The sequence below is a fragment of the Paenarthrobacter sp. TE3676 genome (assembly GCF_056279165.1).
In genome coordinates, this window is record NZ_JBWBQU010000011.1 from 57,140 (window position 1) to 112,867 (window position 55,728).

Annotated in this window: 58 protein-coding genes and 1 pseudogene (2 of these 59 only partly in view); 24 read left to right on the forward strand and 35 right to left on the reverse strand. The window is 61.2% G+C overall.

Translation table 11 applies throughout. From position 1 onward, the window contains the following. The 3 genes in view from ACZ881_RS21410 to ACZ881_RS21420 are tightly spaced (at most 4 nt apart) and all read left to right on the forward strand, a layout consistent with a single transcriptional unit that may run on beyond the window. A protein-coding gene (locus tag ACZ881_RS21410; protein WP_476117895.1) for a LysR family transcriptional regulator crosses the window boundary here: on the forward strand, window positions 1–215 show its 3' portion. Its footprint begins 31 nt before the window's first position; only the last 215 of its 246 coding nucleotides appear in the window; its start codon lies off the left edge, out of view; its stop codon occupies window positions 213–215. Window positions 216–219: 4 nt separating this feature from the next. Next, window positions 220–597 (forward strand): LysR family transcriptional regulator substrate-binding protein, encoded by a 378-nt coding sequence (locus tag ACZ881_RS21415; protein WP_476117956.1) that lies wholly within the window; start codon window positions 220–222, stop codon window positions 595–597. Beyond that, window positions 575–1,030: an Lrp/AsnC family transcriptional regulator gene (locus ACZ881_RS21420; RefSeq protein WP_091465588.1), complete on the forward strand. Its 456-nt coding sequence runs from the start codon at window positions 575–577 to the stop codon at window positions 1,028–1,030. The genes ACZ881_RS21415 and ACZ881_RS21420 overlap by 23 nt, the downstream gene beginning before the upstream one ends. Before the next feature lie 33 nt (window positions 1,031–1,063). Here the strand turns inward: ACZ881_RS21420 and ACZ881_RS21425 are convergent, their stop codons facing one another. The 9 genes from ACZ881_RS21425 to ACZ881_RS21465 form a co-directional block, all read right to left on the reverse strand. Next, window positions 1,064–2,428, reverse strand: coding sequence for an aspartate ammonia-lyase (locus tag ACZ881_RS21425; RefSeq protein ID WP_476117896.1), 1,365 nt, complete (start codon window positions 2,426–2,428; stop codon window positions 1,064–1,066). Window positions 2,429–2,436: 8 nt separating this feature from the next. Further along, on the reverse strand, window positions 2,437–3,852 hold the full coding sequence (locus ACZ881_RS21430; protein ID WP_476117897.1) for an aldehyde dehydrogenase family protein: 1,416 nt from the start codon (window positions 3,850–3,852) through the stop codon (window positions 2,437–2,439). After that, a complete protein-coding gene (locus ACZ881_RS21435) occupies window positions 3,845–4,891 on the reverse strand; it encodes a homoserine dehydrogenase (protein WP_476117898.1) in 1,047 nt (348 codons plus the stop codon). The genes ACZ881_RS21430 and ACZ881_RS21435 overlap by 8 nt, the downstream gene beginning before the upstream one ends. A gap of 233 nt (window positions 4,892–5,124) precedes the next feature. Next, window positions 5,125–6,003, reverse strand: a complete 879-nt coding sequence (locus ACZ881_RS21440) for an EamA family transporter (RefSeq protein ID WP_364308032.1) — start codon at window positions 6,001–6,003, stop codon at window positions 5,125–5,127. 55 nt (window positions 6,004–6,058) lie between these two features. Then, entirely contained in the window at window positions 6,059–6,268 is a 210-nt protein-coding gene (locus ACZ881_RS21445; protein WP_476117899.1) for a hypothetical protein, read from the reverse strand. Window positions 6,269–6,416: 148 nt separating this feature from the next. Then, on the reverse strand, window positions 6,417–7,283 hold the full coding sequence (locus tag ACZ881_RS21450; RefSeq protein WP_476117900.1) for a LysR family transcriptional regulator ArgP: 867 nt from the start codon (window positions 7,281–7,283) through the stop codon (window positions 6,417–6,419). Window positions 7,284–7,379: 96 nt separating this feature from the next. Further along, window positions 7,380–8,153, reverse strand: a complete 774-nt coding sequence (locus ACZ881_RS21455) for an amino acid ABC transporter ATP-binding protein (protein ID WP_476117901.1) — start codon at window positions 8,151–8,153, stop codon at window positions 7,380–7,382. After that, window positions 8,150–9,139, reverse strand: a complete 990-nt coding sequence (locus tag ACZ881_RS21460; RefSeq protein ID WP_476117902.1) for an amino acid ABC transporter permease — start codon at window positions 9,137–9,139, stop codon at window positions 8,150–8,152. The genes ACZ881_RS21455 and ACZ881_RS21460 overlap by 4 nt, the downstream gene beginning before the upstream one ends. Then, on the reverse strand, window positions 9,136–10,032 hold the full coding sequence (locus ACZ881_RS21465) for an ABC transporter substrate-binding protein (protein ID WP_476117903.1): 897 nt from the start codon (window positions 10,030–10,032) through the stop codon (window positions 9,136–9,138). Before ACZ881_RS21465 ends, ACZ881_RS21460 begins: the two co-directional genes overlap by 4 nt. Before the next feature lie 446 nt (window positions 10,033–10,478). Here ACZ881_RS21465 and ACZ881_RS21470 point away from each other — a divergent pair, with 446 nt between their 5' ends. Both ACZ881_RS21470 and ACZ881_RS21475 read left to right on the forward strand, forming a co-directional pair. Beyond that, window positions 10,479–11,117 carry an HD domain-containing protein gene (locus ACZ881_RS21470; RefSeq protein ID WP_476117904.1) on the forward strand — a complete coding sequence of 213 codons (639 nt, stop codon included), beginning with the start codon at window positions 10,479–10,481 and terminating at the stop codon, window positions 11,115–11,117. 69 nt (window positions 11,118–11,186) lie between these two features. Beyond that, the gene (locus ACZ881_RS21475) at window positions 11,187–12,236 is read left to right on the forward strand and encodes a GlxA family transcriptional regulator (protein ID WP_476117905.1); all 1,050 of its coding nucleotides are present in this window, start codon (window positions 11,187–11,189) and stop codon (window positions 12,234–12,236) included. A 7-nt stretch (window positions 12,237–12,243) separates the two neighbouring features. Here the strand turns inward: ACZ881_RS21475 and ACZ881_RS21480 are convergent, their stop codons facing one another. From ACZ881_RS21480 to ACZ881_RS21510, 7 genes are all read right to left on the reverse strand, one after another. Beyond that, complete coding sequence (locus ACZ881_RS21480; RefSeq protein WP_476117906.1) at window positions 12,244–12,738, reverse strand: DUF2306 domain-containing protein; 495 nt, start codon at window positions 12,736–12,738, stop codon at window positions 12,244–12,246. Window positions 12,739–12,791: 53 nt separating this feature from the next. Beyond that, the gene (locus ACZ881_RS21485) at window positions 12,792–13,445 is read right to left on the reverse strand and encodes a DedA family protein (protein WP_091465605.1); all 654 of its coding nucleotides are present in this window, start codon (window positions 13,443–13,445) and stop codon (window positions 12,792–12,794) included. A 153-nt stretch (window positions 13,446–13,598) separates the two neighbouring features. Next, the gene (locus ACZ881_RS21490) at window positions 13,599–14,678 is read right to left on the reverse strand and encodes a LacI family DNA-binding transcriptional regulator (protein ID WP_476117907.1); all 1,080 of its coding nucleotides are present in this window, start codon (window positions 14,676–14,678) and stop codon (window positions 13,599–13,601) included. 38 nt (window positions 14,679–14,716) lie between these two features. Beyond that, the gene (locus ACZ881_RS21495) at window positions 14,717–15,619 is read right to left on the reverse strand and encodes a carbohydrate ABC transporter permease (RefSeq protein WP_179019932.1); all 903 of its coding nucleotides are present in this window, start codon (window positions 15,617–15,619) and stop codon (window positions 14,717–14,719) included. Further along, window positions 15,619–16,497, reverse strand: coding sequence for a carbohydrate ABC transporter permease (locus ACZ881_RS21500; RefSeq protein WP_091465608.1), 879 nt, complete (start codon window positions 16,495–16,497; stop codon window positions 15,619–15,621). The genes ACZ881_RS21495 and ACZ881_RS21500 overlap by 1 nt, the downstream gene beginning before the upstream one ends. A 46-nt stretch (window positions 16,498–16,543) precedes the next feature. Beyond that, entirely contained in the window at window positions 16,544–17,881 is a 1,338-nt protein-coding gene (locus tag ACZ881_RS21505; RefSeq protein ID WP_476117908.1) for an ABC transporter substrate-binding protein, read from the reverse strand. A gap of 47 nt (window positions 17,882–17,928) precedes the next feature. Then, entirely contained in the window at window positions 17,929–19,365 is a 1,437-nt protein-coding gene (locus ACZ881_RS21510; RefSeq protein WP_476117909.1) for a family 43 glycosylhydrolase, read from the reverse strand. 227 nt (window positions 19,366–19,592) lie between these two features. Between ACZ881_RS21510 and ACZ881_RS21515 the strand changes: the two genes are divergently transcribed. Continuing rightward, complete coding sequence (locus ACZ881_RS21515; protein WP_476117910.1) at window positions 19,593–21,152, forward strand: glycoside hydrolase family 32 protein; 1,560 nt, start codon at window positions 19,593–19,595, stop codon at window positions 21,150–21,152. Between the two features lie 26 nt (window positions 21,153–21,178). Here ACZ881_RS21515 and ACZ881_RS21520 read toward each other — a convergent pair whose 3' ends face one another. Beyond that, window positions 21,179–21,412, reverse strand: coding sequence for a hypothetical protein (locus ACZ881_RS21520; RefSeq protein ID WP_139025136.1), 234 nt, complete (start codon window positions 21,410–21,412; stop codon window positions 21,179–21,181). Between the two features lie 103 nt (window positions 21,413–21,515). On the opposite strand from ACZ881_RS21520, the gene ACZ881_RS21525 reads away from it, so the two are divergent. Both ACZ881_RS21525 and ACZ881_RS21530 read left to right on the forward strand, forming a co-directional pair. Continuing rightward, the gene (locus ACZ881_RS21525; RefSeq protein ID WP_476117911.1) at window positions 21,516–22,136 is read left to right on the forward strand and encodes a dihydrofolate reductase family protein; all 621 of its coding nucleotides are present in this window, start codon (window positions 21,516–21,518) and stop codon (window positions 22,134–22,136) included. Window positions 22,137–22,263: 127 nt separating this feature from the next. Further along, window positions 22,264–23,928 (forward strand): RecQ family ATP-dependent DNA helicase, encoded by a 1,665-nt coding sequence (locus ACZ881_RS21530; protein WP_476117912.1) that lies wholly within the window; start codon window positions 22,264–22,266, stop codon window positions 23,926–23,928. On the opposite strand, the gene ACZ881_RS21535 is transcribed toward ACZ881_RS21530, so the two are convergent. Genes ACZ881_RS21535 through ACZ881_RS21545 form a run of 3 tightly spaced genes read right to left on the reverse strand, consistent with a single transcriptional unit; the run spans window position 23,925 to window position 26,136 of the window. Then, complete coding sequence (locus tag ACZ881_RS21535) at window positions 23,925–24,431, reverse strand: hypothetical protein (protein ID WP_476117913.1); 507 nt, start codon at window positions 24,429–24,431, stop codon at window positions 23,925–23,927. The genes ACZ881_RS21530 and ACZ881_RS21535 overlap by 4 nt on opposite strands. 18 nt (window positions 24,432–24,449) lie before the next feature. Next, window positions 24,450–25,373 carry an NAD(P)H-hydrate dehydratase gene (locus ACZ881_RS21540; RefSeq protein ID WP_476117914.1) on the reverse strand — a complete coding sequence of 308 codons (924 nt, stop codon included), beginning with the start codon at window positions 25,371–25,373 and terminating at the stop codon, window positions 24,450–24,452. Then, the gene (locus ACZ881_RS21545; RefSeq protein ID WP_476117915.1) at window positions 25,351–26,136 is read right to left on the reverse strand and encodes a histidine phosphatase family protein; all 786 of its coding nucleotides are present in this window, start codon (window positions 26,134–26,136) and stop codon (window positions 25,351–25,353) included. The genes ACZ881_RS21540 and ACZ881_RS21545 overlap by 23 nt, the downstream gene beginning before the upstream one ends. 124 nt (window positions 26,137–26,260) lie before the next feature. On the opposite strand from ACZ881_RS21545, the gene ACZ881_RS21550 reads away from it, so the two are divergent. Then, complete coding sequence (locus ACZ881_RS21550) at window positions 26,261–27,556, forward strand: NAD(P)/FAD-dependent oxidoreductase (RefSeq protein ID WP_476117916.1); 1,296 nt, start codon at window positions 26,261–26,263, stop codon at window positions 27,554–27,556. On the opposite strand, the gene ACZ881_RS21555 is transcribed toward ACZ881_RS21550, so the two are convergent. Beyond that, window positions 27,542–27,826 (reverse strand): DUF3040 domain-containing protein, encoded by a 285-nt coding sequence (locus ACZ881_RS21555; protein ID WP_091465622.1) that lies wholly within the window; start codon window positions 27,824–27,826, stop codon window positions 27,542–27,544. The two genes, ACZ881_RS21550 and ACZ881_RS21555, sit on opposite strands and share 15 nt — an antisense overlap. 208 nt (window positions 27,827–28,034) lie before the next feature. Here ACZ881_RS21555 and ACZ881_RS21560 point away from each other — a divergent pair, with 208 nt between their 5' ends. Next, a complete protein-coding gene (locus tag ACZ881_RS21560) occupies window positions 28,035–28,496 on the forward strand; it encodes a GatB/YqeY domain-containing protein (protein ID WP_476117917.1) in 462 nt (153 codons plus the stop codon). Window positions 28,497–28,501: 5 nt separating this feature from the next. On the opposite strand, the gene ACZ881_RS21565 is transcribed toward ACZ881_RS21560, so the two are convergent. The 9 genes from ACZ881_RS21565 to ACZ881_RS21605 all read right to left on the reverse strand — a co-directional run bounded on the left by ACZ881_RS21565 (window position 28,502) and on the right by ACZ881_RS21605 (window position 35,652). After that, a complete protein-coding gene (locus ACZ881_RS21565; protein WP_476117918.1) occupies window positions 28,502–29,233 on the reverse strand; it encodes a DUF72 domain-containing protein in 732 nt (243 codons plus the stop codon). Window positions 29,234–29,392: 159 nt separating this feature from the next. Beyond that, a complete protein-coding gene (locus tag ACZ881_RS21570; RefSeq protein ID WP_476117919.1) occupies window positions 29,393–30,043 on the reverse strand; it encodes a hypothetical protein in 651 nt (216 codons plus the stop codon). Between the two features lie 23 nt (window positions 30,044–30,066). Continuing rightward, window positions 30,067–30,516: a DNA/RNA non-specific endonuclease gene (locus tag ACZ881_RS21575; RefSeq protein WP_476117920.1), complete on the reverse strand. Its 450-nt coding sequence runs from the start codon at window positions 30,514–30,516 to the stop codon at window positions 30,067–30,069. Between the two features lie 213 nt (window positions 30,517–30,729). Next, on the reverse strand, window positions 30,730–31,029 hold the full coding sequence (locus ACZ881_RS21580; protein WP_476117921.1) for a hypothetical protein: 300 nt from the start codon (window positions 31,027–31,029) through the stop codon (window positions 30,730–30,732). A 525-nt stretch (window positions 31,030–31,554) separates the two neighbouring features. Further along, window positions 31,555–32,211, reverse strand: a complete 657-nt coding sequence (locus ACZ881_RS21585) for a hypothetical protein (protein WP_476117922.1) — start codon at window positions 32,209–32,211, stop codon at window positions 31,555–31,557. A 4-nt stretch (window positions 32,212–32,215) separates the two neighbouring features. Continuing rightward, window positions 32,216–34,612 (reverse strand): DNA/RNA non-specific endonuclease, encoded by a 2,397-nt coding sequence (locus ACZ881_RS21590; RefSeq protein WP_476117923.1) that lies wholly within the window; start codon window positions 34,610–34,612, stop codon window positions 32,216–32,218. A gap of 4 nt (window positions 34,613–34,616) precedes the next feature. After that, the gene (locus ACZ881_RS21595) at window positions 34,617–34,988 is read right to left on the reverse strand and encodes a DUF6507 family protein (RefSeq protein WP_476117924.1); all 372 of its coding nucleotides are present in this window, start codon (window positions 34,986–34,988) and stop codon (window positions 34,617–34,619) included. A gap of 17 nt (window positions 34,989–35,005) precedes the next feature. Next, window positions 35,006–35,311, reverse strand: coding sequence for a pore-forming ESAT-6 family protein (locus ACZ881_RS21600; RefSeq protein WP_054808765.1), 306 nt, complete (start codon window positions 35,309–35,311; stop codon window positions 35,006–35,008). Window positions 35,312–35,313: 2 nt separating this feature from the next. Beyond that, window positions 35,314–35,652, reverse strand: coding sequence for a hypothetical protein (locus tag ACZ881_RS21605; RefSeq protein WP_476117925.1), 339 nt, complete (start codon window positions 35,650–35,652; stop codon window positions 35,314–35,316). A 238-nt stretch (window positions 35,653–35,890) separates the two neighbouring features. Between ACZ881_RS21605 and ACZ881_RS21610 the strand changes: the two genes are divergently transcribed. Genes ACZ881_RS21610 through ACZ881_RS21635 form a run of 6 tightly spaced genes read left to right on the forward strand, consistent with a single transcriptional unit; the run spans window position 35,891 to window position 43,724 of the window. After that, window positions 35,891–36,154 (forward strand): hypothetical protein, encoded by a 264-nt coding sequence (locus ACZ881_RS21610; protein ID WP_476117926.1) that lies wholly within the window; start codon window positions 35,891–35,893, stop codon window positions 36,152–36,154. Then, entirely contained in the window at window positions 36,151–37,503 is a 1,353-nt protein-coding gene (eccD, locus tag ACZ881_RS21615) for a type VII secretion integral membrane protein EccD (RefSeq protein WP_476117927.1), read from the forward strand. Before ACZ881_RS21610 ends, eccD begins: the two co-directional genes overlap by 4 nt. After that, the gene (locus ACZ881_RS21620; protein ID WP_476117928.1) at window positions 37,496–38,491 is read left to right on the forward strand and encodes a MinD/ParA family ATP-binding protein; all 996 of its coding nucleotides are present in this window, start codon (window positions 37,496–37,498) and stop codon (window positions 38,489–38,491) included. The genes eccD and ACZ881_RS21620 overlap by 8 nt, the downstream gene beginning before the upstream one ends. Window positions 38,492–38,495: 4 nt before the next feature. Further along, entirely contained in the window at window positions 38,496–42,455 is a 3,960-nt protein-coding gene (gene eccCa / locus ACZ881_RS21625) for a type VII secretion protein EccCa (RefSeq protein WP_476117929.1), read from the forward strand. Further along, complete coding sequence (locus ACZ881_RS21630) at window positions 42,445–42,825, forward strand: hypothetical protein (protein WP_476117931.1); 381 nt, start codon at window positions 42,445–42,447, stop codon at window positions 42,823–42,825. Before eccCa ends, ACZ881_RS21630 begins: the two co-directional genes overlap by 11 nt. Next, on the forward strand, window positions 42,822–43,724 hold the full coding sequence (locus ACZ881_RS21635) for a DUF6177 family protein (RefSeq protein ID WP_476117932.1): 903 nt from the start codon (window positions 42,822–42,824) through the stop codon (window positions 43,722–43,724). The genes ACZ881_RS21630 and ACZ881_RS21635 overlap by 4 nt, the downstream gene beginning before the upstream one ends. Window positions 43,725–43,729: 5 nt before the next feature. On the opposite strand, the gene ACZ881_RS21640 is transcribed toward ACZ881_RS21635, so the two are convergent. From ACZ881_RS21640 to ACZ881_RS21655, 4 genes are all read right to left on the reverse strand, one after another. Next, the gene (locus ACZ881_RS21640) at window positions 43,730–45,016 is read right to left on the reverse strand and encodes a MinD/ParA family ATP-binding protein (RefSeq protein ID WP_476117933.1); all 1,287 of its coding nucleotides are present in this window, start codon (window positions 45,014–45,016) and stop codon (window positions 43,730–43,732) included. Between the two features lie 114 nt (window positions 45,017–45,130). After that, window positions 45,131–45,619: a hypothetical protein gene (locus tag ACZ881_RS21645; RefSeq protein WP_476117934.1), complete on the reverse strand. Its 489-nt coding sequence runs from the start codon at window positions 45,617–45,619 to the stop codon at window positions 45,131–45,133. 4 nt (window positions 45,620–45,623) lie between these two features. Continuing rightward, window positions 45,624–45,842, reverse strand: coding sequence for a hypothetical protein (locus tag ACZ881_RS21650; protein WP_476117935.1), 219 nt, complete (start codon window positions 45,840–45,842; stop codon window positions 45,624–45,626). Window positions 45,843–45,959: 117 nt separating this feature from the next. After that, window positions 45,960–46,418, reverse strand: a complete 459-nt coding sequence (locus ACZ881_RS21655) for a MarR family winged helix-turn-helix transcriptional regulator (RefSeq protein WP_476117936.1) — start codon at window positions 46,416–46,418, stop codon at window positions 45,960–45,962. A gap of 139 nt (window positions 46,419–46,557) precedes the next feature. On the opposite strand from ACZ881_RS21655, the gene ACZ881_RS21660 reads away from it, so the two are divergent. The 8 genes and pseudogenes from ACZ881_RS21660 to lhgO all read left to right on the forward strand — a co-directional run bounded on the left by ACZ881_RS21660 (window position 46,558) and on the right by lhgO (window position 55,107). Further along, on the forward strand, window positions 46,558–47,526 hold the full coding sequence (locus ACZ881_RS21660; protein ID WP_476117937.1) for an SDR family NAD(P)-dependent oxidoreductase: 969 nt from the start codon (window positions 46,558–46,560) through the stop codon (window positions 47,524–47,526). Window positions 47,527–47,528: 2 nt separating this feature from the next. Next, complete coding sequence (locus tag ACZ881_RS21665; RefSeq protein ID WP_476117938.1) at window positions 47,529–48,419, forward strand: amidohydrolase family protein; 891 nt, start codon at window positions 47,529–47,531, stop codon at window positions 48,417–48,419. A gap of 1 nt (window position 48,420) precedes the next feature. Then, window positions 48,421–49,644, forward strand: coding sequence for an acyl-CoA dehydrogenase family protein (locus tag ACZ881_RS21670; RefSeq protein WP_476117939.1), 1,224 nt, complete (start codon window positions 48,421–48,423; stop codon window positions 49,642–49,644). A 38-nt stretch (window positions 49,645–49,682) separates the two neighbouring features. After that, on the forward strand, window positions 49,683–50,138 hold the full coding sequence (locus ACZ881_RS21675) for a MaoC family dehydratase (protein ID WP_091465649.1): 456 nt from the start codon (window positions 49,683–49,685) through the stop codon (window positions 50,136–50,138). Window positions 50,139–50,193: 55 nt separating this feature from the next. Further along, a pseudogene (locus ACZ881_RS21680) lies at window positions 50,194–51,517 on the forward strand (MFS transporter). 12 nt (window positions 51,518–51,529) lie between these two features. Continuing rightward, window positions 51,530–53,080, forward strand: coding sequence for an o-succinylbenzoate--CoA ligase (gene menE / locus ACZ881_RS21685; RefSeq protein ID WP_476117940.1), 1,551 nt, complete (start codon window positions 51,530–51,532; stop codon window positions 53,078–53,080). Between the two features lie 181 nt (window positions 53,081–53,261). Further along, window positions 53,262–53,759 (forward strand): DUF805 domain-containing protein, encoded by a 498-nt coding sequence (locus ACZ881_RS21690; protein WP_420180275.1) that lies wholly within the window; start codon window positions 53,262–53,264, stop codon window positions 53,757–53,759. A 127-nt stretch (window positions 53,760–53,886) separates the two neighbouring features. Then, the gene (gene lhgO, locus ACZ881_RS21695) at window positions 53,887–55,107 is read left to right on the forward strand and encodes an L-2-hydroxyglutarate oxidase (protein WP_476117941.1); all 1,221 of its coding nucleotides are present in this window, start codon (window positions 53,887–53,889) and stop codon (window positions 55,105–55,107) included. On the opposite strand, the gene ACZ881_RS21700 is transcribed toward lhgO, so the two are convergent. After that, window positions 55,104–55,728 carry the 3' portion of a lysostaphin resistance A-like protein gene (locus ACZ881_RS21700; protein ID WP_476117942.1) on the reverse strand. The gene runs 131 nt beyond the window's last position, so only the last 625 of its 756 coding nucleotides appear in the window; the start codon falls outside the window, past its right edge; its stop codon occupies window positions 55,104–55,106. The two genes, lhgO and ACZ881_RS21700, sit on opposite strands and share 4 nt — an antisense overlap.

Sequence of the window (55,728 nt, forward strand, 5' to 3'; positions counted from 1 at the left end):
AGCTCGGTGATCATGGCAGTGTGGCCGCTACGGCACGCGCTCTTGGCGTGAGCCCCTCGGCGGTCTCCCAGTCACTCGCTGCGCTTCAACGTAAGTTCAAGGCACCCCTCACTCACAAACGGGGGCGATCCGTTGAACTCACTGATGCCGGACAGGCCCTGGCGGTAGCGGCAATCGCTGTTTCCGGGGCGATCACCCGCGCTGAAACCTTCTGACTTGGTGGGAACGACGTGGATTTCCACCCATGCTGGTTTCTCACCGGCCGACATGCTCGACGCAGTAGCCGCTGCGGCCGGGTATCCGATGCGCGTTGTGCACAGGATCAATGACTTCAGCACTGCCGCGGCCATGGTGTCCGAAAGTGGACACCTTGCATTGCTGCCCCGGCATACCGTTCGGATTCCTGCATCCCAGGACGTCGTCCTGCGTCCGCTCGAAGGCGTGCAAACAGTTCGCCACGTGGACATGCTGGTCCGCCCCGAACGGGTAGTTCACCGGGCAGTGGCTGTCGTTATCGATGCTTTGCGCGGGATCGCCCAATCACATGTTCAAACCCCCTCAGTCAGGAGCGCCCATGCCCAAGAATCCACGCGATGAGATAGACGCGCAGATTCTTGCCGAGCTTCGTCGAAACGCCCGCATCAGCTTGGCTCAACTTGGCGGGAAGGTGCTGCTTTCCCGTAACGCTGTGCGGCAGCGAATCGAACGGCTTGAACGGGACGGCTTCATCAACGGTTACACCATCAAGGAATCCGCTGGGAACGGGGCGCCCACAGTCAACGCCGTGCTCCTGATTCAGCGTCAGGACAGGATGAGGGGTGGTGACGTCATCGCCGGGTTGCGGGCGATTCCGGAAATTACCACCTGCGACGTCGTGAGCGGGGAGCTTGATCTGATCGCCAGGGTGGAGGCACCTGATGCAGCCAGGATCCAGGAAATCTGGCGGCAGGTTTCAGAGTTTCCCGGAGTCCGCGACACAACCACGGCCTTGTCCCTCTCGACTGTGATAGACAGGCAGACTCCACGCTGAGGGGGGGCGCTGATACCGAGCTTGTGGCCCGAATCAGACGCCCATTAAGGCCTCAGCCTGCCCGGGCAGGAGCAGGCCTTCGGTGACGGCGAGGTCCATGACACTGTGCCCTGAAGCAAGGGCGCGGTGTGCGAGGTCTGCCGCCACTGCATAGCCCAGCAACGGGAGCAGCGCAGTGGCCTGCGCTGTGGACGCCCTCGCTCGGGAGCGCAGCAAAGCATCGTTCGCTTCAATGCCTTCCACGCAAAGGTCCCGCAGAACGTCGGCACCGTTGGTCAGCCAGCTCACTGATTGGAGCAGGGCGTGAGCTATGGCTGGTTCGAACGCGTTCAGCTGAAGCTGTCCGTTTTCAGCCGCCATGGTTACAGTTACGTCAGCTCCGGCGACGAAGAAGGCGATCTGGTTGACGACCTCGGGAACCACGGGGTTGACCTTGCCGGGCATGATCGAGGAGCCCGCTTGGCGCGGAGGCAATCGAATCTCGGCCAGTCCTGTTTGCGGGCCACTGGAGAGCAGCCGCAAGTCACTGCAGATCTTGGAGAGCTTGATGGCGGTGCGTTTGAGCGCTCCGGAGAACGTCATGAAGGCGCCGGTGTCCCACGTTGCTTCGACGAAGTCGTGGGCACGGACCAGCGTCACGCCGCTCACGGCTGAAAGCTTGTCGATGACACGCTCAACATACAGTGGATCGGCGGTGATGCCGGTGCCGATGGCGGTGGCACCCAGACTGCACTCAAGCAACAGCGCAGCTGCCTCGCGCAGCCGGCGCCGGTCTTCCTCCAACGTCACGGAGAACGCGGCGAACTCCTGACCAAGGGTCATGGGCACCGCATCCTGCAACTGCGTGCGGCCAACCTTAGGGATGGATGAGAACGCCCGCCCCCGTTCGGCGAACGCAGCCGAAAGCAGGGCCAGACGCTCCAGTAGATCTTCCAAGGCGAACACGAGGGCAAGGCGCACTGCCGTCGGGTAGACGTCGTTGGTGGACTGGCATTTGTTGACGTGCCCAATGGGGTCGACCGCATCGTAGGAGCCTCGGGGATGGCCTAACGCTTCCAGGGCGAGGTTGGCGATGACCTCGTTGGCGTTCATATTGGTGGAAGTCCCGGCGCCGCCTTGGATGACGTCCACCGGAAAAGCGTGGTCGACGTCGCCTGAGGCCACAGTGTCACAGGCTGCAACGATGGCGTGGCCAATGTCTGCCGGGATCAGGCGCAACTCGGTGTTGGTCAGCGCCGCAGCCTTCTTGACATACGCCAGTGCCCGGACCAGGTGCCGGTGGGTTCCCAGCTGGATGCCGCTGATGGGGAAGTTGAGGATGGCCCGTTCAGTATGGATTCCCCACAAGGCGGACCTGGGGACCGCCAAGGTCCCCAGGCTGTCCTGTTCAATTCTCACGCCTGCGGTCATGAGGCGATCGCGATGACTTTGGGCTGGGTCATTTCCTCGTAGGCGAAGTGGACACCTTCGCGGCCCATGCTGCCGTATTTTGAACCGCCGAACGGCATTGCGTCGTGCCGGTAGTCCGAGGAGTCGTTGATTATGACGCCGCCTGCGTCGATTGCCTTGGCGGTTGCCAGGGCTCGGCCCAGGTCCTTAGTGAATACCCCGGCCTGCAGGGCGTATTCGCTGTCGTTGGCCAGCTCGATGGCTTCCTCGGGGGAGTCGAACGGCTCCACCAGGACTACGGGGGCAAACAGTTCCTCGCTCCATGCCTCACAGTTGCGGGGGACGCCCGTGAGCACAGCGGGCGTCAGGACCGGCCCGTTCAGGGTTCCGCCAGTGAGTAGCTGTGCCCCGGCTACGACGGCGTCATCGATCTTCCGCTTCGCTTCGACAGCGGAGCCGTTGCTGATCATGGGTCCGACGTCGGTTTGTTCGTTGCGCGGGTCGCCGGTTTTCAAAGCCGCCGTTTGGGCGACGAAGTCCTTCAGGAAGGCATTGAAGACAGTCCTTTGGACAAGGATTCGCTGGGCCCCTATGCAGTTCTGTCCGGCAGCCCAGAAGGAGCCAGAGACACAGGCTTCGACGGCGGTGGCAAGGTCGGCGTCGTCGAACACGATGACAGGCGCGTTGCCGCCGAGTTCCATGGACAAGCGCTTAATACCGGCGTTCGCCGCGATCGCACGCCCGGTGGCAAAACCTCCGGTGAAGGAAACCATGCGGACCAGCTTGGAGGAGATGATGGTCTGCGCGATCGTGCGATCACCCAGGACCACGGTAACGAACTCCGCCGGCAGACCGGCCTCCCGCAGCAGGTCCACCAGGAGGATGGCTGTCAACGGAGTCAGCTGCGACGGCTTCAGGATCACGGTATTGCCGCCGGCAATCGCGGGGCCGAGCTTGTGGGCCACCAAGTTCAAGGCGTCGTTGTACGGGGTAATGGCCGCAATGAGTCCCAGCGGTTCACGGGTGAACCAACCCTGCCGGTTCTCGGAGCCTGCGAAGGAGTCGAACGGGACTACTTCGCCGACGTTTCGGCGCGTCTCCGCTGCCGAGAGCTTGAGGGTGTTGACGGCCCGCGCGACTTCCTTGCGTGCCTGTTTGATGGTTTTGCCGGCTTCGGCAACGATCAGTTCCGAGACTTTTTGGGAGCGCTCCTGAAGAAGGTCCGCGGCGGTGTCCAGGATCCGGCCCCGCTCGTGACGGGGCATGGCGGCCGCTGCCGGCGTGGCGGAAGCGGCACGGATCAGTTCCACCTGTACATCTGCCTCGCTGCACTGGGGCAAGGTTGCCAATACGGAACCGTCAAACTTGTTGTGCACCACCAGATCGTGAGTGGTCAATGGGGAGTTGGCTTCGGCAATGGCTGTTTCAGGCACGGACGGCTCCTTTGACGAATTCGTTGACGGCCATGATGTCCGAGATGAGGGCGTAGGCGGTCTCCACACGGCCAGCGCCCGGGCCGGATACGGTGACTGCCCCGAGCAGGTCGGTGGTGAATGACACGGCGTTGGTGGCACCGGAAATGCCGGCGAGCGGGTGATCGGCCTGCAGGGCGATCGGCTTGACGGTGGCAACGACCCGGCCGTCTGCTTCACGGCGGGCTTCGCCGATCAGCTTCCAGCGATGTCCGCTTGCCAACGCCTTGGCCACGTCATCACTCTTGATGTGCTGAATGCCAGTGGTTTCTACATCGCTGGGGTTCATGCTGGCCCCGAGCAGTTCGTTGGCCAGAATGGCGACCTTGAGCCGGACGTCGGAGCCGCCGATGTCCGCGGTCGGGTCGGCCTCCGCGTAGCCGAGATCCTGGGCTTCGGCGATAGCCTCGTCCAAGCGCAAACCGGCTTCCATGCGGCCCAGCACATAATTGCTGGTTCCATTCAGGATGCCTTGGACTGCCGTCAGCTCGAGACCTCCGAGCATCTTGTGTGCCAGGCGGATCACTGGCGTGCCGCTCATGACGGCGCCTTCGTATTCGAAGCGGACGCCGTTGCTTGCAGCGAGTTTGCTCAGTTCAGGGCCCCGGAGAGCGACGGGACCCTTGTTGGTGGTCACCACGTGCTTGCCCGACTCGATGGCCCACCTTACGTGCGAGACGGCCGGTTCGCCGTCGATTGGGCTGGTGAAGGTTGCTTCGACGACGATATCGGCGGGGCTGTTCTTGATGACGTCTTCATTTCGGGGGTCGGAACTGCCGCCGGGGAGCCCGTCGAAGGAGGTCCCGCGGGGCATGGCCAGGACGGCTGCAAGGTCGATGCCGTCGCCCTGGACGAGTGATCCGAAGGCCAGATCGGTGATGGCTACGACGCGGAGCTCGAATCCGAGGGAAGCGAAGCGCTGTGGTTCGTCGCGGATCAGTTCGGCCAGGGCACGGTTAACGCCTCCGAAACCAATCAGGGCCAGGTTGTAAGTAGTCACGGGATCTCCTTGGTAGGGCGGTGATGCTGTCCTTCAAGCCTCGTTCCCGGGTGTGTCAGTTACCTAGGTACGAATCGACTGTCCGGGATGCCGAAACGCCCAAAAATGCGGGTAGTTTGGCCGCATCGGCCATTGGCCCGACGCCCCGGAATCTTCACGGAAAGGCAAAAGCGGCCTTTCACGGACGAGTGAAAGGCCGCTTTGCCTGGGTCAGGGTTGCGGTGGACTGTGTTTCACGCCTGTACAGGCGCAGATGTGTGGAGCTGCTGTTGACGGCGTCCTCCTCGTTGTGCTGCCGCGCCCGCGAAGATGACCAGCAGGATTCCCGCGAATTGGAGAGCCGAAGGGGACTGGGCGAGCACGACCATACCCAGCAGGAGGCCGATGGCCGGCTCCAATGCCAGCAGGGTGCCGAACGCTGTGTGCGTCATCCGACGAAGCGCCCGCATTTCCAGGATGTAGGGCAGCACGGGTATCAATACTGCCAGGGCGGCAGCCACGGCAACGAGTTCCCAAGTGATGTGGCCGAAGGCCTGCGGCAGCCCGAACGGTGTCACAACCACGGCTGCAATAGGAATGGTCAACGCCAGGCCACCGATTCCGCTGAACCGGTCACCGACCTTTTGGGTCAACAGAACGTAGGCCGCCCAGCCGACCGCGCCCATGGCAGCAAAACCAACGCCGATCAGGTCTACTTCGCCGGCCCAAGGTTCGGTGAGCAGGAGGACGCCTGCCAGTGCAGTTGCAGGCAAGACCAACGATCGAACGCCCCGCCCGCGAAGTGCGGCGACGCTGAGCGGGCCAAGGAATTCAATGGCGACAGCGGTGCCAAGCGGAAGACGTTCCATGGCTGCGAGGAACGTCACTGACATCAGTCCAACGGCGATGCCAAGACCCAGTACGGCCGGGGCGTCACGAAGGCGGAGGGACTTCAGCGGCGGGCGGGCCAAGAGCAGCAGGATGAGCGCGCCCATGCTGAGCCGAAGCCACGCCGTACCGATGGGTCCGAGCGTCGGCATCAATCCTGCGGACAGGGCAGAGCCAAGCTGGATGGAAAACATGGCTGCTATTGTCAGCGCCCACGGTGGTATTGCGCGGTTGGAAGTGGTCATTGTTGGTTCCCCTCGGTCGGGCATCCACTGCTTGCACGCAACCTCGGAGGCCCGGTCACGTCAGGGTGGCTTTGTTGATGAGATGGTCTGTGATGGTGATGTCGGGCCCCAGCCCGGCCAGATGGGTTGCCAGTTCCTCGACGGCCGCTTGTAGGGCCTCAGTGCTAACAGGGTCCAGGGCATCCCGGATGAACAACGCGCTGGAGGTTTCGTCCCGTAGCTGTGTCCGTCGGCCTTGCCGCCAGTTCCACCGTCGACAAGTCACGCCGTCGTCGTCGCACCAGATGACTTCACCTGGTTCGGGATACTCGACGACGGCCTCACCGTTGGCTGCTCAAGGCGGCTGGCGTCCACGAGAGTTGGAGTGTCCATAAAGGCATCATACTGCACTTATAGTGCATCATGGAAGAAAATCAGATTTGGCGCAGCTTACTGCCGGCCGCCCGGACGGCTCCAGTGATTCGTTCGAGCCGTGGTGAGGCCATTGCCCAGCACTGCCAGTACAGCGCTACGTCATTTGGGGTTCCGGGGAGGGGGACCAGGCCTCGGGGCAGGTCCTGCTGGAGTTGCTGTTCGGGGATCATGCCCCATCCCAGTCCGGCGCATGCGGCCGCAAGGAACGCTTCGGAGGAAGGGACGGTATGGGTTGGGGGAAAGTGTTCAACACCCTGGGAACGAAGGAAACGGTGCTGCATGTCATCGTTGGTGCTGAAGCGGAGCATCGGCATTTCCGACCAGTTCACCCCATCAGAAGCTTCGTGCCGTTGCCGCAGTGCGGGCGAGGCAGCCGGCACATAGCGCATTACGCCGAGCGACTCTGCCCGGCATCCCCCGACGGCTTTCGGATCGGTGGTGACTGCCCCCAGTACGTCTCCTTGGCGCAGTAACCGGCTGCTATGGTGTTGGTCTTCGATGTGTAGGTCCAGCACTGCATCCGACCATGTGGCTGCATCGTGCAGAACAGGGATAAACCACGTGGCGAGCGAATCGGCGTTTACGGCGAGGGCAACTGTGGCCCGTCCTTCAGGGCCTTGGCCCAACGACTGCAGGGCGTCTGCCTCCAGCGCCTGAATCTGTCGGGCTGTGCGCAAGAGTACGGCGCCGGCTTCCGTGGGGCTGCTCGGCAGGCTGCGGCGGACCAGTATTTGCCCGGCGGAGGTTTCCAAGGCTTTTATGCGTTGGCTGACAGCGGAAGGCGTGATGCCGAGCAGGGTCGCGGCAGCATCGAAAGATCCGGTCTCGACGATGGCGCTCAGAGCCTTCAGATGTTCGAAGTTCATGGTCTAAACGTGAATACCTTGGTGTGGTTTGGGTCCTGCCTCTGTGCGGGCCGCCGGGACTCGACGGCCCGCATCTGGGCGGGATTGATGTGTTGATTAAAGGACTTTGCTGAAGAAACTCTTGGTGCGTTCCTGCTGGGGGTTGGCTATGAGCTCGCGGGGATTGCCCGACTCTACGACGATCCCGCCGTCCATGAACGTCAAAGTGTCTCCGACCTCCCGGGCGAAACCGATCTCGTGGGTTACCACGATCATGGTCATGCCCGACTTTGCGAGGTTCTTCATCACATCCAAGACGTCTCCTACCAGTTCGGGGTCCAGTGCGGAGGTCGGTTCATCGAAGAGCATCAGCTCCGGATCCATGGCCAAAGCCCGGGCGATGGCAACGCGCTGTTGCTGGCCGCCGGAGAGCTGCGCGGGGTAGTAGCTGGCGCGATGGGCGAGTCCGACCCGGTCGAGAAGCTCCTGGGCACGCCGTTTGGCGGGAACTTTTTCAAGACCACGGACCTGCACGGGAGCCTCAATGATGTTCTCCAAGGCTGTCTTATGGCCAAAGAGGTTGAACCGTTGGAAAACCATGCCGATGTTCCGGCGTTGGCGGGCGACGTTTTTGAGATGCAGTTCGTGGAGTTTTCCGTCCTTTTCGCGGTATCCGATGAGTTCGCCGTTGACGCGGATCCGGCCGGCGCTAATGCTCTCCAAATGGTTGATGCAGCGCAGGAGGGTTGACTTTCCTGACCCTGAGGGGCCGATCAGGACTGCGACTTCGCCTTCTTTGACGGTCATGTCGATGCCACTCAGGACGTGGTGGTCCCCAAAATACTTGTGGACTCCCTCGATCCTGACCAGATCGGTGGTTGCTGCACTCATCGGCCGCTCTCCTCAATGGTTGGTGCGCTATCAAGGGTGGTGGCCGGTGCCGGGCGGACGCTTGCAGCGGCTGCTTGCAGGGCTGCGGGGTTGACTGTGATTCGAGTGGAGATGTCGACGCCTTTTCCGTAGTGCTTCTCGATAAAGTGCTGGCCCACCATCAGGATGCTGGTGACGACCAGGTACCAGAACGCCGCCACGATGAGCAACGGAATAGGGAGGTAGCTTCTGTTGGCAAGGGTGTTGGTGACGAAGGTCAGGTCCAAAGTGAACGGCACTGCAAGCACCAGGGAGGTTGTCTTGAGCATTCCGATGGTTTCGTTGCCGGTTGGCGGAACAATGATGCGCATCGCTTGGGGAAGGACAATGCGCCACATGATTTTCGTGCCACGCATGCCCAAGGCTGCAGCGGCTTCAATCTGTCCCTTGTCCACAGACTTCAAACCAGCGCGGAAGATCTCCGCCAAGTAGGCCGACTCGTTCAGGGCGAGGCCCAGAACGGCAGCCCAGAAAGCGTTCAGCAGGTCTTGGGTTGTCAGACTGAGCAGTTCCGGGCCGAAGGGGACACCGAGGGTGATTTTGGGGTAAAGGACGGCTACCAATCCCCAAAAGATCAACTGGGTGTAGACGGGGGTGCCTCGGAAGAACCAGACCCAGAACCAGCTGGACCACCGGAAGGTGGGGTTGTCAGACTGGCGCATGAAGGCAAGCAAAATAGCCAGGGTCACGGCTATGGTCATCGACAGAACGGTGAGAAGAAGAGTCCACCCAACGCCTCGGATGACGTTTTCGTCGAGGACGTACAGGCTGAAAGTATCCCAGTGGAAGTTGGGGTTGGTGGCCAAGCTATGGATGCCAACGGAGGCCACCACGAGAATGACGGCGGCTCCCACCCAGCGACCAGGGTGGCGGACAGGGACTGCTTTGATCAGCTCCGGTGAAGGATTTCCCTGCGTGGTGCTCAAGGGGTTGGTGGTAATGCTCATGACTGCACTACAGGGTTGACTTCGGGCTTGGTGATGGCGCCGTCGGAGTTGTTCCAGGAATCGAGGATGCGCTGATAGGTGCCATCAGCGATCAACTTGGCAACCACTTTTTGGAGGAGCTCGGCCAGTGCCGTGTCATGCTTGGGGACGGCGATGCCCACTGGGGAGGTGTTGTAGACGCCTCCGGCTTTTTCAACGGCTCCGTTGGTCTGCTGGATGGCGTAACCGATCAAGGTTGACTCGGCGATCATGGCGTCGATGCTTCCGTTGACCAAGCGTGTGGTGACATCCGTCTGGTTCTTCAGCGTGACAACGTCGATGGGTTGCTTGCCGGCTTTTTCACATTCATCATTGCGGTTCCTGAGGTCAGGATCTTCCTGGGTTGTCCCCGTCTGCACTCCCACGGATTTTCCGCAGACGTCATCGGGGGAGAAGTTCCTGGGGTTGCCCTTCTGAACGGCCCAGGTAGTCCCGGCGTTGAGATAGCTGACGAAGTTGACGGCTTCGAGCCGCTCCTTGGTGATGCTGAAGGAGCTGATGCCCAGATCGTATTTGGGTCCGAGGGCAGGGAGGATGCCTGTGAATTCTGCGGTCTGTACATCCACTTTCAGGTCCAGGGTCGCTCCGATGGCCTTCGCCAGGTCGACGCCGTAGCCCATGGGAGTGCGGTTATCCGCGCCACCGAGGAACTCAGCCGGAGCGTACGTTGTGTCGGAGCCGATGACCAAGGTGCCCTTGGATTTGATGGCTTCCGGCACCTGTGACGCGAGCGTTTCATCCGCCGTTAGGCTGGCGGGGTCGAACGTGGCATTGGACGAGCCAGAGGTGGGACTCGCTGCGGACCCGGAAGCATTAGTGCACGCGGACAAGGCGAGCAAGCAAGTGGTCAGCATGATCGCACCTTTGGCAAGGGGCCCGAATTCACGTGGGGCCTGTTCGATTCCTGCGTCCTTATGCCGCGCCGGGGGCAAGTGGTGCTTGGGTGATCTGTTGGTCGATTCCGACATGATGTCTCCTGATGATGGTGCGCCGATGCGGGCGAAAGATGGGGTTTCTGCCCATGTCGAATCTCTGCAGCGCTGCACTGATCGTCATAGGGCTTGCGGGAAAGTGGGATGGGTCAATGGTATGGATCACAACACCGGACACCAATGGCCCATGTTCGAATCGACGGTTAAGGCAAGGCTTACGGGAATCTGGTCCTGGATGACGACAGAAATTGACCCCTTGGCCCCTTATCGGGAAATGTCCGGATCTGTGGGATGGTTGTCGTCTTGGACAGTTCCTTCGCCGTCGGTGCCACGAAATGCTTGGGTAGGTAACCCATCCAGGAGGAACAATGACCGAATTTATCGCCGGCGTCGAAGTGCCCGAAACTGAACTGGTCCGCGAAGCCACATCACTTGTGATGGATGCAGCAGAGGAAGCTGTCTTTCACCATTCCCGCAGGGTCTTCCTCTGGGGAACGCTGCAGGCCCGCGCACGGAATTGGGAAGTGGACCCCGAACTCGCCTACGTGGGTGGGCTGTTCCATGATCTGGGGCTGACAGCCAAGTACAGGACTACCGGGCAGCGTTTCGAAGTCGACGGCGCGGACGTGGCGTTTGATTTCCTGAAAGAGCACGGACGTTCCGAAGATGACGCCCGGAACGTCTGGTTGGCGATCGCACTCCACACAACACCTGGGATTCCCGAGCATCTGGGTCCTGACGCGGCGGTGGTATCGCTGGGGGTGGAGACTGACGTGCTGGGAATGAACCTTGATCGGATCTCGCCGAATGAACGTGCGAACGTCCTCGCTTCGCATCCCAGGCCAGGGTTCAAAGGAAAAATTCTGGAGGCTTTCTACGAGGGAATGCGGGAGCGCCCGGACACGACGTTTGGAACAATGAACGACGACGTGCTCGCTCACTTCGATCCGTCATTCGTGCGAGCGAACTTTGTGGACATCATCCAGAAAAACGACTGGCCGGAATAAGGTTTTCGTTGGCGCCGGTGTATCCGTCGGTGCCAGCAGCATCGTTTACAATCAGGTCAGGATGGTCGCATGCAGCACGACGGGTTCGTCGCTTTCCTTGTGTTCGATGGGGTGACCATGCTCGATGTAGCAGGGCCTGCGGAAGTTTTTACCGAAGCGAACAAGCTCGGAGCTTCCTACACCCTGAAGTACATTTCTGTCTCCGGGAAGCCCGTCAGCACTTCCATCGGTCTGCCAGCAGGGGTGGACGGACGCCCCGGCGACTTAAGAAACCTCGATACGCTGATCGTTCCGGGCGCTGATCACCTGCCCTGTTCCCCTATCGCAACGGAACTGGTGGAGGCTGTTCAGTCCATTCAGGGACGTTCCCGGAGGGTGGTTGCCATCTGTACCGGCGCGTTCGTTCTTGCTGCTGCCGGTCTTTTGGATCAACGACGGGCGACAACGCACTGGCAGCACACCAGGCTCCTTGCCGCGGCCCATCCCGAGATCCGGGTGCAGCCTGATGCGCTTTTCGTCGAAGACGGAAATGTCCTCACATCTGCCGGTGTCTCTGCCGGCATTGATCTTGCACTGGCGTTAGTGGAGAAAGACCACGGTCCTGCCCTCGCCCGTGAGGTGGCTCAGAAGTTGGTTCTGTTTATGCAGAGGCCAGGAGGACAGTCACAGTTCTCGGCACCCCTATCCGTCGAAAAGCCCAAGAATCAGCCCCTGCGGGAAGCGGTAGAACTGATTTCGGCCCATCCGGAACAAAACCACACCTCCGGCTCCATTGCCAGGATGGTGGGACTGAGCCCCCGGCAGGTGGCGCGCCTTTTTGCCACGGAACTGCAAACTTCCCCGACGAAGTTTGTTGAGCAGGTTCGGCTTGACCGGGCGAAAGCACTTCTTGCGGGAGGACAAGGCATCGCAAAAACGGCAGCGGTGGCAGGTTTTGGAAGCTCGGAGTCCATGCGGAGGATCTTCAACCAGCGTCTTAGTGTGTCGCCCAGTGAATACCGAGCCCGCTTCCAGTCCACAATGGCCCGCACGGATGACCGCGTTGCGCTGGACGACGTTGGTAACGCCAGCGAAAACATCAAAGATGATGAGAGACGAAACCAAGGGTTAGAGGCTTAGGCGGCCCCTACTTTCGGGTGCCGGGGCTTAGTACGGGTTTCCGGCGCAGTTGCATCAGCCCCGCGACGGTCAGCCCGGCGGTAAGTGCGAGGGCCGCCACCCATAGGGTGAGGCCGGCGAGGTCATGGATGGCCATCTGTGGGAGCCTTCTGTCCGGTACGGCTACGACGCCGATGAACGCACCGGTGAGTCCGAAGTAGCTGCCTGTCATAAACCGCTGGTGTGCACGGATATTGCCGCGGCGGACGGACCATAGGCCCATGGTCAGCGTACAGAACGTCAGCACAGAGAGGGCGTGGAGCCAGTTGAAGCCGCCATCGATGGTTCTGATCCCGAAGGAGGTGAGGACTACGACGTACATGGCCACTGCCCAGATGCGACCCAGGATCTTGTGCGCTGCGCTGCCTTTGTTGCGGCGGAGCAGGTTCACGGCGCCGAAGATTAAGGCGTAGCCGGCTGCGATGGCGTGCAGGGAGATGAGGAAGGTCCACGGCGAGGGCATAGGGCCAGCCTAGTGGCCGTCAACTGTGGCTCCGTAACTGATACTTTCTTCAGCTACTTAGTGCTTTCCTTGCGCTTTTTGACCCTTCGGATGATGAGCCACACAATGAAGGCGGCAAGTCCTGCGTACACGGCGTAATTGAGGAACCGTGAGTACTGGTCCACAAGGTGATATTGCTTGCCGAGCAGTGATCCCGCTCCAATGAGCAGGGCGTTCCATACGCCGGTCCCGGCCACAGTAAAGAGGCTGAAAGTCATCAGGTTCATGCGTTCGGCACCAGCCGGGAGGGAGATAAGGCTGCGCACACCGGGGAGCAACCTGCCAAAGAATATTGCTGATTTACCGTGGCGTTCGAACCAATCAGCGGCCTTTTCGAAGTCTTCCCGATCAACCAAAGGCAGTTTCGAAAGTAGCTTGATGGACCGTTCCAACCCCACCTTGTACCCCAGCCAATAAAGGAGCAGTGCGCCGGCATATGCCCCGAGGGTGCTGGTGACGAACACCAGGATCAGGTTCATGCTTCCCTGTTGGGTAAGGAATCCAGCCAGTGGGAGGATCACCTCGCTGGGTATGGGCGGGAAGACAGTCTCCAGGAGCGTCAGCAAGCCCACGCCCCATTCACCGAGGGCTTCGATTACCTGCGCGGCGATACCGACAATCCCGCCCAGTTCATCGGCTGCAGCAGTCGCCTTAAGAAAACTGATCAGGTCGATCTCCTCTCTTAAGCGACTCTCCTATAGGAGGCCTGCGGCGCATCCTGCCGGTTCCAAAGAGAAGCCCAGTGATGGGGGACCACTGGGCTTCCACCTCAACGCTATTCCTATCTACGGCCTCGGGCAACACGCAATGTCAAGAGCTTTTCAGGCCGGTGAGTGAACGGCCACGGAGTCGCGCTCAACTGCCGGACAAGCGATCTTCACAGCGGACTCGAGAGGCGCAGCATCAATGCCCAACAGCATCCGAACGCCCGCAGCGCCTAGTTCATAGTGGGGCAGTGACACCGTTGAAAGTGGCGGCCGGAGGTGGGCGGCGATGACTTCCTGGTTGTCGAAACCCACCACGGCAATGTCCTCCGGAATGGAGAGGCCGTTTTCCCGCAGGCCATCGTAAAGTCCCATGGCCATACGGTCGTTGTAGCAGTACACCGCACTGACTCCAAGCTTGAGCAAATCCTCAGTGGCACCGTAGCCGCCTTCCTGATCCGGGTACGCTTCGAGCACCAGATCGGGATCAAAAGAAATTCCGGAGGCTTCAAGTGCGTCCTTGTAGCCCTGGAGTCGGCCATCTTTGGCGGGTGCAGGGGTAGTGGTGTTGATAAACGCGATTCGCCGGTGGCCGCCGCGGAGCAGGATCTCAGTGGCCGACTGTCCACCTTGCGCCTCATCCGGTACTACGGCCCGCGCGGTCCCGGCGTCGGGGGAAAAACAGTTGACCAGGACGAAATCCGCCTCGCGAAGGGTTTCCGGGATGTCGGTGGGGCGGTGGAACCAGGTTGAGTAGAGGATGCCGCGGACTTTGTATTCCAGCATCATGGCAATGGCATCTCTTTCGAGGTCCTGGTTGCCTTCGGTGTTGGCGATCAGCAGCGCGTAACCATGTTTCCAGGCTTCATCCTGGGCACCATGGATGATCTGGCCCGCGAAGGGCGTGGTGGCTACGCCGTCGGCCACCAACCCGATGAACTTCGAGGTTCCACTGACCAGTGTTTGGGCCATGGCATTCGGCCGGTAGCCCAGTTGGGCGATCGCCTCAGTGACCCGTTGACGCGTCTCATCCGCAATGCGCGCGTTCTTCTTTTTGTTGATGACCAGGGAAACAGTGGCAGTGGACACGCCCGCTAGTTCAGCGACTTCGCGGAGGGTCACCGGATGGGCGCGGCCCGCTCTGGCATGATCGATGGGGCCGGCCGCGATGCCTGAATTTTTCTCCTGCGAAATCATCTGTCCTCCGACTGGAGTATATCCGTCTGCCGTGGCGCTCATCCCTTGTTCGCCCCGCTTTCCAAGCCTTGAATCATGGCCTTGTTGAGGACCAGGAAGACCAAGAGCAGGGGAGTGATGGTCACGCAGACCGCCGCAAAGGTCGCAGTCCAATCCACTTTGCCCATGGCCCCGATGTAGTTCTGCAGGCCCAGCGGAATCGTCTTCAAATCCTCGGAAAGAACAAAAGTGTTGGCGAAGATGAAGTCATTCCAAATGAAGATGCTGTTCACCAAGACAACAGTGACCACGGTGTTCAGTGAAAGAGGCAGGGTGATCAAACCGAAAATCCTGTACGGGCCGGCACCATCCAGGGACGCGGCCTCGTAGGTTTCCCGCGGGATGTACTCGAAGAAGGATGAGAACAGGTAAATGGACATGGGCAAGGCAAAGCCAGCCAGGGGGATGATCATCGACTGGTAGGTGTCCAACAGGTTCACTGCGGAGTAATCGATGAACAGTGGGACCAAAGCGATTTGAACGGGAACAATGATCCCCACCAGGAACAAACCGCGGACGAACCGGCTCAGGCGGAAGCCGAGAACCTGTATGGCGTAGGCAGCCATCATGCCGAACAACACAATGAGGATGTTGGCGCCCATGGTGACAATGAAACTGTTCAGGATGTTTCGGCCCAGGTCGCCGGTTTCGAATGCCCTTGCATAGTTTTCCCACGTCAACGAGCTGGGAAGAGCGAAGGGATCGCCGGTTGCGAAGTCGTGTTCCGTCCGGAGGCTGGTAACGAATAGCCAGGCGAGCGGGTAAACCTGAACTATCACGATGAGCATCATCAGGACCCGCGAGAGTGTCCGGTACAGGCTCGGCTTACGCCGCCGTCGTTTAATAACCGGCGACGGCGGAACTGTCGCGCGCGGGGTAGAAGGGGCTGTTTGGGTGATCATTAGTCTGCCTTCCGCTTAAGCATGAACAAGATGAGGCCGACGGCGACGAGGCACTCGATCACGATGAAGACGGAGATTGTGCTTGCGTAGCCGAAGTCCGTGCTGGTGAAGGCCGTCTTGTACATGTAGGTGGTGAGCAGCTCGGAGGACTGCCCGGGGCCACCGTTGGTCATGAGGTACGGGATATCGAAACCGCGCAGGCCGTAGGTGGTGGCCATGATGGTGGTGGTAATCCACACGGGACGTATGTAGGGAAACCGGATCTTGGTGAAGAGTGTCCATTTCGAGGCCCCATCCAGGACCGCTGCTTCTTCCAGTTCCTTGGGTACGGCGATCAGGGCAGCGTAAATGATGAGCATGTAAAGTCCGGTGAACCGCCAGCCCTCGGGGGCGGATACGGCTGCCAGGACGGTGTTTACATCGGAGAGCCAAGCCCGCTCAAAGGAACCCAAACCTAGCCAATGCAGCAGTTGGTTCAACAGGCCAACGGGGTCAATGGAGTAGATGCGGATGAAGAGGAATGCGATCGCTACGGTGGAGATCACAGCTGGCAGCAAATAGAGGGTTTTGATGAGTTCCCGGCCCCGGCGAAGTGACGTGAGCAGGCTGGCTACGACCAGTGCTCCGCCGAGCTGCAGCACCAGGCAGATGGCCAGGTACAGGAGTGCGTTGAAGAAGGACCTCCAGAAAATGTCGTCTGCGGTGAGCATCCGGACGTAGTTGGCGAGGCCTACGAACTCCATCTCGCTGATGCCGTTCCACGAGAAGAAGCTGAGGAACAGCGACTGAAGAATCGGGAAGAGTACGGCTGCGCAGTAAAGCAGCAGCGGTGGAAGCAGGAAGACCAGGACCGAGGTCCTTGACCTGTTGGGTAGCATGGTGGGCCTTTCGGGCGGGGGCCTTGGGAGCCCCCGCCGCTTGGGTTTACTTGAAGAACTTGGGGGCGTTCTGCTTGATGGCGTCGTCCATGGTCTTGGTGAACTGTTCGGGCGTGATGTTGCCCTGGACCAGGAGGACGAGTTCCTGTTGCAGCCGGCCGTTGGTGGTGGGGTCCAGCTGGGTGTCCCACGGCATTGCTTGCTTGTCCCCAAGGGTGTTGGCCGTTTCGAGCGCCTTCTTGTACAACGGAGTCGCGTTCGCCGGGATGGTCGTTTGTACGTTGGTGGTGGGGGAGAGGGCCCCGGTGGCAGCGTATTCAGCCGGGTACTTCTCCAAGGCGAACTTCAGGAAGTCGCTCACCAGCGGGTCGTAGGTCTTCGAGTTCACTGCCATGCCAATGCCGGAGGGTGATACGAACTCGTTCGCAGCAGTAACCGAACTTCCAGTGGTGGGCAAGGTGAAGAAATCGATGTCGTCCCGCACATCAGGGTTGAGCTTGTCCGTGGCGAGGCTGGGAAGTTCCCAGGTGCCGATGTTGTACATGGCGGCCTGTCCCGAGGTGAACTGGTTCTGCGCGTCCGAATATCCCTGGGCGGAGAAGCCCTCCTGGAAGCACTTGGCCTTGCCAAGGTCAGCCATCCACTTCACGGTCTTCTGGCCGGCGGCATCCGAGAAGGACGCCTCGCCCTTCTTTAGCTTCTGGACGAAATCGGGTCCCGCTTCACGGAACGGCTGGTACGCGATGTAGCGTTCCAGCGGCCACTGGTCCTGTCCGTCGATGGCGATCGGGGTGATCCCGGCATTCCGCAGGGCAGTGCACATGGCGGGAATGTCGTCGAGGGACTTCGGCACGGAAACGCCGGCCTTCTGCATCAGGGCCTTGTTGTACCAGATGAATTCGAGTTCGAACTGGAACGGAATCATGTACAGGGAGCCGTCGTCGAAGCGCTGGTAGTCCAGTGCGCCGGGGCGGTAATCGTCGTAAACGTCCAGTGACTTCAGGAGCTTCTCGGCGTCCACCATTTTGCCTTGTTTGGCCAGTTCCTGGGCGAAGGGGGTGGCGTCGGTATCGAACAATTCCGGTAGCTTGTTGGCTGCAGCCAGGGTTTCAAGCTTTTGAATGTACGAGGGCCGGTCCGGGGTGGTGATGAGGTTCAGTGCGAAGCCTGGGTGTTCCTTGGCGTAGTCGTCCGCGAGTTTCTTCATGATGTTGATGACAGCTCCGTCGGCGGGCCTGGAGAGCAGCCAGGATATTTCGCGGGGCTTGATCTCGCCGGTGGGGCTGACGTTGGAGGGGTCGCTGGCGGCTCCTCCGCCGCCGCAGGCTGTCAAAGCCAGGGCAGCGGCGGCTGCGACGGCAGCGGCACGGAATAGTTTCTTCATGGCGGCAATCTCCCTTGATTGAACAGAGGTTGGGGATGGGGCGGTATTCAGTTGTCGGTGCGCTGACGTATCTCAAGTTCGGTGACGGTGGCGGTTCCTTCGCCGGCGAAGACGCCGATTCTCCCTGCCGTCAGGTCGTAAATCCTGGTGCTGAGCGCAACCTGACGGTCGACGACGGCGACGCAAATGTCGCCGTCGGCGATGACCTCAAGGGTGTGCTCGCCAGGGGTGAGGTCGCAGGGCCGCTCGAGTTCGATGTCGTAGGGGACGTCGCCCGAGACATGCCACTGTGCGTCCCCCGTGATGGTGCGCGGCCAGCGGTCGAAGACAAGTCGCCCGCGTTTGGGTTCCAATCGCAGAACGTAGGACCGGTCGCCGTCGTCGCTTGATCGCAGCAGCAGCCCGCACTCGGTGGTGTTGGCGGCGATGTCAATGACAGCTTTGGCGTAAAACTGTCGGGGCATTTCCTCGTCGGAGACCATAGCGGTGTAACCGTCCGGCACGTGGAGCAAAGCCGGCAAGGAACCCGCAAGGGACACGGGGACGTCGTCCCAGAAGCTCTCCACGAGTTCATCTGCGAACGAAAAACCCAGTGTCCCGTCGGGGTTTTGGAGGGCTTCCAGCACGGACATTGTTCCGGCCCACTGCCATGGACCCTGATCTGCGTTGCCTTCCTTACTGGCAATCCATCCGAAGAAAAAGCGCCGTCCGTCCCGCTCTGCGGTTTTTGACGCATAGAAGGCGCGGCCGTCGATGCTGTCCAGCGCGGGCACGGTCCACGGCCCGTCGGGGCTTTTGGACATGCGGTACCGGGTGGTGAACGATTCCGAAAATTCGGAGTACACCATGTACCACCAGTCTCCCCAAGAGAAGACGTCCGGGCATTCGTGCGTGATGTACCGGCGCGGATCCCAGAACGGTTCAGTGTGCTGCCAGGTCATCAGGTCCGTGGACACACACTGCGCGATGACGCCGCGGCGCCGTTCCGGCCCTGTTGAGTGCCTTGCCGCGAGAAGCATCCGCCACTGGTTCTTGCTGTCATCCCAAAACACAAAGGGATCACGCCAATCACCGGACTCGTAGCCGTCCGGAGCGCCGAAGGTGAGCTCGGGGTGTTTTTGCCAGGTTTCCATACCGTCAGAGCTCGTGGCGTGCATGACCAATTGAAGGGGCACGCCGTCCGGGCCGAGATTGCGGGGGTTCTGGCCGGTGTAGAACAGGTGGTGGACGCCGGACCCGTCCGTGATGATGCTGCCCGTGTAGGCGTTGAAGTCCAGGTCGGTTTCGCTGCCGTGGTGCAACGAAACGCCATGGTCCTCAAACTGGGTGAGGTCTTTTGTGGTGACCAGATTCCATGAGGTGCCGGGTTTCGGGTCTGAGCGGTCTTCGTGAAGGTAGAAGAGCCGGAACTCCCCGTCCTTCTCGAAGGGGATGAGGTCCCCAACCCATCCGTCGGTGGGCTGGAAAAAGACTGAGCGTTTCATCTGCGCTGATGTCCATTCTGCTAAAGCGTTTGATCACTGAAAGCTAGCGTGTAATTCCACACTGTTCAAGCGTTTTAGCAAAATTCATTCCTAATATTTTTGCTCTTGCTAAAACGCTTGACCGTCGCCAGGCGGTGCAGCTAGGGTCCTGCATAGCTTCGGCTTCCCCCACCGCATGAATGGCCCTTCGGCGCGCTGTTGCGCCGAACCTTGAGAGGAACGAATCAATGACGTACGAAATCTCTCGTCGCACTGCACTGCAGGGCGCAGGCGCTGGCGCCTTCGCCCTGTTCTTGAGCAACGCCGCCCCCGCAGCCGCAGACGCCCCGGCGTCACTTCGGGCCCTCTACCACATGACCCCACCTTCGGGCTGGCTGTGTGACCCGCAACGTCCCGTCCACACCAATGGCGCCTACCAGCTCTACTATCTCCACTCCGGCCAGAACAACGGCCCGGGCGGATGGGACCACGCAACTACGGGCGACGGCGTGGCCTTCACACACCACGGTGTGGTGATGCCCCTGCAGCCCGATTTCCCGGTGTGGTCGGGATCGGCGGTGGTGGACACCGCGAACACCGCTGGTTTCGGTGCCGGGGCGGTAGTCGCACTGGCTACTCAGCCGACTGGCGGCATTCGAAAGTTCCAGGAACAATACCTCTACTGGTCAACCGACGGCGGCTACACGTTCTCCGCCCTCCCGGACCCGGTAATCGTGAACACTGACGGACGAACCGCCACCACCCAAGCTGAGATTGAGAACGCAGAGTGGTTCCGTGACCCGAAGATCCACTGGGACGGAGTGCGCAATGAGTGGGTGTGCGTGATCGGACGGGCGCGGTACGCAGCGTTCTACACCTCAGCAAACCTGCGGGACTGGAACTGGAAATCCAACTTCGACTACCCGAACCACGCCCTGGGCGGTATTGAATGTCCAGATCTGTTTGAGATGACCGCCGACGACGGCACCCGGCATTGGGTGTTCGGCGCGAGCATGGATGCCTACAGCGTCGATCTGCCGATGACCTTTGCCTATTGGATGGGTGCCTGGAACGGCACGGCATTCGTTGCTGATGACCTCACGCCGCAATGGCTGGATTGGGGATGGGACTGGTACGCCGCCGTCACGTGGCCCTCCGTCGAGGATCCCGAAAAGAAGCGCCTGGCAATCGCTTGGATGAACAACTGGAAGTACGCCGCCCGTGACGTACCCACAGATGCCTCCGACGGCTACAACGGGCAGAACTCAATCACGCGGGAACTGCGCCTGGAACGCCAATCGGGAGGTTGGTACAGCCTGCTCAGCTCTCCGGTTGGCGCGCTGCAAGGTCACGTCACTGCCACCACGGCCCTGCCCGACCGTACGGTTAACGGCAGCGTGGTACTGCCATGGAGCGGGCGTGCTTATGAGCTTGAGCTCCACATTTCCTGGAATCTGGCAACGAACGTTGGCGTATCTGTTGGCCGTTCCCCGGACGGTTCCCGTCATACCAATATCGGCAAGTACGGCGACGAGTTATACGTCGACCGTGCGCCTTCAGACCAAAGTGGGTACACACTGATGCCCTACGTTCGGGCCGCAGCGCCCATCGATGCCAATGCGCGGTCAGTACATCTGCGCATCTTCGTGGACACGCAGAGCGTTGAGGTATTTGTGAACTCGGGACACACCGTGATTTCACAGCAGGTTCACTTCGCAGACGGCGACACAGGGCTTTCACTGTATGCGGACGGTGGCCCGGCGGACTTCACCGGAATCACCATCCGGGAGTTTGGCACTCCGCTGTAGCCGGGCTGTAGTGTGCGGCCCCTGGGCTAAGCGCCGTGGGGCCGCGCATGGGCATGGTGACCCGAGCGGACCTTCAGTGAGGAAGGTCGAAAGCGGTGGACGGCGCGCGGCTCACGTCGAGGCTGGCGGGGGTGGCGTGCTCTGGGCTTGTGCTCCTCCTCGGCGCGCGACGAGGGAAGCAGGGCCAAGGGGAGGATGGTGGCTCCGAGCCAGACAACCACGCCGATAAGCACTAGAAGGATGGCTGAAGTGGGCTCCATGGACTAAGCATAGGCACAACTGCCACCGTTTATAAGTACCCTGACGACCCTTGCGGCCGGGCAGCGTCCTTGACAACTCCAGCGGTGCCACGACACTGATTCCATGTACAGGAACAGCCGCGTATCAGCCCAGTTTTCCATGTCCCTTGATGGATTCATCGCCCGTGAGGATGACGGCGTCGGCCCCTTATTCGACTGGTACGAGGCCGGATCCGTGGAAACCTGGATGCCAGGCCACCCTGTGCCGTTTCATCTCAGTGAAGCCGACGCCGACTACTGGAAGTCACTTCCGCGGGAGGGAGCGTTCATCTCCGGCAGGCGGATCTTCGACGTGGCAAAGGGGTGGGGCGGTCACCCGCCCAATGAGTCACCAACCGTTGTCCTGACGCACCGCGAACCCCTGGCGGACTGGCCACCTGTCCGGCGGGATGGCAAGCCCGTGCCGTTTGAATTCGTAGGGGACCTGGACACGGCCCTGGAGCGTGCCGCCCACCTGGCGGCTGGTAAGGAGATTGGCGTTGCCGGCGCGGACGTGGTGCAGCAGTGCTTGCGCCGTGGTGTCTTGGACGAACTCCGTGTTGACCTGGTGCCGGTACTGCTCGGAAGCGGAATCCGTTGGTTCGGAGATTTGGCAACGGACGTCATGCTCGACGATCCCGTGATCGTTTCTGGGACCCGCGTCACCCATCTTGTCTATCAGGTACGCTCCGCGGCCTCGCGCTGACGTCACGAATGCGAGGTTATCCACAACCGGAGAAACAGCGTACGACGGCGGGTGCCCGCCCGCGCTAGGCTGGTCACCTCGGCTGATGCAAGTGGCCGCAGGAACCACAACGCGGAGCCACACCTTAATGTCCGATGACCTTGCCTTGACCGCTCTGGCGGCCTCTTCCTTTTCTTTGCCCGAGCTGCGCGACGGCCAACTCGCCGGCATGACCGCGCTGGTAGAGGGGCGTGATGTCCTGGCTGTCATGCCCACCGGCTACGGAAAGTCTGCTACCTATCAAGTCGCAGCGCTGCACCTTTACAACCAAACGGGCCGGCCCGCCGTCGTCGTTTCTCCCCTCATTGCCTTACAGGAAGACCAGCTGGACGGGTTGACGGATAACTTGGGCGAGGGCGCCGCCGTCGCCATCAATTCATCCCGAAGCGATTCAGAGGTGGAGGAAGCCTGGCAGGCAGCCGAGGCCGGCAAAGCAACCTGTCTGTTCCTTGCCCCCGAGCAATTGGCCAAGCAGGAGACCGTGGAGCGGATCGCTAAGCTGGACATCACCATGTTCGTGGTGGACGAGGCACATTGCGTCTCCTCCTGGGGCCACGACTTCCGGCCGGACTACCTCGAACTGGGCAATGTCCGCGAACGCTTGGGCAAGCCGCCGGTTATAGCCCTCACCGCAACGGCGTCCCCACCAGTGCGTGACGAAATCGTGAAGCGACTCGGCATGACAGAGCCGCTGGTCCTGGTTCGAGGCTTCGACCGCCCCAACATCAGCCTCGACGTTGTCCGGCACCAGGAGGACAAGGGCAAGCGACAAGCCGTAGTGGAACAAGTCGTAGCGCTTGCCAAGGCGGAGGGCCTGGGGCTGTTGTATGCCGCCACCCGCAAGGACACGGGGAAATACGCGGCCAAGCTGGTAGAGCACGGTCTCCGTGCGGAGGCGTATCACGCAGGCCGCACGGACTCCGACCGGGAGAGTATCCATGAGCAATTCCTGGATGATGAACTGGACGTCGTGGTGGCTACCACTGCCTTTGGCATGGGAATCGACAAACCCAATGTCCGGTTCGTGGTGCACGCCGACATTCCGGAGTCCCTGGACTCTTACTACCAGGAAATCGGCCGCGCGGGCCGCGATGGTGAACAGGCTTCCGCGATACTGCACTACCGTGCCGAGGACCTCGGGCTGCGCAAGTTCTTCGCCACCCACTCCCCGGACGCGGAGGCGCTCATGACCGTGCTGAAAGTCATCAAGAATGCCGGTGCGCCTGCTCCGAAGACCGCCTTGGTGGAGCTCACCGGTTTCCCGGCCCGCCGTGTCACGGCACTGGTGAACCAGTTGGAGGAAGCTGGCGCCGTGAGGACCGGTAAGCGCGGCACCCGCCTCAGCTCCAAAGCCAAGTTGAGCACATTAGTGGACCGAGCCGTCGGACTGGCTGAGGCGCGGCAACGCGTGGACCAGTCGCGGCTCACCATGATGCGAGGCTTTGCGGAGACGGATGCCTGCCGTCGTCAGTTCCTGCTGGGCTACTTTGGGGAGAACCTGCCGGAGCCCTGCGGCAACTGCGATGCCTGCGCTGAAATTCACGACGACGCCGGGCCGGGTTCCGCCGGGCACCCCACCTCAGACGCAGAGAACCTGTTTCCGTTGCAGTCCACTGTGATCCACAAAGAATGGGGTCCGGGCCTGGTGATGCGGCACGAGGACGATGTCATGACTGTTCTGTTCGAACAGGAGGGCTACAAGACCCTGTCGCGCACCGCCGTCGTCGAGCATGAATTGCTGAAGCCTGCCTAGGTGCGGGCCGGATGCCCGCCGGACTTCCTACGAAAGATCATCACCATCAGGATGCCGGTCAATGCGGTCCCGCTCACGAGATACAGCAGCTTGCCCCAAGGAGAGTAGTCGCCGCCGGATATGAAGAAGGCGTCTGCCAGGGCCATGCCTGCGGAGAAGGACGCGAAGAAATATATAGGAGCGCCAAGCACCAAGATCAAGAGCTGGAGAATCACAACGGTTCTCATCCGTGAAATAACGCGTCTCGCAGTCAGCAGAACCACAACGGCACCAAGAACCGTTCCAATGCTTGACCACGTCAACACCGCGGCCAACGAAATTGATTCGTTGTGCCGGGCCAGGCCCTCATGTATCTCGTCCAGAGTGGCACCCGGAACAGCGGCGAGAGGATTCCACACGAGGATCTGCAACGCCGCGAAAAGAGCGTACGCCGCTAACCCAAGCAGCCCGACAATGCTGACTATCACCCGCGATGATTGAGTGCTGCTTCCCATGATCCCCATGCAGGCAGCCTAGGGGAATCAGGTATTGAGCTCCAGCATGAGGGCTGGCAGTTCGTCCGCGAGTTCCCGGGCAAGGAACCCCAGGGGCCCGAGCTTGCTGGCCAGACGGTCGGCGGCGGCCGCGTGAAGATGGGTGCCCCAGCACGCGGCTTGGGCATCGCTGGTACCGCGCGCACGGAGCCCGGCAATAGCCCCTGCCAAAACATCGCCGCTGCCAGACGTCCCCAGACCGCCGTAGCCGGTGGTGATTTTCCATAGTACCGAGTCCTCCGTGGGCTCCGGAGCGGCGATGTATCCCTGGCAACTCACCACCGCATCAAACCGCCGGGCTATCTCAGCAACATCAGCCCCAAGATCCTCCACGTCCCTGCCCAGGAGAATGCCGGCCTCTGTCGGGTTCGGCGTGAGGACCAGCCTGCCACGCCACGGCCCCAACTCATCCTCGATCTTCACCAACCCGCCCAGGGCGTAGGCATCAAGAACGACGGCGGGAGCTCCGCCGTCGTCCGTGGCATCGCGGGACTCCTCCCGCTCCAGCAGCGCTCGCAACAGCGATTCCGCCAATTCGAGATCGTCCAAACCTGGGCCGATCAGCACGGCATCGGCCCGTTCCAGGTAGGACGAGATCCGGTCCAATCCCTCACCGGTCACGGAGCCGCCGGCGTTCTCGGGCAGCGCGATTGAGCCGCACTCCGGCAGCGCAACTCCCACGTGCACGGCTACGGATTCGGCCACGGCCAAGGTAATTTTTCCCGCGCCGGCACGAAGGGCTGCGGTCCCGGCGAGCAAAGCCGCGCCGGGGGTCGCCCGGGCTCCGCCAATGACCAACACGGCACCGCGTGAGTACTTGTCTTCTCCGGGCGCCGGCAGCGGCCAGTCACGCAGAAGCGACGGTGTCACCAGTGTGGGTGTGCTGGAATCATTGTGGGTGGACACTGGCATCTCCGGCGTGCTCTGTGACGGTGACACCCTGTTCTGTGAGGTGGTCAGCCACATTGAAGCTCTCCAGCTGCCAGGGCCCCGCGCCCGTAGGCCGCACGTACCGGGTGATGGATGCATTCAGCACTGACGTGGTCGCTGCAAGGTCAAGGATTTCGTGCTCGGACATGCCCTCCAGGACATAACGGACCAGCAGGATGACGGCGTCGTGGCAGACCAGCATCACCCGGTGCCCTGTTCCCAAGGTGTTGAGCTCATCCAGGATTGAACGAAGGCGGAGCGCGACGTCGGCCCACGATTCACCGCCCGGCGGCCTGTAGTAGAGCTTGCCCAGCCATAGTCGCCGCTCGGCTTCGTCCGGATATCGGGTCTCCACGCCTAAACGTGTCAGCCGGTCCAAGATTCCCAGTTCCCGGTCGCGGAGGCGTTCATCGGTGAGCACCTTCACGGGCCAGCCGGCGGTCTCAACAGCGATTTCCGCGGTCTGCCGGGCCCGTGCATAGGGGGAGGAGACAACCGCATCCGGGCGGAGTTCATCGGCGATCCTGGCCAACGCCGTTCCCAGTGCTTTGGCCTGGTCCCGTCCGGTGCCCGATAGGTTCACATCAGCATCCCTGGCCGGAACATCAATCACTTCGGCTCCAGCCAAACGAGCCTCCGTTGCGGCCACGTTGCCTTCGCTCTCGCCATGCCGGATCAGGAGCAACTCCACAGCGCCGGCCTCCTGCACTGCGTCCGTCAGTCCGTCCTCATTCACAAAGATCACCCTTTCGCGTGCGTCGCCGAATGCAGAACACTACCCACTGCGTACCCACAGGGCCAGAAGATAAACGCTCGACGGCGATCGCGAACCCCTGTTGTCCGGAGGTGGAGTGAAGTAAGTTGCTCGCATGGAGGACTCATACCCAGTCATCATTGTCGGTGCCGGATTCGCAGGCGTAGCCGCAGCCAAGGAGCTCGGGCGCAAGGGTGTTCGTGTCTTGCTGATCGACTCGAACAACTACCACCAGTTCCAGCCGCTTCTTTATCAAGTGGCAACCTCGCAAATCGGAGTGTCGGCCATCGCCCGGCCGCTTCGTTCGGTTTTCCGCCGCTACAAAACAGTCAAGGTTCTGACGTCGAAGGTGGAAACCGTTAGCGCCGCTGATCGAGTGGTCCGGACGTCTGATGGTCGCGTCATGCGTGCCGATACCCTGGTCATCGCCGTCGGGGCGGTCCCGAACTTCTTCAATACCCCCGGCGCGGAAGAGCATGCCTTTCCGCTGTATTCGGTCACCGATGCCACGAGGCTTGGGACGGGCCTCACCCGGTTGTTGGACCAGGCTGACAGAAACCCCGACGGGTCGGTGGACGTCGTTGTGGTGGGAGGCGGGCCCACTGGTGTTGAAACGGCTGGAGCAATGGCCGAAAACGTCAAATACGTTGTGCGCAAGTACTTCTCGCCGGAGCTGGCAGCGCGTTGTCGGGTGCATCTGGTGGATATGGTTCCCAGTGTCCTGAACATGTTCTCCAAGAAGTCCCAGAGCTATGCCACGGACCACTTGAAGAAGGTGGGAGTCCAACTGCACATGGGTGTGGGCGTGACTGAAGTCCGGCAGGACGGGGTGACCTTGGCGGACGGGAGTTCTGTACCCGGACAAATCGTGGTGTGGGCCGGGGGCCTGAAAGCGGGCGACCTCATTGCCGGCTCGGGTCTTGCTCAGGGGAGAGGCGGGCGTATCGATGTCCGTACCGACTTGACTGCCCCGGATGCGGAAGGCGTCTACGTCATTGGAGATGCAGCCAACATCACGGATTCAACGGGTGCAAAATTGCCGCAACTGGGTTCGGTCGCTCAACAGGCCGGAAAATGGGCCGCTAAGAACATCCTCGCGGAGCTCAGTGGTGGCAGTCGGACGCCCTTCCGCTATGTGGACAAAGGCTATATGGCGATGGTGGGGCGTGGCGCCGCAGTGGCAGAGCTGGGCCGCAAGCGCCTCCAGTTGCAAGGCATCCTTGCCTTCTTGTCCTGGCTTTTGGTGCACCTCGCACTGTTGTCCGGGGTCCAACAAAAAATCCGGGCCTTGTTCTCCTGGCTCAACGGCTACCTCCTCCACAGCCCCGCGCAGGTAGTGGTCAGCGGACCGATTGAGAAGCAACCAACGGAACAGGATCCGCCGGGTGCATTGCCTTCAAAGGAGTCTTGACGAGGACTCGTTTTTGTAAGTCCTGTGAGCCAAAAGTGCGTGGGCAACAAGGAGTATCCCGGCCAAGGCAAGCGGAAATACGTGCAGGGGGATGGACAGCAGGATCAACAGCACTCCGACGGCGGCGGCCATGACGTCGCGGATGCGGGGTTGAACAGGACCGCCTACGGGAACCCCGGATTCCAATTGCCGGGCCAAATCCGGGTCTTGGATGAAGAGCTCGCGCTCAAGCTGCTGCAGTACTTTGCGCTCCCTTTCTGAAAGTGGCATGGGAGTTCCTCCTAAGCGCTACGGCTCCCTTGTGCGGTTGGCAGATCAGCTGGTTTCGCGGGTAAACCTGATTTCCAGTGACTCGATAAGCTAAGCATGCTTACTATTCAGATTTCAAGCATGAATTCTGTGTTCGTGCGGAGGGAGACCCGCTTGAGCACCCAAGCTGGAAAGATAGCAGGAGGAACCCCGAACAAGGAGCAACATCATGACACTCAAAGAGCGCTTGAAAGCCGACGTCGTCGACCACATGAAGGCCGGCAACAAGACCGCCCTTACTACTGTCCGCAACGTGCTGGGCGAGATTACTACCCGCGAGAAGTCCGGGAAGACTCCGGTGGAGCTGGACGACGCCCAGGTCACATCACTGCTTCAAAAGGAAGCCGCCAAGCGCCGGGACACAGCCCGCATCTACACGGAGGCCGGCGAAAATGACCGTGCAGCCGCCGAAGTTGCTGAGGCTGAAATCATCGAGGCTTACCTGCCGAAGGCCCTCACCAGGGAAGAAGTAGAGGCGATCGTCGACGACGCCATCCAGGCACTGAAGGCTGACGGTGAAGAGCTTTCCATGCGTTCCATCGGAGCCGTGATGAAGCCCGTCACCGCCAAAGTTGCAGGACGTTTTGACGGCAAGACTGTAAGCGAGATCGTGCGCGGACGCTTGGCGTAGTGAGGTCAGCCGACCCCAAGCAGCCACCGCAAAGTGTCAGCATTCCGCACGGCGTTACCACCGCCGTCGTTGTTGAAGTAGACGTAGACATCCTTGCCGGCGCCGTCCCACTCGCGAACCCGGTCCGCCCACCATTGGAGATCGTCATCGGAGTATGAGCCGCCGTAGAGGTGCTGATGGTCCGGGCCGTGCAGTCGAACGTATACGAATGGTGCGGTGGCCCGGAGGATGCACGGCAGATGGGCACCACTCATGATGCAGTAGGCAGCAGCTTGGTGTTCCAGCAGGGCGTAGACGTCCGGGTGGTCCCAGCTGTCATGGCGAAACTCGACGGCGACGCGAATCCACTGCGGCACGGTAGCCAGGAAGTAGTCGAGTCGGGCGTCGTCGCGTTCAAAATCTGGCGGGAGCTGCGCCAGCAGCACAGCCCTCTTATCGCCGAGTTCGTGCCAGCAGCGGACGATCCGTTCCACCCAAACTTCTGGACTATATAGTTTCTTGCCGTGCGTGAGGCCCCGCGGCGCTTTCACTGACATGGCAAAGCCGGGCGGGAGCCGCTCCCTCCAACTTGCGAAGGACGTGTCGCGAGGCCATCGGTAGAAATTGGCATTCAGCTCCACCGTGTTGAAACGCGCTGTGTAGCGGGCCAGACGCTTGGCAACAGGGAGGCCCGGTGGATACAGCACGTTCTCCCAATGGTCGTAGCTCCAGCCCGAGGTGCCGATGTGGATGCCCATGAAGTGGATGGTAGCGGGTTATTCACAGGAAAGGGTGGCTGGCTTGGGAGGCTCACCGGGCGCTTTCCTGGACTCGAGGGGCCAATCCAAGGTCTTACGCCGGACAAGACTTCCGACTGGCTGCACTTAACCGAAGACCCTTGACTGGCTTCGTTTGTCCTATGCTCCGAAGAGCTTCTTGCTGATTTTTGCGAAAACACCCGGCTCCAGAGACGGGTCAATCACAGTCGGTTCGACCGTGAAGTCAGTTCCACGTTCAGTCACCGGCCTGCGCAGGTTCTTCCAGTCAACAGAATCGAACTCCGGGTTGTAAATCGGAGGAGTCACGCCCTCAGCACGGAAGATTTCCCACATCCACGACGGGATGTTGTCGACAGTACGAGGGAAATAGAGGAGTTCTTCAGCCCACACGTTGGCATCCGATGGGTGCTCGCCCGGGTACCAATCCCCGTCGGGGTCACGTTGCAGATGCTCCTCGTCGAAAAGCAGTAGTTGGCCAGGGCGGTCCGGAAAAACTGCTACCTCAGCTGTGGTCCAAGTTCCAGCACCAGGACTATAGGCCAGCAATCGGCACTCTTCCAACCAATCGTTCCAGGCATCGCGGGAGAAGCGCCGGTCCCCGGCCATGAAGCTCATGCTTGATTCCGCCCGCATTGATCCATGCCACGACGTGCCCGAGACGTGATGAATAAGTGTGGCAGAGGCCGAAGTCATGCCGACAGCAAACCCCGAGGGCCCGAACGCTTCGCTCTGAAGTCGCGCCAATCCCTTGATGATCAATGGTTCGTCGGATACGTCGTAAGAGGTCAACTGCTTACACTCTCCCAATCGATCTAGTTATTGAAAGTTCTGAACGTGGCACGACTTTGGCCAAAGCGATACTCAAGCTCCAATTTACTAGGTAGGCCGGCTTTCGCCCCCGGGAGCAAACGCATCTCCCAAGTCAGATCAATCGGTGAGCCAGCTACAAGGGTCTTCTTGACTTTGTTGATCACTTCCATCTCGAAGGACGGGGCCGCGTGGCCGCCGTCGTAGCCTGGGCGGCCGAGCCAGCCGGCCTTGCGTTGTTGATAGCCGTTGCGGTTGGCGTCACCGACCGGGGTGGAGACGATGTGGCCTTTGGCTGACGTGAGGTGCCCGTTGTTGTCCATTTTGAGGGTGAAGGTGTTCTGCAGTCCACCGTCGACTTGGGCGACGATGTTGTAGGTGACGTTGGGCATGGGCTTGTTCAGTTCCACGGACCAGGCACCTCTGACCCCGGCGTAGGTGTTGACGATGGTCACGTTGCCGTTTTTCGTCGGTGTAGAACTTCTCCAACGAATCGGCGACGTAGGCCCCCGTCGGCGTTCTTCACTTCGGAGCGCTGGTGGATCCTGGCACCCCGCTAGGCTTCTGGGGGATTTGGGTATCGACGACGGCGGGCCCGGGGTTTTGCGGTTGGCAAGACCGCCGACTGTCAGAACCTAACCGAACACCCTTGACTGTTCTCGGTTGTCCTATGCTCCAAAGAACTTCTTGCTGATTTTGGCGAAAACACCCGGCTCCAGAGAAGGGTCAATCACGGTCGGTTCCACGGTGAAGTCAGTTCCGCGTTCAGTCACCGGCCGGCGACGGTTCTTCCAGTCAACAGACTTGAACTCCGGGTTGTAAATCGGAAGCGTCACGTCCTCAGCCCGGAAGATATCCCACATCCACGCCGGGATGTTGTCCACCGTCCGCGGGAAGTTTAGCAACTGCTGTGCCCAGGTTGCGGCTCCGGAAGGCTTGGCTCCGGGGTACCAGTTGCCGTCAGGCATCCTATCGAGATGTTCCTCGTCGAAAAAGTTGAGCCTGCCAGGAACGTTTGGAAAGATGTGGACTTCTGCCGTGGTCCAGGTTCCTCGGCCAGGCACGTAAGCTGCAACTCGGCACTCATCGAGCCATCTGTTCAGCGCCTCACGGGTGAACCTTGCACTGCGATCGCGGTCCATTACAGTCGAGCCCGAAACCATGTACCCCCGGAGGTAAAGCGATGAAGGGCGGCTCACAACGATTTCAACAACTTCATCCATTGTTGGCGCAAAGCCGTTGACACCAAAGGCTTCATTCTGGAGTCGCTTAAGGCCGTCCATCACTAGAGGGTGACAACTTAAGTCGTACGTAGTCATAGTCTCCAGGGCTCTCTCATACACCGCGTAGATGCAAAAGGATGGGCATTTCAACGGTTTCGATGGTGCAGAACTTCGGTTGTGAGGTCGACGACGGCGGGCCAGGCTTTCGCGGGTGGCAGGGCTCCCAACTGGCTGAGTTCAACCAAACAGGGTTGACTGGCCACGTTCGTCCTATGCTCCGAAGAGCTTCTTGCTGATTTTGGCGAAAACACCCGGCTCCAGAGAAGGGTCAATCACAGTTGGCTCGACGGTGAAGTCAGTTCCTCTGTCAGTGACCGGTCGGCGACGGTTCTCCCAGTCAACAGAATCGAACTCCGGGTTGTAAAGCGGAGGAGTCACGTCCTCAGAACGGAAGATATCCCACATCCACGCTGGAATGTTTTCCACGGTCCGGGGGTACCTGAGCAGCTGTTGAGCCCAAGTTTGGGCACCGGCGGGCTTGCCGCCGGGGTGCCAACGACCGTTGCTCATTCGTTCGAGATGTTCCTCATCGAAGACATGCAAGCGGCCAGCCTTGCTAGGAAAAACGTGGATTTCTGCTGTTGTCCAAGATCCAACACCGCGAGTATATGACCGATCCCTACATTCATCCAGCCAGTGATCGAGGGCTTGCGCTGAAAAATCGTCCTCGAAGCTTTGGCCCTTGTAGATGATTTGGTTTCCGCTGACTTTATGGCCATAGCCGAAAGTGCGCGTCCCATAGTGAACTAGAACATGGACTACTTCATCCATTCCGTGGGCAAAACCCGCGGGGCCGAAGGCCTCAGAAGAAAGCCGTTGGAGACCGGCAACAACAAAAGGGTCAGAGTTTAGCCTGAGGGAATCCACGTCTTTAGCCTACTTCGGGCTCAGCGAGGTTGTTGAATCTCGCTATTGTGGGTTGCTCGCCGTCGAAGGCAAACCTCAGTCTGGCCTCTCGTGGCATTCCAGCCCTAACACTGGGTTCGAGCCTCATTTCCCAGGTCAAATCCACCGGCTCGCGTGCATCCAAACGCGTCTTCACTTCCTTGATGACTTCCATCTCTGTGTCGTGGAAGTTGTTTGCCTCGTCGATTTCGTTGGGTGTTCCGGCCTTGCGGTTCTGCCATTCGTGCTGGGGGAAGAGGCCGCCGCGCTCACCTATGAATCCAAAGAAGGACGGGGCCGCGTGGCCGCCGTCGTAGCCTGGGCCGCCGAGCCAGCCGGCCTTGCGCTGTTGATAGCCGTTTCGGTTGGCGTCGCCGACCAAGGTGGAGACGATGTGGCCCTTGGCTGAGGCAAGGTGCCCGTCGCCGTCCATTTTGAGCGTGAACGTGTTCTGCAGCCCACCGTCGACCTGGGCGACGACGTTGTAGGTGACGTTGGGCATGGGCTTGTTCAGTTCCACAGACCAGGCACCTCTGACGCCGGCGTAGGTGTTGACGATGGTCACGTTGCCGTTTTCGTCGGTGTAGAACTTCTCCAACGTATTGGCGTCGTGGCCCCCGTCGGCGTCCTTCATTTTGGTCCGGTGGTCCACGATGTACTCGGTGTTTGGCTCCAACCCGGTTTTGGCGGCGAAGTTGTCTCTGCGGCTGACGGGGAAGTGCAGGTCTCCGTGCCTGACAACTATCGTGTTTTCGACTTTGGTCGGGTGGACGAAGTGGTCTGGCACGACGGCGGGTTCGGCCGGATGGCTGGGCACGTCTGTGCTGGCAGCCTTGGGCGGCACGAATGCCGGAGGATTGTTCTCGCGGATGGTGGCGGCTTTGTTGTCCATCAAGTCCGGAAGGCCAGTGTGGATGCCGGTTCGGGTCATGACACCGCTGGGATCCGGGATCAGGGCCCCAGGGATGCTGGCTTCCACAGTCCTGAAACCTTCAGCGAGGTTGCCCACTCCGTCCGCTATTGCACGCTTGGCACCGCCGACGGCCTCCACGGCCGTGGATTTCGCACCTGTGATTGCGGCCCAGGTGGCTACTCTGGCCTTGGTCATTGTGTCCTGGACCTTGGCAGTGGTGTTCGGCATGAGGATGTCGGAGACCTTCAACGCGAGCGAGCCTGGCTTGTCGAGGAAGATGCCTGTTACCTTCAGCGCATTCGCAGTAGTGCCTAGCATGGCCGACGTCCCGCTCAGCCTCGCGCTCTGGGATGCGATACTGAGTCTTTCCGCCGCCATTCCAGTCTTTGTTGCCAACGTCCCGGCCTTCACGCCGGCGCCAGCCCCAGCACCAACAAAAAGGCTAGCCACGTTGAAGGTGGTTGCTCCGGCGGCCCAACCTGCGTTTGTGTCTGCTTCGTCCTGGTGAATGAAAGCCGGGCCTATCGACCCGAACAGGTCCAAGGCTTCTTGGACCTTTGGTGCGTCCTCTTCCCGACGTTTGGCATCGAAGGAGGTCAGGGGCACCAGCGCAAGTGTTCCCGCTGCGCCCACCATTGCGTTCACTCCGCCCCAGGCTTGGTCGCGCTTTCCCGGGTTCAACGTTCCTGTCAGAGACCAGACTCCATCAACGGTCTCGATCAATCCGGCGCCGAAGCCCTGCAAGAGCCCTACAACCCCGTTGGGGCGATAGGGGACTGTTGCTTTGCCCCAGGGCTGCTCCTCTTGAGGGTGTTCTTTTCCGAGGAAGGTCCCGGCGTTCCAGAGGAGTTCGTCCATCCAGTTTCCGGTTTTCAGGTCTGGAGCGGCGGGGCGGGAGACGGTATATGTTTCTCCGCCGGAGGCAGCGGCGAGGGCGCCTGCGCAGGTGTTTTGTGCTGCGAGGTAGTCATCGTGGATGGCTTTGACCTCAGCAGCGAGCGTGTCGTGCCGGGCGGTTAGGTCGGATTCTCCGGTCCAGTGCTGCTGTTCATTCCGAACTATACGTTCACCCTTGACCATGGTGACTTTTTCCACCGACGTGGGAAAGGCCCCGATGTCAGCATCCAGTGCATGAACCTGCCGGCCGTAGGCCTCGAGGCGTTGCTTCAGGTCCCGGCATGTCGAGGAGAAGGTCGCCAAAGCCGTAGACGTGGATGCCCCGGCTCCCTGCACGCGCTGGGCTGAGGGCATGATGGTGCCGAACGCCGCGAGCACGGTGGGTGACTCGTCCGAGGAATAGGAGCCGGAGAGTCCGCGCCAGATCGCCGTGGAGGTAGCTACGCCGGAGAGGAAATCATCGGCGTGCTGCCTTAGCGATTGCGCCGCAGCGTCCAGGGAATCAACGTCGGGCAGTGCGAACCCGCCGGTGGGGTTCAACCCGGAGGGGCCAACGTCCGAACTGTTTGACATCTTCTTAGTCCCTTACGAGTTTCGCGGGACCGCCATGGGGCGCAGTAGTGGGGTGTTGATCTACCTGGCCAGCGCTCCGTTGAGCAGCCGTAGCCATGGTCAGGTCACCTTGTTGGTAAAAGTTCAGCGCCTGGGCGGTCGAGGTGATGACGTTTTCCGAGCGGCTCACCACTTCAGTGGCCGCTGGCGCAAGTTTGAGAGCCACCAGATCGTTCAGCGCCGCGAGGACCACGCCCGCGTCTCCAGGAAGCGCGGCAGCGGCCTGTTCCAAGGCCTTGCCCATGCCTTCAAGGGAGGGCTGGACACCCTCAACCTGGGCCGCGGTGGCCTTGATGGTCGAAGAAGAGGCGGCGACGTCTATATTCCATGCAGCCATAGCTTGAGAGGCTGCGGTTAGCCGATGCTCTGCACGGCGTTGCGGGCAGAGGTCGCGGCGGTGGTAGCGGTGTCGTCGTTGGTGCCCAGGGTGGTTCGGACCAGGGCGATGATGGCCTTGACTTCGTCCGCGGCGGAGGTCCATCGCGCTTCGACAGCCTGGTATTCGGCGTCGACGCCGTCGGCGCGGAAGTCGGCCATGGCCTGGTTCACGTCGGACTGGCGGGCGGCGATGAGGGTTTCCAGTTGCGCGGCGAGGGCTTGGATGTCGGACTGGACCTGGGCGGAGACGTTGGTGTCGTAGGCGATGCGGTTGCTGGTCATGGTTATGCCCTGCCTTGGAATCGTGCGGCGTCGAAGTTCGCGGCTCCTTCGGAGCGGCGGGCGTTGTCCGATGCGGACAGGTCGCCTTGGGTGAAGGCGGTGTTCATTCCGGACTGGCCTTGGACGATCCCGGCCAGGGCGGTGTTCAGTTCGGATGCGACCAGGTCCGAGCGGTTCTTGAACGCGTCGAACGCGGCTTTGCCGGCGCCGCTGAATTTACCTTCCAGCGGGTTGACGGCGTCCACGAACCGGCGCACCAAGGCGCCGAGGTCCTGATGGGATGCGTCGGTTTGTTTGGTCAGGTTACCGAGTGTCTCGGCACCCATATCAAAGATGGCCATTGGTTCCCCCAGTAGAAGATAAAAGGTCAGTACCGGCCCCGAAGGACAGGAACAAGCTTAACCAGCATTGCGAATACGACATGATAAGTCCAGTCGATGCAGTAACAAGGAGCTGAATTTTTTATGACAGCCCCGTCACAGCCCGGATGCTAAGGTCTGGACCGTACTGAAACCCACCCATGGATTAGGGTTGATGGCACTATGACGCCGTACAGGAGCCTGATGGGGATGGCCGCACATGGCTGAAGATTACGATTCCCGGCTGCTTGAGTCTGCCCGGGTAAGGAAGCATAGACTCGACGATTCACTGTTGTTCGGGCAGAACCCGCATGAACGTAACTATAAGACGGCGACAGCGCGGTTGATGCAATCACTTCTGATTGCGGCCCTCATCGCTGCCATTTGTGTTGGTTTCAGTTTTGTCCAGCATCTGCTCAACGAACAGGCTGCCAAACAAGCAGTGCCTTCAGCATCAGCAACTCTCATCGAAGGAACCCCATGAGCACAGCCTTGAGCCGGGTCACAGTTATTGCGGCCCACCGGCACCTTGATGTGAGGCTCCCTTCCGATGAGCCCATAGCATCGCTCATGCCCCAGATCCTGGACCTGATGAATGAGCCCGCCAGTGCCGGAACATCCGCTGGCACCACTACCGCGCTCCTTACGTCGTCGGTGCTGACCACCAGCGTTGGTGTCACTTTGGAAAGCTCACTGACGCTACGCCAAGCAGGTATCTCCGATGGCTCCATGCTCTACCTCCGCGACGAACGCGATGTTCCGTCAGCGCCGGACGTTTACGACGTCCCCTCCTTCACGGCCGAATCCACTGAGCGCCTCCCGGCACTGTGGGCGGACAAGCTGAGGGCCATAGGTCTCTCGACCGTAGCTGGTTTGTTGATGGCCGCTGCCAGTTCGTCGTTCGTGGTGGTCCTGCGCGGAACAGGAAACAGGGACGCCGCCCTCATCGGCATCGCGATCGCGGCCGCCCTCATGTTGCTCGGCGCCATAGCCGGCCGCGCACGTTCCATCCCGGCAGGACTCGCGCTCGTATCCGCCGGGCTGGCGACTGCTGCGGCCACATGTTTCATAGTGACGCCTTTCGCGACTGGAGCTCTGCTCCTGTCCGCCGCCTTGGTCCTCGCGTTAGCTGCCTCGGGCGTCGCGACGGCCAAATACATACCTTTTCTTTCAAGCGCTGGACTGCTCCTCACTTTGGGCGGTTTGTGGGCATTGCTGGGCTTCAGCACGCGGGACCAGCCACTCTCGGCCGGTATCACAGGCATCGTGGCCATATTTGCCCTGGGTGTGGCGCCCCGACTGGCCACAATACTGACAGGCCTTAGCGGTTTGGATGACGATCAACGCCAAGGCAAACGGATCACCCGCAACACGACGCTGGATGCCGTTCACGCAGCGCACGCCACCCTGACGGGCTGGACGCTCACTGCAGCGGTCATAGCCGGCGTGGCAGTGGTGGTTGTTGCGACGGCGAAGAACCGGCCCGTCTGGGCGGTCTTGCTCGCGGTGGCTTTGTTGGGAGCCCTGACGTTCAGGGGGCTGGCGTTGCCGTTGCTTGCACAACGTGCCGGTGTCTACGTGGCAGCGGCTGGTGCCTGCTGGGGCGCCACCTTGGTCTTTGTCCTGGCATCCAAGCAGCCACTCTGGCTTGTGGTCGCGGCAGCGCTGGCAGTTCTGGTGCTGGGGGCCTGCATGGTCAGGGTCCGGGAGCAGACTGCTGCCCGGCTTCGCGTCATTGCCTCGCGGCTCGAACTCCTGTGCGTGCTCGCCACGATTCCCTTGGTGCTCGGACTTTCCGGTGCCTACACACAGCTAGGACAGACTTTTGGCTGAAGTATCGCGTTCAGGATTCCCGATTGGCCAGCCACCCGCACCGGTGGGCGGGTTTCCCGGGATGGGCGGCACTACCGCGGAGGTACCGCCGTCGACCCCTCCTGCCCCTGCGCCACAAACCGCACCCGTCACCGCAACTGTGCGGCAAGCCGCATCACGCAAGAGAAGTGGCGACACCTGGTGGGAACGTGTCCGCTTCGAGGTGACCGACGCCGTGACCTCAGGGGCGTTGTCCGAGCGCCTGATCCGGGCGAGTTCCGCGGTTGAAGCCCCCATCACCACCGGGCGGCGGATCGTAGTTTTGGGGACGGCAGGCGGCGCGGCCACCACCACCGTGGCGGCATTATTGGCTAAGTTGCTGGGCAGCATCCGGCAGGAGCCGGTCATCGCCGTGGATGCCACCGATCACAGCGGAAACCTCCTGCGCTACCTCGGGTCCTCGCAGGCCGCCCTTTTGACCGAGCTCATGCAGCAATTCCGTACACAATCGGTCCGTACGTTGCCCGACGCCGTCAAGCACGCCGCGTCCTGCGGCAGCCAGGTCTTCGCCGCCGGGAGAGCGGACGTTCCCGCTCTGGCAGACGCGCCCATCGCTTTGCAGGAATGGACGGACGTCTCGTCCACGCTGTCGCGCTTCATGGCGGTAACAATCGTCGACGGCGGCGCCTCACCTTTGTCCCGACACGCAGCCGCGCTGCTGGGAACCGCGCATGCCGTGGTGCTGGTTTCTCCTCCGGGAAACCCGGAGGCAGCCAAACTCGCTTCGATTCAAGAGTCGCTGGGCAAGTCATTCCCGGACGTTCACCAGATATCAGTAGTGGTCAGGTCCCGGCAGAACCACGAGGCAGCGCTGAGCGATGGCATGTTGCCCTACGACCGGCACTTGGCCAGTGGCAGCAGCCTGCAACTCAGCCGTCTGGGCTCCCGAACCAGGATCGCGGCTACGGAACTCACCGGCAAGGCCTTGATGGCCGCGAACAGGGCCTGAGCGCATGACCACACGGATCGTTCATCGCCCGGCCCGGACCACACTTCCTGAAAAGGCACCCGAAGCTGCACTGCTGGACGCCCCGCCGCAGCTGGCCGGGGGAGCAGGCGGGATGAACCTGCTTGCCCTGGTGCCGATGCTGGGAGCTGCCACGTCGGTGACGGTCATGATGCTCTTCCGGGGATCATCCTTGGCCGGCATAGGCGCGATCATGATGGTTGCCACCGTCCTCGCTTCGGTGGTGCTGATGTTCTCACAGCGCGGCAAGGCCACTCGGCAAAGGGCGGCCAAGCGCCGTCTGTACATGGACTACCTCAGGCGCCGCCGCTCAGACTTTGAGGCTGAAGAGCAACGGGCGCGGGCAGGCGCAAATGCGGCCCATCCGCCGGTAAATCGCTTGGTGCAAAGCGTGGTCAACGATCCCCACCGGCTGTGGGAACGCCGCCGGACCAGCCCTGACTTCCTGGTCACCCGTTTGGGAACCGGCAGCGTTCCGCGAAGGCCCATCACGATCCAGGACAGCGGCGACGCCGTTGAACGCCCGGATGCCTTCATGCTCTCTGAAGCTGAGCAGCTCCGCCAACGTTTTGGGAACAACCCGGATATGCCGCTGACTCTACCGCTGGGTGCAGTGTCTGACGTCTCAATCGTGGGGGATCGGGAAACGGCACTGATGGTGTGCCGCAGCCTGCTCTGCCAGCTCACGTCGGCGCAATCTCCCGAGGACGTCGAGCTTGCGATTGTTGCTACCGGTGCCGAGCTGGAGGACTGGGAGTGGGCCAAATGGCTGCCGCACCTGCAGGAGCGCGGAACACTGCGGAGGGCTGATTCCCTGACCGAACTGGCCGGCCTGCTGGAAAACTCCATGGGTGCCCGGCTCGCCGCAGTGAACAGCGCCGCCCGTAACTTTCAACAGGTCCCCGCAGATGCCCTTCCGCGACTGATAATTATCACGGACCTGCCAGGGCAAAACGCTGTGGCGCTGCCCGGGTTGCCCGCTGACCTTCCATTGTCCCGGCTCGCGGTGACCCGGATACATGTTCTGGCTGAGCAGCAACAGGAGCCGGAACGGGTTGACCTCCGCCTGACGGTCTCTCCTGACGCCTTGACGCTGGAAGCCACGGCAACCGGCCAAACCATGCGGGGCATCGCTGATGACGTGCCTCCGGTGGTCGCCGAGTCCGTAGCCCGGGCCTTGGCGCCGTTGCGTCTTTCAGAGTTGTCCCACGAATTCGGGGAGCACAAGTCTTCGCGCAGCTACGCCGAAGCCCTGGGCCTCACCGAGTACACGGCCGAGGCCATGCTCCGGTTGTGGAAGAGCCAACGCGGCTCGGATTTCCTGAGGGTTGCCATCGGAGAAGACGAGGACGGAACACCCGTCCACCTCGACCTGAAAGAACCCGCCCAGCAAGGCATGGGTCCCCACGGGCTATGCGTGGGCGCAACGGGGTCGGGTAAGTCCGAGCTCCTGCGGACCATTGTCCTGTCGTTGATTGCCACGCATTCGCCTGAGGACCTCAGCATGGTCCTGGTCGACTACAAAGGTGGAGCGACGTTCGCTCCGTTCGAAGCCGCGCCGCATGTTTCGGGGTTGGTCACCAACCTGGTCAGCGACGCCAGCCTGGTGGACAGGATTTACTCCAGCCTGGCGGGAGAGGTCAAACGCCGCCAGGAGCTGTTGAAGAACGGCGGTGACTTCGCCCACATCAACGATTATCGGAGCGCCCGCAACAGGAACCCGGACAACCCGGCACTCGCCGAACCGCTGCCCTACTTGTTCGTGTGCATTGATGAGTTCGGGGAGCTGCTGACCGCCCGCGCAGACTTCATAGATCTCCTGTTGTCCATCGGCAGGATCGGCCGTTCCATCGGCATCCACCTGCTCCTGGCGTCGCAGAAAGTGGAGCAAGGGATGCTCCGCGGCCTCGATACCTATCTGGCCTACCGCATTGCCCTCCACACCAATTCGGAGAGCGAAAGCCGGACCATCATCGATGTCCCCGATGCCTACCACCTGCCCAGCACCCCCGGTCACGGCATCCTGAAAGTAGACACCACGGTGTTCAAACGATTCCGTGCGGCTTACGTTTCGGGTGCGTTGCCTTCACCGGATGACGACGCCGTAAGTACAGTTGCGGAGTCTGTCCCCGTGCAGTCCTTCCGCCTGGCAGCGCATTCGGCCACCGAAGTGCCGGATTTCGCCTCCGCGAGAAGCGGTGCGTTGGAAAGCAAGCGCCCCTCAGACGAAGCAGAAAGCGCAACTATCCTCTCCGCCGTCGTGGGTTTTGCCGCTGCGCAGCCGCGATTAACGCAACCCGTGTGGCTTCCGCCCTTGCCCGTAGCCGTGTCACTGGCGGGGACCGGCGCAGCACTCGACCTCACCTCCGCAGGCCCCAGACTCGCCCAACCGCAGTACCTGAGCCCCGCCGTCGGGATCCTGGACGACCCTGCCCGGCAATGGCAAGGGCCATGGCACCTGGATTTATCCGCCCGAGGCGGGAACCTCGCCATCATCGGTGCACCACAGAGTGGGAAATCCACAGCGCTCCGCACCATCGCCGCATCGCTGGCTCTGAGCCATGGGGTGGAGGACGTCAACATCTACGCGGTGGACCTGCTCGGAAATGCGCTCGCCGGGCTGGCGGGGCTCCCGCACTGCAGCGGTGTGGCCGGCCGTGGCAACCGGGAACTGCTCCGGAGAACCATTGAAGAAGTCCAGGGCCTGTTGAACATCCGGCAAGCCGTGTTCGATCAGCACAAGCTGGATTCCCTTCAAGCGATGCGTGCGCTCCGGTCCCGCGGTGGGCTCAGTGAACTGGCATGCACCGACGCCTTCCTTTTCATTGACGGCTTCGGCAGCCTGACGTCCGAATTCCCTGAACTGGAAGAAGCGGTGCACGACGTCATGACACGCGGCAGCACCCTGGGCGTGCACGTGGTGGTCAGCCTGCGCGGTTGGTCGGAGGTCCGGATGTCCCGTCAGTCGCTTCTGGGAACCAGGATCGAGCTGCACATTGCCGACCCCGCCGATTCGCTCGATCGTCGCCTTGCAACAACACTCGGGGCAAACCGGCCAGGGCGCGCCCTGACAATGGACAAGACGATTGGGCATTTCTCCCTACCGTCGTTATCCACAACCCCGGATCGGGACAACGCCGGACAGGAACTAGCCGAGCTCAGCGCCGTCCTGCGCCAGTACACCGCCTCAACGGCACCGCCAGTTCGCGTCCTGCCTACACTGACGCGGCTTTCGCCGGACCACCGTCCGGTCCGCGGCAGCATTGCGCTGGGTATCCGGGAGCACGACGCCGGCACCGAGAACCTTGATCTGTTCGGCGCGGACAGGGGAGCAGTGGTGGTGGGCGATCCCGAAACAGGCCGTACCAACTTGCTGCGGACGGCGGCCTCCCAGTTGATGGCATCGCACGAACCAGGTGAGCTGGCCTTTGCGGTGTTCGATCCACGCCAACAGCTGCAGGACTTCATCCCCGAGGCGTATCTGGGGGAGTATGCCTCCAATGGGCAAAGAGCGGCCCAGTTGGCCGAGTTCGTTGCCGGCCAGGCGCGGGACCGGTTGGGCGATGGGGGCAGCGCACCAGTCCAAACGCCAAGGATTGTCCTGTTGGTGGATGACTACGACATTCTGGCCGCAACGGGAAACCAGCCGCTGCGTGCGCTCGCAAGCTACCTGCCTTCAGGGGCCGATATTGGGCTTTTCGCCATGGTCACCAGCCGGACTACGGGTAGCGGCATGATGATGCACGATCCCTTCATCGCAAGTCTTCGAGCCGCTGGCGCTCCTGTTGTCATGTTCTCGGGAGACCGTTCAGAAGGAGTGATCGCGAACGGTGAGCGCCCCGTCCCGCTTCCGACGGGGAGGGCAAGGGTCCTGCGCACCAGTCGTCCGCCTGTGACGGTTCAGACCTTCCACCACGATCATGAGGTTGTCCACCATGAGCTATGACTTTCACCTGATTTGCGATCAGGACCCTCGCGAAGGCCGCTTTGCCTATGCCTGCGAGCAGTTCGAGAACAAGTTCCAACTCAACGCCGTGGAGGGCTCAGAGAACCTTGTGGTGAACCTGGCCGGGGAGGACCTGGGGCTTGTCAGCGTTCCCACCCGGGTGCCGAACCCTGAGGTGCGCCGGATCTTCGGTGAGGAGGTGGCCCACCAGCTTGCGGGTGACGCCTGGGTGTCCGAGGTCAACTGCCCCTACAACAAGGACAATGCCGAAGCCGTGCGAGCCCTTCTGATGATTACGGTAATCGGTACCAAAGGACTCCTGATTGATCCGCAGTCAAATGAGGTCATCAACGCGGAATGGGGAGCATGAGGTCAATACCTTTGGTCCCCGTCCCAACTCCTGCGGCCCGTCCGTGGCTCAGCAGGAAGTTGCGCAGGGATCTGCAGGAGGCCGGGGCTGCGACGGTGGGGAACGGAGTAGTTGCCCTGCAGACACTTCCTGACGCATCCGCGAGTTATCCCCTGGTGGCATTTCTCAAAGCCGCAGGAATTCCTTGGGTTGTGGAAGGAGCCGGCGGCCAGCTACACGATGCATTCGTGGCGACCGATGCCGGTGTGGCGACAGGTGCACCCCAGGTGAGTCCCGCCGTCGTGATTTATGGCAGTGTGCTGCACGCCGCCTCGGCTGACTTGATGCTGGGGACGTTCACATCCGGGATGTTGGCCGCGGCGGGATGTACTCCCGAATTTATGGGTCCCGCAGAGCCACTTCAGGAGTCTTGGGATCCGGCCGTGCTGACTGCCAGGCTTCGGGAGAACATGCCCTGGGGGATTGAACTGGTGTCGGGTCACGGGTTCGCCGGGGCAGTCACTGCCTACCGCACGGAAGCAGGTGTGGTGGAGGCTTTCGATGTGTTGATTTCTGCCCCCGACGTTGATGCTCTTCCCGATCCTGCTGCCCTTGAGGCCGCTGCCGTGGGGGCGAACGCACAGGAAATCGGCCTGGAACTGCACTTCGGGGCTTCAGGGCTCAGCGTCCCTTCAGGCAGGGAGGCCGTGAAGGTGCCACAGCTGCTGATACTGGGTCCGTCGCTGCACCGAAGCATTCCTGAAACCCTGCTAATGCAGCCTGAAGGGATGGCAGCGGAAGTCCTTGGCCAGGCACCTTTCCAGCACCTGGCCATTCGGTACCCCGCGGTTTCCGCGTGGGATGGTGGCATAGCCCGCGTCACGCAGCAACGGATCCTCAACGCGGTGCAGGGCCAGTAGTTAGCTTAGACGTAGCCGTCCACGATCGCTGCAGCGATTTCCTTGTAGGCCCGGCGGGTCCCGCCCGAGATCTTGTCCAACGAAATGCGGTCGCCATCTGCCACGCCGCGGTCGTGAGGCACTGTAATGAGCTGCCGGCAGAAGCCGGCGAGGTGCTCTTCGATGGCACGCTTGTTGACACGGCTGGACACTTGGTCCTTGTCCGTGACCACCACAATGGCGTTCCGTGCCAGGTCCTCGTACCCGTGGTCGGCCAGCCATTGAAGCGTATTGCGGGCACGTTTGGCGCCGCTCACTGCATAGCCGGACGCGATGACCAGGTTGGTTGCTTCGGGGAGAACGCCGGCCATGGCCGGGTGGGACACGCCCGTGCCGCAATCGGTGAGTGTTACCGAATAGTACTGGGAAACCAACTGCTTGATCTGGAGGTACTCAGCGGCCGTCAGGGCATCGGACAACGCCGGATCCTGCTCGCCTGCCACCAGGTGCAGTCGGTTGGCATGGTGCATGTAGTCGGTCAGCATGGTCAGGGACGTGATCTGGTCGATGTCCCGGACGATGTCCGTAATGGTGCGCGGCTTGACCTTTTGGTAGAGCATTTCTCCAAGTGCCCGCTCGGCCAGGTCACCGCTGTCAGGGTTTGCATCGATCGCGCACGGGTGGTCACCACGGTACTCGGCAAGGATCATGCCCACGCCCACCGTGGTGGATGTCTTGCCGATGCCACCCTTGAGGCTGAGGATCGCTGTGTTGAAGCTGCCGGAGAGCGGACGGGCGATCCGCCGTTCCAGCTCGGCCTCGTCCTGGTCCTTGGCGCTGGGGCCGAGGTTCACGAAACCACCCGTAGCCGAATACAGCACGCCCCTGAAGCCTGTGGTGGGGCGTGGCCTGTCCGGCCTCACGAATTGGGTTTCGAGGTGCGCGGAGCCGTAGCTTGCGTTTGCCTGGGCGGGGCCTGGGTTTGCCGGAACAGCGCTTGGGCTTGCCGGGCCGGCGTCGGCTGATTCCGCGGTGGGCTGGGTCGATTCTGCAGCGGGGGAGTCCACGGCGCCCGGGAATCCTGCCACCGCCTCCGCGCGACCATCCGGATGCACGTGGAACCGGCCTTCCTGCCCCTTGGCATGGTCGATCGCATCCGCCAAAACCGGTGCTCCGGACGACTTGGCATAGTCCGCGAGTACCGCAATTGCAGCCGAGTAGGGATCAATCCCCTCGGGCGGAGAAATGGCTTCTCCGCCTACAGTTACCCTGCCGTCGGCAAACACTTCGACGCGTGTGGCCCCCAGTTCCATCGCTGTACCCTTCGATATTCCGCTATGCATCTTGGTGACGCTCCAACCAGTGATACTAGCCGGGGTAGGCAGGGCGGGTCATGTCACGTGTCCAGCGCAGATACATTCAGCTTGCTATTTGGAACCGGTCAACGACGCATTCATGGTGGTAAGCCTGTTGTTCTCATCAAACGCAATGGTGGCCCGACCGTCGTCGAACGTTACTTCCACAGTGCCTGGAGACGGTTCCGTGACTGGCGTCTGCAGGCGGAATCGGGCGTAGCTTTCGACGGCGCGGCGGTGGTCCTCGATCATGCCGCCGGTCACAGCCTCCATGAGACGCATCTGAAAGGTAAGGGCGGAGGGCGGCCCCAATTCCAAGTGGCCATTGTTGTAGGCGACCACGGCCATGGAGCCCCCGCCGATGTCGGACGTGAAGTGGTTGGCTTTGCCCGTGATCATCTTCACTGCCGTGGCGATTTTGAAGGCCACCAGGGTTGCTCCGGCCTTTTCAGCGCTGAGCCTGACTTCCTCATCCACGTAGGAGGGAACGATGGCAGTGAAGGGAATCTCACCGTTGGTCAGTTCCTCAATGCCGTAATGCCGGCCCAGAGGGCGGCTCACAAGACTAGTGCCGCCCAGTGGTCCTCGCCATCAAGGCCTGGAGGTCTTCGGCGACTTTGGCTACCTCGCGCTGACGTGACGTGCGGACAGGCTTTGATCCGTGCGTTGCCTGCCGGGCCGGCCGGTTGGTGGCACGGGTCTGGTGGTGGATTTGAGGATCACGAACAGGTGCGTCAACGGTGACGGTGCCCTGCAGGGGATCGTGGAAGAGAGGGAAGTTCATAGTCTCCGATCCTGACAGAAGAGCCACGATGCCGATATGGACAGGTGCATACGGTAGCCGGGGGCTCCTGTGCAGATGTCCATCGATCGCCCTAAGTTCGGGCCGGCGGCGCCGAGCCTAGCCCCACAGCGCTTTCTTCAGCAGCGCCCTTAGCTGCGCGTTCTCATCCTCGCTAAGCGCCGCGAGTTGGGTTTGCTCGCACACTTCCAGCGCTGCCCGCGCCTTGTTGTGGATCCGTCGGCCCTCGGTTGTGGAGACGATGATCTTGGCTCGGCGGTCCTGCTTGCCTTGGGCTCGCTTCACCAGTCCGCGGTGTTCGAGGTCGTCAACAAGGCTGACCACTTGGCTGGGATCGAGGCTGAGGAAATCAGCGAGCTCACGTTGGGTGGGTTCCAACCCGCTGCACGCGAGTGTCAGCACGGAGAAAGACCGCTCCCGGAGGCCGTAATCAGCCAGGGCCTTGTTGTTCAGGAGTGAGCCTGTGGCATGCAGTTTGGCCAGCAACAGACCCACATCACTGCCGATTTTTGCTGTGGCCAGGCGCGGGGTTTCCACTTCGGTGCTTTGCGGGCCCATGACAACTCCAATAGTAATGAAAAACAATCGTTGACTTTTTCAATGATCCGTATTCTCATTGATCATGACAAGGATCTCACGACGCAGTGGGATCGGCCTCACCGGCTCCAGCCGGTTAATGCATGCGAAGGAGCACGCCATGAGCTTGAACGGCAAGGTTGCAATCGTCACTGGAAGTGGACAGGGTCTTGGACTCGCTTACGCGAGGGAGCTCGCCCGCCAAGGTGCCGCCGTCGTGATCAACGACGTGAACGCTGAGACCGCCGCACAGGCTGTTGCACTGATTGAGGCCGGCGGCGGCCGGGCCACCGCCGTGGTGGTTCCGGTGGGGAGCACGGATGCTGCGAAGGCTTTGGTGGCCGGCGCTGTTGCCGCGTTTGGCCGCTTGGACATTCTGGTGACGAACGCCGGGATCCTGCGGGACAAGAGCCTGCTGAAGATGACAGATGAGGACTTCGACCTGGTCATCAACGTGCACTTGAAGGGCACGTTCACCTGTGTTCGTGAGGCGTTTGCGTACTTCAAGGAGAACAACGTCGCGGGCCGGATCATCACCATTGGTTCGCCGACCGGCCAGCGCGGCAACTTCGGGCAGACAAACTACGCTGCAGCAAAGGCCGGGATTGTGGGCATGGTTCGGACATGGGCGCTGGAAATGAAAAAGGCTGGCGTGACCGTCAACTCCGTGATCCCGGTGGCCGCTACGGCCATGACCAAGACTGTTCCTTACTTCCAGAAAGCTGTTGAGGCGGAGGAACAGGGTGAGGCGATGCCGTCCTTCTTCCGTCACGACCTCGGTTTTGGAACGGCCGACGACGTCGCCGGGCTGATCGCGTTCCTTGCCTCAGATGCGGCTGGCGGGATCACCGGCCAGGCGATCGGTGCCGGCGGTGACCGGCTGCAGGTTTGGACGCACCCGACGGCGGCGAGCACCGAATACCGTGAGGGCGGCTGGAGCTACGAGGCACTGAAGGAAAGCGCCGGATCACTGTTTGGTGCGGATGCTTTGCAAAGCTTCGGTGAGGACTTCCTGCCGCTTCCCGAGGACCTGCAGCCCGAACCGGCTAGGCCTGAAGCGGCTAAGCCGGAAGCAGCCCAGGCACGCTGATCATGGCCGACCCCTACGAACTGGGCATCGATGCTTCCGCGCTCGATGCGATCGATATGCACGTCCACCTCGAAGTGGACAGCTGTGGTCATGGCTCACTCCCTGAGGCACTGACCGAGGCTTCGGCAAAGTATTTCAAAGCCGACGATCGGACGCCGTCGCTGGACCGGATCGCCGAGGTGTACCGCGAGCTGAACATGGCCGCCGTCGTCTTCACTGTTGACGCCCGGACCCAGCTCAAGCATGAACCGAACAGCATTCCGGAACTGATTGCCGGGGCTGCGCGGAACAACGATGTGCTGATCCCGTTCGGCAGTGTGGATCCCCGCACGGGCGAGGAAGCGATCGCCGGGGCGAAGCACCAGGCCGTGGAGCTCGGTGCCCGTGGGTTCAAGTTCCACCCGTCGCTGCAGGGTTTCGACCCCTCCAACGAGACGTTCTATCCACTGTGGGAAACCCTCCAGGAACTGGGACTTCCGTGTATCTTCCACACAGGCCAGAACGGTATGGGTGCCGGTCTTCCGGGCGGATATGGGATCAAGCTGGCTTACTCAAACCCGTTGTTACTGGACGCCGTGGCCGCTGACTTCCCTGGGCTGCAGATCATCATGGCGCACCCTTCTGTACCGTGGCAGGACGAAGCGAACTCCATCGCGACGCACAAATCCAACGTCTTCATTGACCTGTCCGGATGGTCGCCCAAGTACTTCCCGGAGTCGCTGGTTCGTCTATCCAATTCGGTGCTGCAGGACAAAGTGCTGTTCGGAACGGACTTCCCGCTGATCACGCCGCAGAAGTGGCTGGGTGCGTTCGCTGACCTGCCACTGAAGGACGAAGTGCGGCCCAAGATCCTCAAGGACAACGCCGTCCGGCTACTCGGGCTGGGTGGTTGAAGTGACCACCACGGCGAGCGCGGCGGCCAGCGTGGATCAGCGACTGTACTCCGTAGCGGACTGGTACGACGCCGAAGCGCTGCTGACCACCGGGGAACGCCAAGTTCTTGGCCGGCTCCGGAACTTCCTTGACACCCAGGCGAAACCCTTGCTGGCCGAGTACTGGGAGCGTGGCGAGCTCCCGGAACAACTCGCTCAACCATTGATCGGCCTTGACCTGATGGAACCGGCTGATCTCACTGTCGAGGCACCCGCAAGGGGGATTTACCACGGCTTCCGGATCTTCGAACTCGCCCGTACGGACGCGTCGTTGGCCACGTGGTACACAGCGCAGGCAGGGCTGTTCCGGACCGCGATCCGGGTGGGGGCTTCCGAGGAGCAGCAAAAGGAGTGGATGCCCAAGGTCATCGATTTCTCGCTCAAGGGCGTCTTCTCACTGACTGAACCCGAGCACGGCTCGGACATCGCCGGCGGACTGTCCACCACCGCTCGCTTTGAAAAAGATTCCGACGGCGGCACTTGGGTTTTGGATGGCGCGAAGCGGTGGATCGGGGGTGCTTCCACAGCGGACGTGTTGTGTGTGTTCGCTCGGGAGGTCGCCGATGGCCAGGTCAAGGCGTTCCTCGTGGACCGAACTGCTGCCGGTGTCAGTCTGGAGAAAATCCAGGGGAAGACCTCGCTGCGGATGATGCAGAACGCCCACATCACGTTGAACAATGTCCGGGTTCCCGAGGCCATGCGCCTGCATAACGTGGATTCCTTCAAGGACGTCGCCGCGATGCTGCGTGCGATGCGCTCGGACGTTGCATGGATCGCCACCGGCATCCAAGCAGGCGCGTTCGAGGCTGCATTGGCGTACGTCAAAGAACGCCAGCAGTTCGGCCGCTCGCTGGGTTCCTTCCAGTTGGTGCAGGAAAAGCTGGCACGGATGCTGGGAAACATCACCGCGTCACTCTCCCTGGTGGTCCGGCTCACCGAACAGCAGGGCTGGGGGATCTATAGGGACCAGGATTCGGCCCTGGCCAAGATGCAGACCAGTCTGATGATGCGCGAAACCGTCGCCCTTGCCCGCGAAGTGGTAGGCGGTAACGGCATCACTCTCGCCGCCGACGTCGCGCGTTTCCATGCCGATGCGGAAGCCGTCTATTCCTACGAAGGCACCCACGAGATCAACGCCCTCATCATCGGCCGCGCCCTCACAGGCGAGAGCGCTTTCACCCGCTAAACACCTGCTTTTCAGTCAACAACTACCAGGAGGCAAAGATGCCCAATCTCGTCGTCGATTTCGACACCCTGCTCACCATGTCCGGCAAGGACCTTGGCACCACGGATTACCGTGAGATCACCCAGCAACAGATCAACCTGTTCGCCGATGCCACGGATGACCAGCAGTGGATCCACACCGATCCTGAACGCGCCAAGGATGGCCCCTTTGGAGCCCCTATCGCACATGGCTTCCTCACCCTGTCCCTCATCATCCCGTTCTGGGGCGAGCTGTTCGACGTCGAAGGCGTGACCACCAAGGTCAACTACGGCCTGGACAAAGTCCGCTTCACCTCCCCGGTGAAAGTCGGCTCCAAAGTCCGCATGAAGGGCTCCATCGCCGAAGTCACTGAAGTCAAAGGCGGCGCCCAGATCAAGGTCAACGCCACCATCGAAATTGAAGGCCAGGAACGGCCAGCCGTCGTCGCCGAGTTCCTCGCCCGTTTCTACAAGTAGGAACCGTTTCTACAAGTAAGAATCATTCCCTTCCCTCCTCTCCCAAGGAACAGCCATGTCAGGACACACTGCGCTCGCACCGTCGAGCACGGCCGCAAAGCGCAAAGAGGCGCGCACGGTTATCATGTCCAGCTATCTGGGCAGCACCATAGAGTTCTACGACTTCCTGCTGTACGCAACGGCTGCAGCGGTTGCCTTCCCCAAGGTGTTTTTCGCCGGTACTGATGAGTGTGGGCGTAGTGGCCGCGTATGCCACGTTCGCTGCCGGCTATGTTGCCCGCCCTTTGGGTGGCATCATCTTCGGGCACTTCGGCGACAGAATCGGCCGCAAGGGCATGCTCATCATCTCCATGGCGATGATGGGTATTGCCTCCACGTTGATCGGCCTGATTCCTGGAGCCAGCGTCATCGGTCCTTGGGGTGCCGTGATTCTGGTGGTCCTGCGCGTCTGCCAGGGAATCGCCGTCGGCGGTGAATGGGGTGGGGCCGCACTCATGGCTTTGGAGCATTCGGATCCCAAGCGGCGCGGTTTCGCGGCGTCGTTCGTGAACGCCGGTGCCCCGACAGGCGCAGTTCTCGGCACCCTGGTCATGGGCATCTTCTCGGCCCTTCCTCAGGACGCGTTCTTGGCCTGGGGTTGGCGTGTGCCGTTCCTGTTGTCCTTCGTGCTCTTGATCGTGGGCATGTTCGTCAGGCTGCGGGTTTCCGAGAGCCCCATCTTCGCCGAAGCCGTCGCCAAGGAAAGCGCACAAGGTACCAAGCGCAAGATCCCGCTGCTGGAAGTGCTGAAGCGTCCCAAGGCGCTCATCATGATCATGTTTGCCGGTGCCGCCGGATTCGGCCTGCAGGTGGTGCTGCCCACGTTCTCAGTGACCTATGCAGTATCAAAGGGTGCACCCCAGCAAGGCGTGCTCTATGCCTTTGCAGGCGCCTCGGCCATCTCCATCCTGTTCGTCCTGCTGGGTGGCAGGCTCTCTGATCGCTTCGGACGCCGTCCCGTCATGGTCACCGGCCTGGCATTGTTCATCCTTTACCTGTTCCCGATGTTCGGGATGCTCAGCTCCGGCAGCGTCGCCTTGGTCTTCCTGGCCTTCACGGTGGCGCTGATCCTGCATTCTTCCCTTTACGGACCGCTGGCAGCGTTCGTTTCCGAGCAGTTCGGCACCACTAACCGCTATACCGGTGCTGCCGTCGGTTACCAGTTGGCGACGCTGATCGGTGCTGGTTTCACCCCGGGAATCGTTGCCGGACTCTACAAGGACGCCGGCCAGAGCATCGTCCCGGTGGTGGTGTTCCTGTCCGTCATGTCGCTGGTATCGATTGTCTTCATCCTGCTGACGCGGGAGTCTAAGAACAACGACCTCTCTACGGTCAGTTAGGAGTACGGCACCATGGACAACAACGGAGTTGGATCCTGGCTGCACCGGCGCCGGATCAAGTCCGGGACCAAAACGGCTGTCATTTCCGGTGGGAAGACTTTGAGCTACGCGGACCTTGCAGACAGGACCGACCGGTTGGCCCACGCCCTCAAGGACAGGGGAGTGGCCAAGGGCGACAGAGTGGCTTACCTCGGCGAGAATCACCCATCTTTTGTGGAGACGTTCATCGCCTGCGGACTGCTGGGCGCGATCTTCGTCCCGCTCAACACCCGGTTGGCGGCCCCTGAGCTGCAGTTTCAACTGCAGGACTCAGGCGCGCGGCTCATGGTCAGTTCAGCATCTTTGGAGGTTGTCGCCGCCGCATCCTCCCTCGACACAGAGGTAACCCACCGTCTTGTGGTCGCGTCCGACGACGTTACTGAGGCGTCCGCTTTCAAGCTGCCATCCGGCGTCGAGCACTATGGCGAGGTGCTTGACGCCGCATCTGCGGCGCCGCTGGATGAAGCCGTAACGCTGGACGACGCCGCCATGATTCTCTACACCTCAGGCACCACCGGCAAGCCCAAGGGGGCGCTCCTTACGCACGGCAACATCACCTGGAACTGCATCAACACGGTGGTGGACATGGACCTGAACCGCAACGATGTGGCGCTCATGATTTCGCCGCTGTTCCACGTAGCGTCCCTGGACATGGGCCTGCTTCCGATGCTGCTCAAGGGCGCAACGGTGGTGCTTGAATCCAAGTTCGACGCCGGCCGCGTACTGGAACTGGTGGTGCAGCACAAGGTCACCACGCTCAACGGCGTCCCAACCACGTTCCAGATGCTCTGTGACCATCCCGGGTGGTCGACGGCGGACCTCACTTCACTGGACAAGCTCACCTGCGGCGGCTCCGCGGTTCCGCAGAGGGTGCTGGACGCGTACGAGCAGCGCGGCATCGGATTCACCAGCTGCTACGGCATGACTGAAACCGCGCCCGGGGCCACCATGTTGCCGGTCTCCGCATCCAAGGAGAAGGCTGGGTCTGCCGGGCTTCCACACTTCTTTACGGACGTGCGGATAGCCGATCCACTGGGCGGCGTTGCCGGCCTCGGTGAGGTGGGCGAGATCCAAATCTCCGGACCCAACGTGATCAAGGAGTACTGGAACCGGCCAGAAGCCACGGGTGAAAGCTATTGCGATTCATCGTGGTTCCGCTCCGGCGACATGGGCTACCAGGATGACGAAGGTTTCCTGTTCGTCTCGGACCGCATGAAAGACATGATCATTTCCGGTGGCGAGAACATTTACCCGGCCGAGGTGGAGGCTGCCATTGCGGAGCTGCCCGCTGTGGGGAGCGTAGCCGTGATCGGAGTTGATGACGAGAAATGGGGAGAAGTGCCCCGGGCGATCGTCACTTTGCGGGAAGGCGAATTATTGACCGAGGAGCAACTGCGCTCGCATCTTGAGGGCCGGCTGGCGCGGTACAAGATTCCCAAGTCGGTGGTTTTCGTCGAGGAGATGCCGCGAACCGCCAGCGGGAAAATCCGGAAGACGGACCTTCGACAGCAATACGCCCGGTGAGGACCATTCCGGAGCCGCCCGCCTTGACGTTCCCGGGACGAAATATTCCGTTACCAAGCTAAATCCGGGTTAATTTCCTCCATCGAACTGCCTAATTCGCTGTTGGGGCATTACGATAAGCACGACTCACTCTGAGTAAGACGCTTCGTCACAACTCACACCTAACCCGGGGGATATACAAATGAGCACTTACCCGCAACAACCGCAACAGACCCAACAGTACGGCGCACAGACCGGCGAGCCGCCGCTGTGGGCCCCTTACTACGGTGCCCCGATTGGCGCCGCTGTAAAGCGTTTCTTCAAGAAGTACGCCGACTTCTCCGGCCGTGCGAGCCGTAGCGAATACTGGTGGTGGACCTTGGTTTCCGCCATCGTAACCACCATCCTCAACACCCTCGCAACAGTCGTCGGCTCAGCAGGAGCAACCGTCAGCGATTCCGGCGTTGTCACTCTCGGCGGCGGAGCCATTGCGTTCTACGTCATCCTCGGCATCTGGGGCCTGGCAACACTCGTCCCGTCCCTCGCGCTGCTGGTTCGCCGCCTGCATGATGGCAACTTCACTGGCTGGCTTGCCCTGCTTGTCCTGGTGCCGTTCCTTGGCGTCCTCGCAGTATTCGTCCTCTCGCTCCTGCCGTCCAACCCGGCCGGTCAGCGTTTCGACAAGCCCGCGGCTGCCTAGTCCTTCACGCATCAAAAAAGGGGTGGCACTTCCAGTGCCGCCCCTTTTGCGTGCCATCTCCGGGCCCGCGCCACGCGGTGTGAAATGCTGTGAGTGACGCGGACCGACCCCAATGACGAGGAGTGCCATGTCCAACCCTCCACAGATGAGGACCATCAAGCGGTGCGCCGTGGTGGGTGGCGGCATCATCGGTGTTGCGGTGGCGAGGGAACTTGCCAACAAACTAGGCGACGCCCAGGTCACCGTCTACGAAAAGGAAGACCGGCTCGCCGCACACCAAACCGGGCACAACTCGGGCGTGGTCCACGCAGGCCTCTATTACGAACCCGGCGGGCTGAAAGCAAAGCTGTGCCGCAGGGGAGTGGAACTGCTGCAGGAATTCTGCGCCATGAAGAACCTGCCCTACGAAGCATGCGGGAAGCTGGTCATCGCCCAAACACCCGGGGAATCTGATCGCTTGGACAACATCTTCGCCCGCGCCACAGCCAACGGCGTTCCCGGCGCACGGATGCTGCATGGCGAGCAGATACGCGAGGTGGAGCCGAACGCCGTCGGGCTTTCCGCTTTGCACTCGCCGGAAACGGCGATCGTTGACTACACGGCCATCACCAACGCGCTCGCCGAGGACGTCCGCAGCTCGGGCGGGACCATCCGCCTGGGGCAGGAGGTGATAGCGCTCGAGCAACAGGGCAGCGGCGTGGTGGTCACCACCAAGGACGGCGGCGAACATTATGACCTCGTCGTGGCCTGCGCAGGTCTCCAGTCGGATCGCTTGGCCGAGGCGGCCGGCGAGGCGGCAACGCCACGGATCGTACCGTTCTTCGGGCAGTATTTCCTCTTGGGCAAGGAAGCGCGGGATCAAGTGCGCGGCCTTATTTACCCGGTACCCGATCCCAAGCATCCGTTCCTGGGAGTGCACCTCACAAAACGCATCGACGGTGAAATGATGCTGGGCCCCAATGCGTTTATCTCCTTTGGCCGAGAGTCCTATACGTGGAGCGAAATTAATGTCCGCGACGTCCTGAATTACACGCTCTTTCCGGGATTCTGGAACTTTGCCCGGCAAAATGTGCCCTCAGCTGTTCGTGAATTCCAGACCGTGGTGAGCAAGAAAAAGTTCATACGGGAGGCCATGCGATTTGTACCCTCACTTGAGGGTGCCACCATTCTTCCCGGCACCCGCGGCGTCCGCGCGCAGGCCATGAACGGCGACGGTTCGTTGCTGGACGACTTTGTGATTGCACGACGACGGGACACAGTCTTGGTGCGCAACGCACCGTCCCCGGGGGCTACTTCGTCCATGGCCATAGCGGAGTACATCGTGGAGCAGGCTTTGCAGAGCAGCTAGTTTTTCGAAGCCGACAAGATGATAAGCAGCACCAAAGCGTTGTTGACGGAGTGCAGAAATACGGGTGCCCAGAGGTTTTGGTGGAATTTTTTTAGAAGTGCCAAGGCGACGCCGAGCATAAAGAGGTAAACGAAGGTCAACAGGACCAGGTGGACAGCGGCAAAGATTGCCGCTGACACTGTCACGGCCGCAAAGGGCCTGCAACGTTGCGTCAACCCGCTGAGGAAAGCTCCTCGGAAAAGGACTTCTTCCCAAAGGGGAGTCAACACAGCAACCATGAGGACGGTCAGGCCAATCAACGGTGCCGGAAGTGCGGCAACCCGGCTGAGCGCACCGTTGGAGGAATTGGCCGCAGCGCCATCCATCCCCAAGAGGCTGAGACCCGCCAGGAAGAGCCCCTGGGCGCTAGCGGAAACCAAGATGGCTGCAGGAATCTGCCAGAGTAAGTGCAGCATGCGGGCGTCAAAGCGTCGGAATCCGAGCATGCTCAAAGTGAGCTGGTTTCTCCGAACCAAATGTACGTATGTTGCAAGGAGAGCGGCTGCTGTTGCCCCGCCGAGGAGGGCTGAAACAGCGATTTCTGCAGTGAAATGAACCAGGCCGGACAATCCCGCTGCAAGC

Coding starts and splice junctions, on each gene's coding strand:
- ACZ881_RS21565 (WP_476117918.1), bottom strand. CDS start 29,233: ATGGGCATCCACATCGGCACCTCGGGCTGGAGCTACGACCATTGGGAG.
- ACZ881_RS21555 (WP_091465622.1), bottom strand. CDS start 27,826: ATGCCACTTTCAGAAAGGGAGCGCAAAGTACTGCAGCAGCTTGAGCGC.
- ACZ881_RS21500 (WP_091465608.1), bottom strand. CDS start 16,497: ATGCTACCCAACAGGTCAAGGACCTCGGTCCTGGTCTTCCTGCTTCCA.
- ACZ881_RS21595 (WP_476117924.1), bottom strand. CDS start 34,988: ATGGCTGCATGGAATATAGACGTCGCCGCCTCTTCTTCGACCATCAAG.
- ACZ881_RS21655 (WP_476117936.1), bottom strand. CDS start 46,418: ATGGGCCCGCAAAGCACCGAAGTGGAAACCCCGCGCCTGGCCACAGCA.
- ACZ881_RS21465 (WP_476117903.1), bottom strand. CDS start 10,032: ATGCTGACCACTTGCTTGCTCGCCTTGTCCGCGTGCACTAATGCTTCC.
- ACZ881_RS21660 (WP_476117937.1), top strand. CDS start 46,558: ATGAGCTTGAACGGCAAGGTTGCAATCGTCACTGGAAGTGGACAGGGT.
- ACZ881_RS21640 (WP_476117933.1), bottom strand. CDS start 45,016: ATGGAACTGGGGGCCACACGCGTCGAAGTGTTTGCCGACGGCAGGGTA.
- ACZ881_RS21550 (WP_476117916.1), top strand. CDS start 26,261: ATGGAGGACTCATACCCAGTCATCATTGTCGGTGCCGGATTCGCAGGC.
- menE (WP_476117940.1), top strand. CDS start 51,530: ATGGACAACAACGGAGTTGGATCCTGGCTGCACCGGCGCCGGATCAAG.
- ACZ881_RS21525 (WP_476117911.1), top strand. CDS start 21,516: ATGTACAGGAACAGCCGCGTATCAGCCCAGTTTTCCATGTCCCTTGAT.
- ACZ881_RS21630 (WP_476117931.1), top strand. CDS start 42,445: ATGAGCTATGACTTTCACCTGATTTGCGATCAGGACCCTCGCGAAGGC.
- ACZ881_RS21675 (WP_091465649.1), top strand. CDS start 49,683: ATGCCCAATCTCGTCGTCGATTTCGACACCCTGCTCACCATGTCCGGC.
- ACZ881_RS21440 (WP_364308032.1), bottom strand. CDS start 6,003: ATGACCACTTCCAACCGCGCAATACCACCGTGGGCGCTGACAATAGCA.
- ACZ881_RS21650 (WP_476117935.1), bottom strand. CDS start 45,842: ATGAACTTCCCTCTCTTCCACGATCCCCTGCAGGGCACCGTCACCGTT.
- ACZ881_RS21690 (WP_420180275.1), top strand. CDS start 53,262: ATGAGCACTTACCCGCAACAACCGCAACAGACCCAACAGTACGGCGCA.
- ACZ881_RS21450 (WP_476117900.1), bottom strand. CDS start 7,283: ATGAACTTCGAACATCTGAAGGCTCTGAGCGCCATCGTCGAGACCGGA.
- ACZ881_RS21515 (WP_476117910.1), top strand. CDS start 19,593: ATGACGTACGAAATCTCTCGTCGCACTGCACTGCAGGGCGCAGGCGCT.
- ACZ881_RS21540 (WP_476117914.1), bottom strand. CDS start 25,373: ATGCCAGTGTCCACCCACAATGATTCCAGCACACCCACACTGGTGACA.
- ACZ881_RS21530 (WP_476117912.1), top strand. CDS start 22,264: ATGTCCGATGACCTTGCCTTGACCGCTCTGGCGGCCTCTTCCTTTTCT.
- ACZ881_RS21470 (WP_476117904.1), top strand. CDS start 10,479: ATGACCGAATTTATCGCCGGCGTCGAAGTGCCCGAAACTGAACTGGTC.
- ACZ881_RS21510 (WP_476117909.1), bottom strand. CDS start 19,365: ATGAAACGCTCAGTCTTTTTCCAGCCCACCGACGGATGGGTTGGGGAC.
- ACZ881_RS21475 (WP_476117905.1), top strand. CDS start 11,187: ATGCAGCACGACGGGTTCGTCGCTTTCCTTGTGTTCGATGGGGTGACC.
- ACZ881_RS21480 (WP_476117906.1), bottom strand. CDS start 12,738: ATGCCCTCGCCGTGGACCTTCCTCATCTCCCTGCACGCCATCGCAGCC.
- ACZ881_RS21460 (WP_476117902.1), bottom strand. CDS start 9,139: ATGAGCATTACCACCAACCCCTTGAGCACCACGCAGGGAAATCCTTCA.
- ACZ881_RS21495 (WP_179019932.1), bottom strand. CDS start 15,619: ATGATCACCCAAACAGCCCCTTCTACCCCGCGCGCGACAGTTCCGCCG.
- ACZ881_RS21535 (WP_476117913.1), bottom strand. CDS start 24,431: ATGGGGATCATGGGAAGCAGCACTCAATCATCGCGGGTGATAGTCAGC.
- ACZ881_RS21665 (WP_476117938.1), top strand. CDS start 47,529: ATGGCCGACCCCTACGAACTGGGCATCGATGCTTCCGCGCTCGATGCG.
- ACZ881_RS21420 (WP_091465588.1), top strand. CDS start 575: ATGCCCAAGAATCCACGCGATGAGATAGACGCGCAGATTCTTGCCGAG.
- ACZ881_RS21590 (WP_476117923.1), bottom strand. CDS start 34,612: ATGTCAAACAGTTCGGACGTTGGCCCCTCCGGGTTGAACCCCACCGGC.
- ACZ881_RS21580 (WP_476117921.1), bottom strand. CDS start 31,029: ATGCCTGACGGCAACTGGTACCCCGGAGCCAAGCCTTCCGGAGCCGCA.
- ACZ881_RS21560 (WP_476117917.1), top strand. CDS start 28,035: ATGACACTCAAAGAGCGCTTGAAAGCCGACGTCGTCGACCACATGAAG.
- ACZ881_RS21605 (WP_476117925.1), bottom strand. CDS start 35,652: ATGGCCATCTTTGATATGGGTGCCGAGACACTCGGTAACCTGACCAAA.
- eccD (WP_476117927.1), top strand. CDS start 36,151: ATGAGCACAGCCTTGAGCCGGGTCACAGTTATTGCGGCCCACCGGCAC.
- ACZ881_RS21635 (WP_476117932.1), top strand. CDS start 42,822: ATGAGGTCAATACCTTTGGTCCCCGTCCCAACTCCTGCGGCCCGTCCG.
- ACZ881_RS21600 (WP_054808765.1), bottom strand. CDS start 35,311: ATGACCAGCAACCGCATCGCCTACGACACCAACGTCTCCGCCCAGGTC.
- ACZ881_RS21610 (WP_476117926.1), top strand. CDS start 35,891: ATGGCTGAAGATTACGATTCCCGGCTGCTTGAGTCTGCCCGGGTAAGG.
- ACZ881_RS21490 (WP_476117907.1), bottom strand. CDS start 14,678: ATGATTTCGCAGGAGAAAAATTCAGGCATCGCGGCCGGCCCCATCGAT.
- eccCa (WP_476117929.1), top strand. CDS start 38,496: ATGACCACACGGATCGTTCATCGCCCGGCCCGGACCACACTTCCTGAA.
- ACZ881_RS21520 (WP_139025136.1), bottom strand. CDS start 21,412: ATGGAGCCCACTTCAGCCATCCTTCTAGTGCTTATCGGCGTGGTTGTC.
- ACZ881_RS21455 (WP_476117901.1), bottom strand. CDS start 8,153: ATGAGTGCAGCAACCACCGATCTGGTCAGGATCGAGGGAGTCCACAAG.
- lhgO (WP_476117941.1), top strand. CDS start 53,887: ATGTCCAACCCTCCACAGATGAGGACCATCAAGCGGTGCGCCGTGGTG.
- ACZ881_RS21505 (WP_476117908.1), bottom strand. CDS start 17,881: ATGAAGAAACTATTCCGTGCCGCTGCCGTCGCAGCCGCCGCTGCCCTG.